Annotated in this window: 55 protein-coding genes and 2 tRNA genes (2 of these 57 running past the window's edge); 14 read left to right on the top strand and 43 right to left on the bottom strand. The window is 70.0% G+C overall.

Going from position 1 to position 57,141, the window contains the following annotated elements; genetic code table 11:
- Both KV100_RS14020 and KV100_RS14015 read right to left on the bottom strand, forming a co-directional pair.
- Positions 1-562 carry the beginning of a glutamate-1-semialdehyde 2,1-aminomutase gene (locus tag KV100_RS14020; protein ID WP_220343636.1) on the bottom strand. Its footprint begins 755 nt before the window's first position, so the window shows 562 of its 1,317 coding nt (coding positions 1-562); the start codon lies at positions 560-562; the stop codon falls past the left edge of the window.
- A gap of 22 nt (positions 563-584) precedes the next feature.
- The gene (locus KV100_RS14015) at positions 585-1,808 is read right to left on the bottom strand and encodes a class I SAM-dependent methyltransferase (RefSeq protein ID WP_220343635.1); all 1,224 of its coding nucleotides are present in this window, start codon (positions 1,806-1,808) and stop codon (positions 585-587) included.
- Positions 1,809-1,909: 101 nt separating this feature from the next.
- Between KV100_RS14015 and rfbC the strand changes: the two genes are divergently transcribed.
- The gene (gene rfbC / locus KV100_RS14010; protein WP_220343634.1) at positions 1,910-2,491 is read left to right on the top strand and encodes a dTDP-4-dehydrorhamnose 3,5-epimerase; all 582 of its coding nucleotides are present in this window, start codon (positions 1,910-1,912) and stop codon (positions 2,489-2,491) included.
- Complete coding sequence (locus KV100_RS14005; protein ID WP_220343633.1) at positions 2,488-3,135, top strand: PIG-L deacetylase family protein; 648 nt, start codon at positions 2,488-2,490, stop codon at positions 3,133-3,135. The genes rfbC and KV100_RS14005 overlap by 4 nt, the downstream gene beginning before the upstream one ends.
- 28 nt (positions 3,136-3,163) lie before the next feature.
- Here KV100_RS14005 and KV100_RS14000 read toward each other — a convergent pair whose 3' ends face one another.
- The 5 genes from KV100_RS14000 to KV100_RS13980 form a co-directional block, all read right to left on the bottom strand.
- Entirely contained in the window at positions 3,164-4,069 is a 906-nt protein-coding gene (locus KV100_RS14000) for a ScyD/ScyE family protein (RefSeq protein ID WP_220343632.1), read from the bottom strand.
- Positions 4,070-4,391: 322 nt separating this feature from the next.
- Positions 4,392-5,504: an LCP family protein gene (locus KV100_RS13995; RefSeq protein WP_220343631.1), complete on the bottom strand. Its 1,113-nt coding sequence runs from the start codon at positions 5,502-5,504 to the stop codon at positions 4,392-4,394.
- A gap of 43 nt (positions 5,505-5,547) precedes the next feature.
- Positions 5,548-6,300 carry a 3'(2'),5'-bisphosphate nucleotidase CysQ gene (locus tag KV100_RS13990; protein WP_220343630.1) on the bottom strand — a complete coding sequence of 251 codons (753 nt, stop codon included), beginning with the start codon at positions 6,298-6,300 and terminating at the stop codon, positions 5,548-5,550.
- 42 nt (positions 6,301-6,342) lie between these two features.
- Positions 6,343-7,632, bottom strand: a complete 1,290-nt coding sequence (locus KV100_RS13985) for an O-antigen ligase (RefSeq protein ID WP_220343629.1) — start codon at positions 7,630-7,632, stop codon at positions 6,343-6,345.
- Between the two features lie 2 nt (positions 7,633-7,634).
- Positions 7,635-9,251 (bottom strand): hypothetical protein, encoded by a 1,617-nt coding sequence (locus KV100_RS13980; RefSeq protein ID WP_220343628.1) that lies wholly within the window; start codon positions 9,249-9,251, stop codon positions 7,635-7,637.
- 119 nt (positions 9,252-9,370) lie between these two features.
- Between KV100_RS13980 and KV100_RS13975 the strand changes: the two genes are divergently transcribed.
- Entirely contained in the window at positions 9,371-10,204 is an 834-nt protein-coding gene (locus KV100_RS13975; RefSeq protein ID WP_220343627.1) for a WecB/TagA/CpsF family glycosyltransferase, read from the top strand.
- On the opposite strand, the gene KV100_RS13970 is transcribed toward KV100_RS13975, so the two are convergent.
- The gene (locus tag KV100_RS13970) at positions 10,126-10,752 is read right to left on the bottom strand and encodes a hypothetical protein (protein ID WP_220343626.1); all 627 of its coding nucleotides are present in this window, start codon (positions 10,750-10,752) and stop codon (positions 10,126-10,128) included. The two genes, KV100_RS13975 and KV100_RS13970, sit on opposite strands and share 79 nt — an antisense overlap.
- A 155-nt stretch (positions 10,753-10,907) precedes the next feature.
- Here KV100_RS13970 and KV100_RS13965 point away from each other — a divergent pair, with 155 nt between their 5' ends.
- Together KV100_RS13965 and KV100_RS13960 are read left to right on the top strand one after the other, a co-directional pair.
- The gene (locus KV100_RS13965) at positions 10,908-12,431 is read left to right on the top strand and encodes a flippase (RefSeq protein WP_220343625.1); all 1,524 of its coding nucleotides are present in this window, start codon (positions 10,908-10,910) and stop codon (positions 12,429-12,431) included.
- Entirely contained in the window at positions 12,428-13,339 is a 912-nt protein-coding gene (locus tag KV100_RS13960; RefSeq protein WP_220343624.1) for a glycosyltransferase, read from the top strand. Before KV100_RS13965 ends, KV100_RS13960 begins: the two co-directional genes overlap by 4 nt.
- Here the strand turns inward: KV100_RS13960 and KV100_RS20205 are convergent, their stop codons facing one another.
- From KV100_RS20205 to KV100_RS13935, 5 genes are all read right to left on the bottom strand, one after another.
- A complete protein-coding gene (locus KV100_RS20205) occupies positions 13,340-13,846 on the bottom strand; it encodes a serine O-acetyltransferase (protein ID WP_220343623.1) in 507 nt (168 codons plus the stop codon).
- Complete coding sequence (locus KV100_RS13950; RefSeq protein ID WP_220343622.1) at positions 13,843-14,277, bottom strand: adenylyltransferase/cytidyltransferase family protein; 435 nt, start codon at positions 14,275-14,277, stop codon at positions 13,843-13,845. Before KV100_RS13950 ends, KV100_RS20205 begins: the two co-directional genes overlap by 4 nt.
- Entirely contained in the window at positions 14,274-14,912 is a 639-nt protein-coding gene (locus tag KV100_RS13945; RefSeq protein WP_220343621.1) for a CDP-alcohol phosphatidyltransferase family protein, read from the bottom strand. The genes KV100_RS13950 and KV100_RS13945 overlap by 4 nt, the downstream gene beginning before the upstream one ends.
- A gap of 149 nt (positions 14,913-15,061) precedes the next feature.
- A complete protein-coding gene (locus tag KV100_RS13940; protein ID WP_220343620.1) occupies positions 15,062-18,436 on the bottom strand; it encodes a fibrinogen-like YCDxxxxGGGW domain-containing protein in 3,375 nt (1,124 codons plus the stop codon).
- 177 nt (positions 18,437-18,613) lie between these two features.
- Positions 18,614-19,555, bottom strand: a complete 942-nt coding sequence (locus tag KV100_RS13935; protein ID WP_308291442.1) for a glycosyltransferase — start codon at positions 19,553-19,555, stop codon at positions 18,614-18,616.
- Between the two features lie 417 nt (positions 19,556-19,972).
- Between KV100_RS13935 and KV100_RS13930 the strand changes: the two genes are divergently transcribed.
- Positions 19,973-21,034, top strand: a complete 1,062-nt coding sequence (locus tag KV100_RS13930; RefSeq protein WP_220343618.1) for a family 16 glycosylhydrolase — start codon at positions 19,973-19,975, stop codon at positions 21,032-21,034.
- Positions 21,035-21,059: 25 nt separating this feature from the next.
- Here the strand turns inward: KV100_RS13930 and KV100_RS13925 are convergent, their stop codons facing one another.
- From KV100_RS13925 to KV100_RS13895, 7 genes are all read right to left on the bottom strand, one after another.
- On the bottom strand, positions 21,060-22,376 hold the full coding sequence (locus KV100_RS13925; RefSeq protein WP_220343617.1) for a sugar transferase: 1,317 nt from the start codon (positions 22,374-22,376) through the stop codon (positions 21,060-21,062).
- A gap of 238 nt (positions 22,377-22,614) precedes the next feature.
- On the bottom strand, positions 22,615-23,199 hold the full coding sequence (pth, locus tag KV100_RS13920) for an aminoacyl-tRNA hydrolase (protein WP_220343616.1): 585 nt from the start codon (positions 23,197-23,199) through the stop codon (positions 22,615-22,617).
- A gap of 59 nt (positions 23,200-23,258) precedes the next feature.
- On the bottom strand, positions 23,259-23,921 hold the full coding sequence (locus KV100_RS13915; RefSeq protein ID WP_220343615.1) for a 50S ribosomal protein L25/general stress protein Ctc: 663 nt from the start codon (positions 23,919-23,921) through the stop codon (positions 23,259-23,261).
- Positions 23,922-24,129: 208 nt separating this feature from the next.
- On the bottom strand, positions 24,130-25,110 hold the full coding sequence (locus KV100_RS13910; RefSeq protein ID WP_220343614.1) for a ribose-phosphate diphosphokinase: 981 nt from the start codon (positions 25,108-25,110) through the stop codon (positions 24,130-24,132).
- Positions 25,107-26,570, bottom strand: a complete 1,464-nt coding sequence (gene glmU / locus KV100_RS13905) for a bifunctional UDP-N-acetylglucosamine diphosphorylase/glucosamine-1-phosphate N-acetyltransferase GlmU (RefSeq protein ID WP_220343613.1) — start codon at positions 26,568-26,570, stop codon at positions 25,107-25,109. The genes KV100_RS13910 and glmU overlap by 4 nt, the downstream gene beginning before the upstream one ends.
- Positions 26,571-26,605: 35 nt before the next feature.
- Positions 26,606-26,685: transfer RNA gene (locus KV100_RS13900), tRNA-Gln, on the bottom strand.
- 65 nt (positions 26,686-26,750) lie between these two features.
- Entirely contained in the window at positions 26,751-28,181 is a 1,431-nt protein-coding gene (locus KV100_RS13895; RefSeq protein WP_220343612.1) for an MFS transporter, read from the bottom strand.
- A 62-nt stretch (positions 28,182-28,243) separates the two neighbouring features.
- Between KV100_RS13895 and KV100_RS13890 the strand changes: the two genes are divergently transcribed.
- Positions 28,244-28,699, top strand: a complete 456-nt coding sequence (locus KV100_RS13890; RefSeq protein WP_220343611.1) for a helix-turn-helix domain-containing protein — start codon at positions 28,244-28,246, stop codon at positions 28,697-28,699.
- A gap of 67 nt (positions 28,700-28,766) precedes the next feature.
- Entirely contained in the window at positions 28,767-29,732 is a 966-nt protein-coding gene (locus KV100_RS13885; RefSeq protein ID WP_220343610.1) for an acyl-CoA desaturase, read from the top strand.
- Positions 29,733-29,769: 37 nt separating this feature from the next.
- Here KV100_RS13885 and KV100_RS13880 read toward each other — a convergent pair whose 3' ends face one another.
- Positions 29,770-29,994, bottom strand: coding sequence for a hypothetical protein (locus KV100_RS13880; protein ID WP_220343609.1), 225 nt, complete (start codon positions 29,992-29,994; stop codon positions 29,770-29,772).
- Positions 29,995-30,173: 179 nt separating this feature from the next.
- On the bottom strand, positions 30,174-31,040 hold the full coding sequence (locus tag KV100_RS13875; RefSeq protein ID WP_255559635.1) for a serine aminopeptidase domain-containing protein: 867 nt from the start codon (positions 31,038-31,040) through the stop codon (positions 30,174-30,176).
- A gap of 270 nt (positions 31,041-31,310) precedes the next feature.
- Here KV100_RS13875 and KV100_RS13870 point away from each other — a divergent pair, with 270 nt between their 5' ends.
- Positions 31,311-31,973 carry a TetR/AcrR family transcriptional regulator gene (locus KV100_RS13870; RefSeq protein ID WP_220343607.1) on the top strand — a complete coding sequence of 221 codons (663 nt, stop codon included), beginning with the start codon at positions 31,311-31,313 and terminating at the stop codon, positions 31,971-31,973.
- Here the strand turns inward: KV100_RS13870 and KV100_RS13865 are convergent.
- The 3 genes from KV100_RS13865 to KV100_RS13855 are packed head-to-tail and all read right to left on the bottom strand — an operon-like array spanning position 31,970 to position 33,489.
- Positions 31,970-32,737, bottom strand: a complete 768-nt coding sequence (locus tag KV100_RS13865) for a methyltransferase domain-containing protein (protein WP_220343606.1) — start codon at positions 32,735-32,737, stop codon at positions 31,970-31,972. The genes KV100_RS13870 and KV100_RS13865 overlap by 4 nt on opposite strands.
- Position 32,738: 1 nt before the next feature.
- On the bottom strand, positions 32,739-33,272 hold the full coding sequence (locus tag KV100_RS13860) for a Clp protease N-terminal domain-containing protein (RefSeq protein ID WP_220343605.1): 534 nt from the start codon (positions 33,270-33,272) through the stop codon (positions 32,739-32,741).
- 1 nt (position 33,273) lies between these two features.
- A complete protein-coding gene (locus tag KV100_RS13855; RefSeq protein ID WP_220343604.1) occupies positions 33,274-33,489 on the bottom strand; it encodes a helix-turn-helix domain-containing protein in 216 nt (71 codons plus the stop codon).
- A 119-nt stretch (positions 33,490-33,608) separates the two neighbouring features.
- Between KV100_RS13855 and KV100_RS13850 the strand changes: the two genes are divergently transcribed.
- Positions 33,609-34,103, top strand: coding sequence for a MarR family winged helix-turn-helix transcriptional regulator (locus KV100_RS13850; RefSeq protein WP_220343603.1), 495 nt, complete (start codon positions 33,609-33,611; stop codon positions 34,101-34,103).
- Positions 34,104-34,146: 43 nt separating this feature from the next.
- On the opposite strand, the gene KV100_RS13845 is transcribed toward KV100_RS13850, so the two are convergent.
- The 11 genes from KV100_RS13845 to rsmI all read right to left on the bottom strand — a co-directional run bounded on the left by KV100_RS13845 (position 34,147) and on the right by rsmI (position 48,302).
- Complete coding sequence (locus KV100_RS13845; protein WP_308291441.1) at positions 34,147-36,198, bottom strand: efflux RND transporter permease subunit; 2,052 nt, start codon at positions 36,196-36,198, stop codon at positions 34,147-34,149.
- Positions 36,199-36,287: 89 nt separating this feature from the next.
- Positions 36,288-38,051, bottom strand: coding sequence for an ABC-F family ATP-binding cassette domain-containing protein (locus tag KV100_RS13840; protein ID WP_220343602.1), 1,764 nt, complete (start codon positions 38,049-38,051; stop codon positions 36,288-36,290).
- An 81-nt stretch (positions 38,052-38,132) separates the two neighbouring features.
- The gene (locus KV100_RS13835; protein WP_220343601.1) at positions 38,133-39,050 is read right to left on the bottom strand and encodes a 4-(cytidine 5'-diphospho)-2-C-methyl-D-erythritol kinase; all 918 of its coding nucleotides are present in this window, start codon (positions 39,048-39,050) and stop codon (positions 38,133-38,135) included.
- A gap of 9 nt (positions 39,051-39,059) precedes the next feature.
- The gene (rsmA, locus tag KV100_RS13830; protein ID WP_255559636.1) at positions 39,060-39,974 is read right to left on the bottom strand and encodes a 16S rRNA (adenine(1518)-N(6)/adenine(1519)-N(6))-dimethyltransferase RsmA; all 915 of its coding nucleotides are present in this window, start codon (positions 39,972-39,974) and stop codon (positions 39,060-39,062) included.
- Positions 39,935-41,014, bottom strand: a complete 1,080-nt coding sequence (locus KV100_RS13825; RefSeq protein ID WP_220343600.1) for a resuscitation-promoting factor — start codon at positions 41,012-41,014, stop codon at positions 39,935-39,937. Before KV100_RS13825 ends, rsmA begins: the two co-directional genes overlap by 40 nt.
- Positions 41,015-41,176: 162 nt before the next feature.
- Positions 41,177-42,022, bottom strand: coding sequence for a TatD family hydrolase (locus KV100_RS13820; protein ID WP_301022157.1), 846 nt, complete (start codon positions 42,020-42,022; stop codon positions 41,177-41,179).
- Positions 42,019-43,857, bottom strand: a complete 1,839-nt coding sequence (gene metG / locus KV100_RS13815; protein ID WP_220343599.1) for a methionine--tRNA ligase — start codon at positions 43,855-43,857, stop codon at positions 42,019-42,021. The genes KV100_RS13820 and metG overlap by 4 nt, the downstream gene beginning before the upstream one ends.
- Positions 43,858-43,886: 29 nt before the next feature.
- Entirely contained in the window at positions 43,887-45,008 is a 1,122-nt protein-coding gene (locus tag KV100_RS13810; protein ID WP_220343598.1) for a hypothetical protein, read from the bottom strand.
- 2 nt (positions 45,009-45,010) lie between these two features.
- The gene (locus tag KV100_RS13805) at positions 45,011-46,180 is read right to left on the bottom strand and encodes a hypothetical protein (protein ID WP_220343597.1); all 1,170 of its coding nucleotides are present in this window, start codon (positions 46,178-46,180) and stop codon (positions 45,011-45,013) included.
- A 38-nt stretch (positions 46,181-46,218) separates the two neighbouring features.
- Positions 46,219-47,409: a hypothetical protein gene (locus KV100_RS13800; protein ID WP_220343596.1), complete on the bottom strand. Its 1,191-nt coding sequence runs from the start codon at positions 47,407-47,409 to the stop codon at positions 46,219-46,221.
- 65 nt (positions 47,410-47,474) lie between these two features.
- Positions 47,475-48,302 carry a 16S rRNA (cytidine(1402)-2'-O)-methyltransferase gene (gene rsmI, locus KV100_RS13795; protein ID WP_220343595.1) on the bottom strand — a complete coding sequence of 276 codons (828 nt, stop codon included), beginning with the start codon at positions 48,300-48,302 and terminating at the stop codon, positions 47,475-47,477.
- A 179-nt stretch (positions 48,303-48,481) separates the two neighbouring features.
- Between rsmI and KV100_RS13790 the strand changes: the two genes are divergently transcribed.
- Both KV100_RS13790 and KV100_RS13785 read left to right on the top strand, forming a co-directional pair.
- On the top strand, positions 48,482-49,522 hold the full coding sequence (locus KV100_RS13790; RefSeq protein ID WP_220343594.1) for a hypothetical protein: 1,041 nt from the start codon (positions 48,482-48,484) through the stop codon (positions 49,520-49,522).
- Positions 49,523-49,657: 135 nt separating this feature from the next.
- A complete protein-coding gene (locus KV100_RS13785) occupies positions 49,658-51,331 on the top strand; it encodes a dolichyl-phosphate-mannose--protein mannosyltransferase (RefSeq protein ID WP_220343593.1) in 1,674 nt (557 codons plus the stop codon).
- Positions 51,332-51,335: 4 nt separating this feature from the next.
- Here KV100_RS13785 and KV100_RS13780 read toward each other — a convergent pair whose 3' ends face one another.
- The 4 genes from KV100_RS13780 to KV100_RS13765 all read right to left on the bottom strand — a co-directional run bounded on the left by KV100_RS13780 (position 51,336) and on the right by KV100_RS13765 (position 54,500).
- The gene (locus tag KV100_RS13780) at positions 51,336-52,592 is read right to left on the bottom strand and encodes an RNA polymerase sigma factor (protein ID WP_220343592.1); all 1,257 of its coding nucleotides are present in this window, start codon (positions 52,590-52,592) and stop codon (positions 51,336-51,338) included.
- A complete protein-coding gene (locus tag KV100_RS13775) occupies positions 52,577-52,954 on the bottom strand; it encodes a YciI family protein (RefSeq protein ID WP_220343591.1) in 378 nt (125 codons plus the stop codon). Before KV100_RS13775 ends, KV100_RS13780 begins: the two co-directional genes overlap by 16 nt.
- Positions 52,955-53,041: 87 nt before the next feature.
- Positions 53,042-53,869 (bottom strand): aldo/keto reductase, encoded by an 828-nt coding sequence (locus KV100_RS13770; RefSeq protein ID WP_220343590.1) that lies wholly within the window; start codon positions 53,867-53,869, stop codon positions 53,042-53,044.
- A 46-nt stretch (positions 53,870-53,915) separates the two neighbouring features.
- On the bottom strand, positions 53,916-54,500 hold the full coding sequence (locus KV100_RS13765) for a TetR/AcrR family transcriptional regulator (RefSeq protein WP_220343589.1): 585 nt from the start codon (positions 54,498-54,500) through the stop codon (positions 53,916-53,918).
- Between the two features lie 75 nt (positions 54,501-54,575).
- On the opposite strand from KV100_RS13765, the gene KV100_RS13760 reads away from it, so the two are divergent.
- Complete coding sequence (locus tag KV100_RS13760; RefSeq protein WP_220343588.1) at positions 54,576-55,007, top strand: VOC family protein; 432 nt, start codon at positions 54,576-54,578, stop codon at positions 55,005-55,007.
- 40 nt (positions 55,008-55,047) lie between these two features.
- Here the strand turns inward: KV100_RS13760 and KV100_RS13755 are convergent, their stop codons facing one another.
- Positions 55,048-55,677: a TetR/AcrR family transcriptional regulator gene (locus KV100_RS13755; protein ID WP_220343587.1), complete on the bottom strand. Its 630-nt coding sequence runs from the start codon at positions 55,675-55,677 to the stop codon at positions 55,048-55,050.
- A gap of 92 nt (positions 55,678-55,769) precedes the next feature.
- Between KV100_RS13755 and KV100_RS13750 the strand changes: the two genes are divergently transcribed.
- A complete protein-coding gene (locus KV100_RS13750; protein ID WP_220343586.1) occupies positions 55,770-56,210 on the top strand; it encodes a DUF2867 domain-containing protein in 441 nt (146 codons plus the stop codon).
- 52 nt (positions 56,211-56,262) lie between these two features.
- Here the strand turns inward: KV100_RS13750 and KV100_RS13745 are convergent.
- Positions 56,263-56,338 (bottom strand) — tRNA-Ala (locus KV100_RS13745).
- Positions 56,339-56,399: 61 nt separating this feature from the next.
- On the bottom strand, positions 56,400-57,141 hold the 3' portion of the coding sequence (locus KV100_RS13740) for a hypothetical protein (protein WP_220343585.1). The gene runs 146 nt beyond the window's last position; the window shows 742 of its 888 coding nt (coding positions 147-888); its start codon lies off the right edge, out of view; it ends in the stop codon at positions 56,400-56,402.

The raw sequence follows: 57,141 nt of genomic DNA, 5'->3' as shown, positions 1-57,141 counted from the left end.
AGAGCGCGCGTGCGGCGTCGAGATCGCCGAACGGGAACCGTACGGTCAAGGACTGGACGGTCTTCGGGATCCCGGCGCCCAAGGGCGTCGCACCGATGAACCAGTCGTCACAGGAGAAGAAGGGGTGGTCGACGCAGATGGCAACCTCGTCGCGGCCGGTCACGGCCCGCGCCAGCTTGACGGCTGCCGTCGTGGCGTCCGAGCCGTTCTTGGCGAACTTCACCATGTCCACCGTCGGCACGGTGGACAGGAAGTCCTCGGCCGCGTCGAGCTCGTGCACGCTCGGGCGGGCGAAGTTCGACCCGTCCTCGAGGCACGCCCGGACGTCCGCGACGACCTCGGGGTGGGCGTGGCCCAGGGCGACGGACCGGAGGCCGGAGCCGTACTCGATGAACTCGCGCCCGTCGACGTCCCAGACGTGGGAGCCGCGACCGCGGGCGATGACGGGGGCGAGGTCGGCAGGATACTGGTCCGGGCCCTTCGCGTAGGTGTGCGCTCCGCCCGGAACGAGCGTCTGGAGACGCTCCGCAGCCGCACGGCTCGACGTGTGCGCCTTCGGCATCACACCCCCCAGGCCGCCGAGGTCACAGGATCTCGAGGTGAGGGAGCGCGACGACGAGCCGGCCTCCCCACTTCCGCACGTACGCGAGCTGCTCAGCGATCTCCGTCCGCAGGTTCCACGGCATGATGACGACGTAGTCCGGGCGCGCCTCTGCCAGCCGTTCGACGGGGTGGATGGGGATGTGGGTCCCGGGAAGGAACATCCCGTGCTTGTGAGGGCTCCGGTCGACGACGAACTCGATCAGGTCCTCACGGATGCCGCAGTGGTTGAGCAGCGTGTTGCCCTTGCCGGGCGCGCCGTAGCCCACGACCTGTCTGCCCGCTCGCTGCTGGTCGATCAGGAACTCCACGAAGTCGTTGCGCACGTCGGCCACCTGCGGGGCGAAACCGTCGTGGCCCTCGACGGTGTCGAGCCCGGCGGCTGCCTCGTCGGCCAGCACCCGGCGCACCGACGCCGACGGCTCCGACGCGTTCTCGCGCGGCGTCGACCACGTCCGCAGCGAGCCTCCGTGGGTGGTGAGCTCGTCGACGTCGACGACGCTGAGGCCGGCGGTCGCGAGCACGCGCTGCGTCGTGAGGAGCGAGAGGTAGGAGTAGTGCTCGTGGTAGATCGTGTCGTACTCGTTGCCCTCGATCAGCCGCAAGAGGTGCGGGATCTCGATGGTCACGTAGCCGTCGTCGGCGACGAGCTCCCGCAGGCCCTTGGCGAAGTCCACGATGTCGGGCACGTGGGCGAACACGTTGTTGGCCACGACCAGGTCCGCGCGTCCGTAGGTGGAGGCGACCTTGGCCCCGATCTCCTCACCGAGGAACATCACCTCGGTGGGGATCCCCTTCTCGTTGGCCACCGCCGCGATGTTGGCAGCCGGCTCGATCCCGAGGGCCTTGATCCCGCGTGCGACCACGTGCTGGAGCAGATAGCCGTCGTTGCTCGCGACCTCGACGACGAAGGACTCCGGACCGAGCACCAACTGCTCGACGGCGTTGTCGACGTGCCGCTTGGCGTGCGCCACCCAGGAGTCGGAGTAGGACGAGAAGTAGGCGTAGTCGCTGAAGATGTCTTCCGCGGCGATGTAGGCGGGCAGCTGCACGAGCAGGCACTCGGTGCACACGCGGACGTGCAGAGGGAAGAACGTCTCCCCCTGGTCGAGCTGCTCCGACGCCAGATAGCTCTCGCACGGCGGTGACATCCCGAGGTCGACGAAGGTGTGCGTGAGGGTCGCCCCGCACAGTCGGCAAGCAGCCATGCCATCCCCCTTCTGCGTTCTTCTCCGCCTGGCCCTTCGATCGTGGCATGCTCGCAGCGCACCCTGAGCCAAAATGTCGGAACTGACCAGAAGGAGCCGCGATGGACGTCCAGCCGACGTCGATTCCAGGCTTGATGCTCCTGACCCCCACGCCTCACCGCGACGCCCGCGGCTTCTTCAGCCGCACGTTCGACTCCGCAGGTGCGCGATCCGCCAAGATCGACCCCGCACAGTTCGTGCAGGACAGCGTGTCGCGATCGGCACGCGGGGTCGTCCGCGGGCTGCACGTCCGAGTGGGGCAAGGAGAGGCGAAGCTCGTGCGCTGCTCGTACGGCGAGATCTTCGACGTCGTCGTCGACCTCCGGCCCGACTCGCCTGCCTATCTGACGTGGCAGTCCTTCCGGCTCAGCGGAGACACACAGCGCTCGGTCTACATCCCTCCTGGTTGCGCCCACGGCTTCCAGGCGCTGTCCGATCCGGCGGACACGAGCTACCGGATCAGCCGGGAGCACGATCCGTCGGAGGACCTCACCATCGCCTACGACGACCCGACCCTCGCGATCCCGTGGCCGAGCGCCCCCGGCGCCATGTCCGACGCCGACCGCTCGGCGCCGCACTTGGCCGATCTCGCCACCGCGCTCGCGACGATCGAGACACGCGTCGCTGGCGGAGGACCGCGATGATCGGCCTGTCGCTGCCCGCGGGACCGCTCGAGGTCGTCTGCCTCGCTGCTCACCCCGACGACGTCGAGATCGGTGGTGGAGGGCTCCTCCTCAGCCTGGCCGCGCGCGGTCAGGTCACCGGCCACTGGTTGACCCTCACCGGCAGCCGTGAACGCACCGTCGAGGCCGAGCACGCCGCCGACGCCTTCCTTCCCGGGTCGTCGACCACCTTCCTCGGACTACCGGACGGGCGTCTGCCGCAGTACTGGGGTGAGGTGAAGGAGGCGCTGCACGCCTTCGGCGGGACGCGCACGCCCGACCTCGTCCTCGCCCCCCGTCCCGACGACGCACACCAGGACCACCGGCTCCTCGGCACGATGGCTCCCACCGTGTGGCGAGACGCGCTCGTGCTCCACTACGAGATCCCCAAGCGGGACGGCGATCTCGGTCGCCCCAACGTCTACGTGCCGGTGGCCGACGAGCTCGCACGGCGCAAGTGCGAGCTCCTTCAGGCGCACTACCCGTCGCAGCGGGAGCGCGACTGGTGGGACGACGAGTACTTCTTCGGGTTCCTGCGTATGCGGGGTGTGGAGGCTCGTACCAGGTACGCCGAGGCGTTCACCGTGGCGAAGGCGACCCTCGCGATCTCACCGACACACGGCTGAGCCTCGCGTCGGGCCGCCTTCGAGCCCGTCAGCGACGGTGCTTGTGGTGCTTGTGCCCGGACGGGTGATGGTGACCCAGCGTGTACCTCACGAGCGTCGACCTCGGTGCTGGAGGTCGGCCGGCGAAGAGATCCTCGAGCTCTGGGGCGGACGTCGCGTAGAGCGCCCCGCTCGCGTACTCGACCGACGTCGCCCAGGGCAGCGCTGCGAACCTCTTCGGGGTCCGGCTGCCCCGCTTGAGCACGGACACCTGGTTGCCGAAGATCTCCGACACGTAGATGTCGCCCTTCGGCGTCACCGCCAGGTTCGTCGCCCCGCCGAAGCCACCAGCGACCTTTACGGTCCGCCCCGTCCTCGGGTGAACCTTGTAGACGACACCGCGAGCGCCGAAGCTCGCGTCCTCGGGCCCGCCAGGCAGCAATGTGACGTACAGCCACCCGTCAGGTCCCCACTCGACGTCGGTCGGGACGGGGTCGAAGTAGTACGTCACCCCGATGGCGCAGGTCGGGATCCCGAACGCCCCCGCGAGGTCGGCGGTGATCTCCATCGGCTGCGCCGGCATGAGCGCGAGGGTGGTGATCCTCCCACGGGCGCTGATCCGCTGGATCGAGTTGGCGCCGGCGTCAGCGACGAAGGTGGTGCCGGACGGCCCGGGGAGCGTCGCGTACGGGTGGGGGTTCACGTCACCGGTGTACGTGGAAGGCGGCGGTCCCTCACCCGTCTCCGGGTCGGGTGCCGGCCACTGCGCCCGGCACGCGGCACTGATGCCACGGGCGCCGTAGACGACGCGACCGTCGGGGTTGTTCGCGAGCTCGTACGCCCCGGTGTCGGCGACGACCTTCACGGTGCCGCGCTTGTCCACCGACTTGATGCCGGTGAAGCCGCCGGGATCCTCCGGGTCCGCCCGAGCTGTAGAGCTCTGAGGGGGCGCCACGCTTCGGCACCTTCGTGAGGACCCCAGCGAAGTTCTGGGTGGCATAGACCGTGCCGTCGCGGGCGACCGCCGAGCTCAGGGCAGTGAGCAGGCCGTCCGCCACGGTGGTGGCGGCGGGTGGTCTCGGTGGTGCGTGTCCCCCGTGCGCCCCTGCGGGCGCGACGGTGAGACCGAGCGTCAGAGCCGTAGCGGCGCCGACGACGAGAACAGGGTGCTCGTCTCATGAGTTTCCCCCGTGTGCTGAGGGTCGCCCGAGATCGACCGGCGAACAACACGGTCAGGGTGCCACGGCGCCGCGGCGTCCCACCCCAGGTTGCACGACTCAGTCGACGCTGCGCGGGAGGGCCCCGCCGTTCGCCTCCACCCACTCGGTCGCCCGGTCCTCGGCGACGGCACCCCACAGCTCACGTCCCTTGTCGCGGTCGAGCCGCACCACGCTCTGCTTGCCCTTGCGACCTGTCCCCTTCACCGGGACGGTCGTGAACGTGACGTCGCCGGCCCGGAGGTTGCGCATCGACAGCACGAGACTGCGCATGTCACCGGTGCTCCACTCCGAGTCGACCGTCAGGTGCTTCGTGACCGTGCTCAGCACGCCGTACGCCTTCGTCGGGCTGCTCAGGGTGTCGCCCGACAGGGTCTGGCTCATGAGCGACCGGATCACGTTCTGCTGTCGCTTGATCCGGTCGAAGTCTCCACTGGGCAGTCCGTACCGCTGACGGACGTAGAGGAGTGCCTCCTCGCCATCCATCCGGCGCTCGCCGGCCTCCCACGTCTTGTCGCGCGCCGAGTCGTAGACGTCTTCCGGCACGGTGACGGTGACGCCGCCGAGCTCGTCGGTCAGCGCTCGGAACCCCTCCCAGTCGATGATCGCGATGTGGTCCATCCGCAGGTTGGTGAGCTGCTCGACGGTCTCCACCGCGAGCGACGGGCCGGCGAACGAGAACGCGGCATTGATCTTGTTGGCCCCGTGCCCGGGGATGGTGACCCAGGAGTCTCGCGGGATGGAGACGATCGAGGCGCCCTCGCGGTCACCGTCGATGTGGAGCACCATCAGCGAGTCGCTCCGCTGCTCGCCCGGGAGCCAGGTGGGCGCCGCGGCGTCGTCGCCGGTCGTCGGCTCGTCCGAGCGCCGGTCGGTGCCCAGGAGGAGGACGTTGACGCTGTCACCCTTGGCGGGCGGTCGGTTCTCCAGTCCCGTGAAGGCGTCGTCGACCCGGTCGACCTGCCCGACGAGTCTGTCCTGCAGATACCACGCGCCACCTGCGAGGGCGAGCGCCAGCACGAGCAGGCAGGCAACGAGACCGATCAGCACACGACGCAGCGTCCGGCGCCCGCCCGGCCGGGTCGTCGTCGACGGCTCCGCACCGGCGCGGTCGTCGGCGCGGGCGCCACCGTCGTCAGTAGTCGGCGTGGGCTCGTCAGGGCTCGTGGTCATCGCGGAAAGCCTACGTGCCGGGGCAGTCTCTGCGGCGGGAACCTCAGGAATCGTCACCGTGATCACGCACGAACGCTGCCACCTCGTCCGCGAACTCGGGCCGGCAGACCAGCAGGTCGGGCAACCACGGGCTGTCACGGTTGTACTCCAGAGCACTGCCGTCGGCGCGACTCGTGAAGAGGCCCGCTGCGCGCGCCACGACGACCGGCGCCGCCGAGTCCCACTCGTACTGACCGCCCGCGTGGACGTAGACGTCGGCGAGATCCCGGACCACCGACATGACCTTGACGCCCGCGGACCCCATGGGCACCAGCTGGGCACCGGTCTTCGCAGCCAGCGCGTCGACGAAGGCGGGCGGGCGGCTGCGGCTGACCGCGATGCGCATCGGGCCGTCGGTACGAGGCGGGACCGTCGCGGGACGAGCGGTGCTGAAGGTCTCGCCGAGTGCGGGCTGCGCCACCGCTCCCGCGACCAGGTCGCCGTCCTCCCACAGCGCGACGTGGACGGCCCAGTCGTCACGCGGCGGCTCGGAGAACTCTCGGGTGCCGTCGAGCGGGTCGATGATCCACACCCGGCGCGCCGACCGGCGAGCCGAGTCGTCGGCCGCCTCCTCGCTCAGCACGGCGTCCTCGGGGCGGTACTCGGCGAGGAGCCGCGCCAGCACGGCCTGGCTCGCCGCGTCACCGGCATCCTTGAGCGCCTTACCCTCCAGCCCGGCTCGGCGAACCTCCAAGAGCTCGGCGCCGGCCTGCTCGGCCAGCCAGATTGCGAGGTCGTGGTCGTTCGTCGACGTCATGTCGACATTGTGGCCGACGCGCGAAGCCCGTCCGCACGCGCGTCACCTCTGGGACCGCTGCTCGCGGCTGCGTGCGCTCGCGTCCTGGGCCTCTCCGAGCCCGATGGCTCCGGCGAGCATCACGATGACCAGTCCCGTCATCATGATCCCGTAGTAGAAGATCTCGACCATCGTCGTCAGGATCACCGTGTTGCACACCAGCGCCAGCGTCGTGGGGCCGCGGATCGTGCGGACGAACAGCAGCAGCAACCAGCCGACGAAGAGCGCGACCCCGACGAAGCCGTGCGAGAAGAGCACCATCCACAACTGGCCCTGCGTTCCCGCTGACGGCGCGCCCGCCGTGTACGAGGGTCGGGGAGCGCCGTACCCGAGCAGCGGCGACTGCAGGGTGCGCTGGAACGTCTCGGCATAGAGGGACGCACGGTCGTCTGTCGTGCTGCTGACCTCGAGCCGGTTCTCGAGTCGCTCCTCGACGGGGATCACCTGAAGCGCAGCGAGACCGACCACGCCGACGCCGGCGATCGCAAGGAGCGCCCGCCAGTCACCCCGCAGCATCACGCGGAAGGCGAAGTAGACGCCGGCGACACCCAGACCGACGAACATCCCTCGGTTCAGGCTGAGGAAGGCCGGCACCAACGAGACCGGCACAGCCAGCGCGGCGGGGACGAACCACCGACTGTGCTTCGCGTGCAACCGTGCGCAGTGGAGGAGGACGAACGGTGTGAGCAGGGAGTAGGCGTTGCCCCAGCCGTTCGTGTACAGGTAGGGCGCACTCGGCCGAGGGGCGATGACGTTGTGCGCATCGGGGTTCCACTGCGTGAAGCGCCGGACTGCCATCTCATGCACCAGCTCGTTGTTCAGGATCGGCCCCGGGAGCACCATCGCCAGCGGCGTACGCAGCTCGAAGGCTGGGAACAGGATGCCCAGATAGCCTCCGACGACGGTGATCAGCCAGAACCCGTAGAGCGTCGCGAGCACCTTGTCCGTCGGGAGTGCGCGACGTGCATTGAAGACGTAGACGAAGAGCACGGTGGCCGACAGGTAGAGCGCGTAGCGGTAGAAGAAGCCCACCGCCCGTCCAGGCGTGTCGATCTGGACGAACGAGCACAGCACCCAGACCAGGAACAGCATCCAGATGCCGAAGCCTCGGGGCACCCGGAGCGGCGTTCGACGCAGCAGCACGACCATGACCGCCGCAGCGAGCGGCCAGACCATGTCGCCGAGCCCGAGGACCCACCAGAGCGGGTATCCGAGCAGAACGAGGCTGATCGGCCAGGCCGGGAGCGAGTCACCACGCGTCGGCGTGGCAGCGCGCCGCGTGCTCGCGACCATCGTCAGCGAGACGACTCGGACGTCGTCGCCGCGTCCTGCCCCACCGGCTCACGATCGTCGCGGACCGCGGGGAGCTCTTGGGTCGAGGTGAGGGGCTGGTGATGCTCGTCGGCGTACGGCGCGCCTGGCGGCGTGTCGGAGGTGTCGAGCGATGCGCCACGGTCGACGTCTTCGGGGCGTGCAGAGCCGCGTCTCCGCTCACGCACGAGCAGAAGCCCGTCGATCACAGTCCCGTTCTCGCGAAGACGGTCCGCGACGGTGCGCAGCTCCGTCCGACGCGTCGTGCGCATCCGGGCCACGACGATCGCGCGGTCGGCATCGGTAGCCGCGGTGAGCTTGCTCGCGTCAGAGGCGTCGTGCGGGACGACGACGACGGTCGGGGCGTCGCACGGATCCTCGAGCAGCGCCAGGACCTTCCTCGTCATCACCGAGTCGGGCTCGCTGAGCAAGGTGGACCGGTCGAACATCGTGACGTGGGCGCGGCTGACCGGCGACGTCGACCACGCGCCGTCGTCGTGCTCCTCCAGGTCGAGCGACTCCGTGAGGCGAGCACGGTCCTCGTCACGGAGACCGACGAGCAGCACGCGTCCTGGCGACTCCGACGTCGACTCGGCGAGCACGAGCGCCGCTCTCGCTGCCACGATGTCGTCGGCGTCACCACCGCAGACGATCATCGCGACCGTCTCCGCCTGGACGCCCGTCGCCGTCTCGCCGTGCAACCGCAGCATGCGGACGGTGTCGATCCCGTCCTCACCGACGGTGGTGTCGGTGAGGACGTGGGCGCCGCTGCCGCCGAGGTCGGCGACGAACTGGGAGCGGCTCCGCAGCCTCCTCGAGAGGCGGTAGGCGCCGAACGCCGCCACCACGCCGACCAGAGCGCCGAAGAGGACCCCGCCTGCGACGACGACCCTCTTGCTCGGAGCGATCGACACCGGGTTGGATCCGGCGGGGTTAATGATCGATCCCCCCGACGTGTCGATCCCCGACAGGGCGGCCCGCTTGGTACGGAGCGCGTCGATCTCGAGCTCGATCACCTTGCGCTCACGCGCCAGGCCGGTGGTGTCCCCCGACTGCGCCCTGCGCGTGATCTGGCGGATCTCCGTGTCGAGGTCGGCGAGGGCCTGGGCGATGTTGTCGAGCACGGCAGCGCGGCGACCTGTCGCGGTCTCGCCGCGGTACTCGAGGTACTCGCGCGCGACCACGTCGGCGCGCTCGCGCGCGGCTCCCGCGCTCTGCGCGCTCGACGACACCCTGAGGATCGTGGCGTCGGCGAGAGGCTGGGCGGTGGTCGCCAGCTGGATCTCGCGCGCCGTCGTCCCGTCGTCCATGAGGCCTGCGGCGCGTTCGGCGACCACGTAGGACGTCGCGATCGAGGCTTCCGTGGCGCCGTCGAGCATGCCCGAGGCCGACCGTGACGAGGCGAACGGGTCCGTCGAGATCACGTTGACGTTTACCTCAGACGTCGCCGTGTACGTCGACGGCCGTAAGAAGAGGAACGCCAGCGACGCCAGACCGCCGAGGAGCGCTCCCAGCGCGACCCACACCACGGCGCCGCGCGCGACCGAGAGATAGTGCGTCAGATCGACGGTCCCCGCCGCCTGATCATCGACTCGACTCACGTTCGCACTCCCTGGGACCGCCGATCCGGCTGCACGGCGACCTGCCGTGCCTCTAGAGTGTGCCATGGGGTATTACCGCACCCCTACCGATGCCCCGATTCCTGCCCCCGGAGGGACCAATGCTCGGGATGCCCCCGCGCGCCTCCGTGTGCGGCGTCCCGGTCGACGCGGTGTCGACCGACGACGCGATCCGGACCATCGTGGCCTGGACCGACGGCGTGGACGCCCGCGTCGCCGTCGGCGTCAATGCCAACGTCGCCTACCTCGCCGGCCGCGACGACGCGTTCCGTGGCGACGTCTGGCGCGCAGACCTGGCCTACGCCGACGGCCAGTCCGTCGTGTGGGCCGGGCGGCTCCTCGGCGCCGCTCTCACCGAGCGCCTGGCGACGACCGACCTCATCCACCCCCTCGCGCAGGCCATGGTCGAGGGGAAGCGACAGCGCCTGTACCTCTACGGAGGAGCGCCGGGCGTCGCCGAGGCCGCCGCTGCCGAGCTGAGATATCGCTATCCCGGTCTGGAGACGTGCGTCACACACGGGTACGTCCACGACGACGAGGCGATCGTCCGCTCGATCAACGACTTCGCTCCTCACGTGCTGCTCGTGGGTCTCGGCGACCCGTTGCAGCAACGCTGGGTGCATGGGCACCGGGCCACCCTGTCGGTCGGCGCAATCCTCACGTGCGGTGGGCTCTTCGACTGGCTCAGCGGCAACAACCAGCGCGCGCCCCGCTGGATGATCGCCAGCGGCCTCGAGTGGCTCTGGCGGATCCGGCTCGAGCCGCGTCGTCTCGCCCGCCGCTACCTGGTCGGCAACACGTGGTTCCTCGCCAGACTGTCCGCCGACCTCGTCCGGGGCCCTCGCCGAGCGCCCGTTCAGCAGGACGCGTCGTCGGGGAAGCGGTGCGCGACCACGAGCCAGGGCGCTGACGTCCCCTCGCGTTCGAGCCGGTAGACGTTCAGCGCGCGGTCCGCGGACTTGCCGGCGAGCAGGTCGTTGCCGCCCTCGTCGAGCAGCTTCATGCGAGACGAGTCGACGCAGGCACGCACCATCACGACGGTGCCGTTCTTCCTGAGCCTGCCGACCGTGACGTCGACGAGCCGGGGGCGCCCTTTCTGGCGCCAGCCGTTGGCCTCGTACTCCTGGAGGGCGGCTCTCACCTCACCGAGGGCCGAGTCGCGAGCGATCGTCGCAAGCCGGTCCAAGGTGGAGTCGTCGACGCCTGTCGGGGCTGCCAGGACCCTCGCGGTCTCGTCGACCAGCTGCTCGACCCTGACATCGGGGTCGGCGTCGGCAGGCAGGGGCGCCGGAGACGGAGTCGCGCTGACGGCCGAACCGTCGGCTCCGGCGCCGCGGGCACGGTCGTCGGCCGATGGCGTACCAGCCCTGCGGGAGGATTCTGCTTCCGCGTCGTCCCCATCCGGTGCGAGCGCGAAGGCCAGCGCGAACGCGATCAGAACGGCCACTGCTGCGGTTGAGACAGCCCACACTCGTCGACTCACAGGCTTCCTCACCCAGAACTGGTCCATGGTCGCTACGGCAGCGAAGTGCGCCGTAACGTGCCGGACGATCATCCCACTTCGCTAGCATGCTGGAGGCAGGACCGGCCAAATCGGTCCCTTTCACCACCGAGCACTCGTCAGGAGAACACCGCGTCGTGACCAGACGTGTCGAGGACGCGGGTCGAGAAGGCTCGGTCCACCGGCTCGCCGGATCCGCGCTACTGAGCTTCGCCGGGTCGTCGTTCAGCGCACTCATGGGGTTCGTGCTCACCTTCGTCCTGGCACGCTCACTCGGTCCGAGCGGCGCGGGTGTCGTCATGCAGGTGATCGCGGTCTTCATGATCGCGGTCAGCATCGCCCGGCTCGGGATGGACAGCGCCGCGGTCTGGTACCTGCCTCGGCTGCTGTCGGGTCGTGAGAGCGAGATCCGCGGTGCCGTGCTGACGATCGTCGGGTGCAGCGTTCTCGCGGGTGTTGCGACGACCGCCCTCGCGATGGTGATCGTCCCCTACCTCACCGAGGACGAGGTGAGCGCAGTCTTCCGGCAGATCGCCTGGTTGCTGCCTGTCGCCGCCGCGTTCCTCGTCCTCCTCGCCTGCACCCGGGGCATGGGTGGGATCGGCGCGTACGTCGCGATCGGCGGGATCCTCGTCCCTGCGCTGAGGCCCCTGCTCATCCTCGCGGTCGTCGCCGCCGGGGGCGCGGTGTACGCCAGCGCCGTCGCGTGGGCTGCGCCGTTCGCGCTCGGCCTCGTCTGCGCGGTAGCCGTGGTCTGGGCCCAGGTGCGTCGCGCCGAACGCGCGGTGACCGATGGTGCTCCTGCTCGCCCCGCTCGCCCGGTGGCGCGCGAGATCCTGGGCTTCGCCCTCCCCCGGACCGTCGCCACCGGGCTGGAGCAGGCGATGGTCTGGGTCGATCTGCTCATCGTGGGAGCGATCGCCGGGTCGGCCGCGGCGGGCATCTACGGGTCGGCGTCGCGCTTCCTCGCGGCGGCCCTGCTCATCGACACCGCGATGCGAGTCGTCGTCTCCCCCGTCTTCAGCCGGCTCCTCTGGAACGGCGAGACGGCACGACTGCGCGAGCTCTTCACGAGGGTCACGACGTGGTTGGTGCTGCTCAGCACCCCGTTGAACATCTTCCTCGTCGCGTTCGCTCCTCTCGTGCTCAGCTGGCTCGGGCCGGGCTTCGAGGAGGGCAGCCTGGCGCTGCAGATCCTTGCTGCAGGCATGGTCGTGGTGCTCGGAGCCGGCAGCGTTCACTCACTCCTTCTGATGAGCGGACGCAGCGGCTGGGTCGCCCTCAACAAGGCGATCGCCCTGGCGATCAACGTGATCGGCAACCTCATCGCGGTTCCGCGCTGGGGCATCGAGGGCGCCGCGGTCGTATGGAGCATCAGCATGGCGGTCGACGCCGGGCTCGCCACCTACCAGGTCAAGCGCTTCGTCGGAGTCAGCCTCGACATCCGGTCGGTCTCGTACGCCTATCTCGTCTCGGTCGTCACCGTCGGCGTTCCCGTCACCGCCCTCGTCCTCGTGCTCGGCACCGGCGCGGCGTCCTTGGCGGCGTGCCTCGCGGTTGCTGTCCCGGTCTTTCTCGCGTGGTGCTACCTGGACCGGCGGCGCCTCGCCCTCACCGACGTCGGTGACGTCGGTCGTACCGAGGAGCACCTGGCCGGATGAGTCACGAGATCACCGTCATCATTCCCGCCCACAACGCAGCGGCGACCGTCGAGACCGCCATCAGGAGCACGCTCCGTGCCCTTCCGCCGTCTGCTGCGGTCCTGGTCCACGACGACGCGAGCACCGACGACACATGGGACCTGCTCAGCAGCGTCCGCGATCCGAGGCTCCACCTCTGGCGCAGCGGAGACCGACGGGGGGTGGCAGACGGGCTCAACCTCCTCCTCGAACGCGTGACCTCTCGGCTCGTCGCCCGGATGGACGCCGACGACGTGGTCTTGCCATGGCGGTTCCGCCGACAGCGTCAGGTGCTCGGCCAGGGTCACGACGTCGTCTTCTCCACCGTCGGTCGGTTCGGAGCCGGCGTGGCCTCGCTGCGGCTCAACCCCCCGGTCCGTCTCGGCCCCGAGGCGATGAACCTCAACCTGCTGGTCCAGAACCCTGTCGCGCACGCCACCTTCATCGGCCGGACCGCGCTGGTCCACGACCTCGGCGGGTATCGGAAGATGCCCTCGGAGGACTACGACCTGTGGCTGCGGATCGCTGCGGACGGGCACTCCCTCGTCCGCGACGCGGTCCCGACCCTGCTGTCGCGGGAGCACCCGCTCCAGGTGACCGCCGCTCGGTCCTGGGTCGCGCAGGCACGGCAGTCCGACGGCTTCCGCGACGCGTACCGCGCGCTGAGCCTGCGTGTCCTGGGTCTCGAGCCCGTGTGGTTCGACGGGCTCCGCGGCAGGGAGTCGCGTGCCGACCCGGCGGTCGACGCCGCGCTGATGCAGTTCGCCGACGCGGTCACGCTCGCCGCCCAGCATCTGTCGCGGCCGGAGCGGATCCTGCTCGACCGGCGCCTCCGCGGCCGGCTCACCGCGCTCGAGGAGCGCCGTCGAGCCTCGCAGGGCGGGGGTTGATCACGCCGGCGAGTCGGGGAGGCGCATGACCGCAGGGTTGCCGACGGCGGTCGCACCCGGCGGCACCGATCTCGTGACCACCGCACCGGCCCCGACCCGAGCCCCCGTCCCGACGGTCAGGTCACCGATCACGATCGCGCCGGCACCGAAGCGCACGTCGTCCTCGACGACCGGGCACGGAAGCCCGCCCCGCTTGTTGCCAAGGGTGACGTTCTGCCGCAGGACGACGTCGTCACCGAGGACCGTCCCGTCGTTGACGACGATCCCGACGCCGTGGAGGACACGCAAGCGGCGCCCGACGGTCGTCTTCCACGGGATCTCGATCCCGAGGACCCACTCGACGAGCAGGCGATAGACGATCCCGACAGGGACGGCCCACCAACGGACAGGCCGGTCCACCGGGGAACGGGCCGCGTGCGCGAGGCGGAAGGCGACGACCACCAGCTGCCCCTTGGGCTGTCCCTTGTTGGCGTCGAGATCCTCCCGGATGACGTCGAGAAGCCTCACGTCCGGCTGCCGATCGCAGCATCGAGATAGCTGCGCAGCAGGGTGCTCGAGGTTCGCTGGGTGTAGGGAAGATAGACCACGTCGACGCCGAGCTCACCCATGGTGCGCTCCAGCTCCTCCCCCTTCAGCGTGTCCCGCCAGTCGTCTCCCTTGAAGATCACGTCGAATGTGCGTGCGCGCCAGGCGACCGTCTTGTCGAGCGACACGTCCGGGACGACCTCGGCGACGCAGCGGAGCTCCGCAACGATCATCGCCCTCTCCTCGTAGGGAACGACGGGAGTCGCGCCCTTGAGGTCGAGGACGTAGTCGTCGGTCGCGACGCCGGCGACCAGGTAGTCGCACCTCTCGCTCGCGCGCTTCAGGACGTTGAGGTGGCCGATGTGGAACATGTCGAAGACGCCGCTGGCATAGCCGACACGAGGCTGGGTCATCGAGAGTCCTCTCTTCGAGGCAGCACTTGGTCGTTGAGAGCCCGGAACTTCCTCACGAGCGACGCACCCATGAGGAGCGTGTTGAGGCCGAACAGCAGGGTGTACACCGCGAGGAACAACCGCGGCCACGGGAGAAGCACGAAGACCAGGTTGAGCACACCGGTGTCGGACGGGAGCTGGATCAGCGACCCCAGCAGCCCACCACTCGACCCGCTCGCCGTGCCCGCCGGCACAGGGGTGACCTGCTCGGCCAGGATGAGCGCGAAGAACCGCACGCCCGTCACCAACGAGAAGAGCAGCGGCACGAGCAACCAGCGGGCGTCCACGTCACCGAAACGGAACAGCGACACGGCGATCGCGAGATGCATGCCCGGGTTGCGAGCCGCGTCCACCACGTGGTCCAACCACTCGCCGGCCGGTGACCCTCCTCCGGTCAGACGCGCGAGCTGCCCGTCTGCTGAGTCGAAGGCGTAGCCGACGACGAGGAGCAGCGTGATGCTCAGTGCTGCCGGGACGGTCGGTGCGAGAACGCCGGCCAGGACGAGCCCGACAAGGGTGATCACGGCACTGATCGCGGTGACCTGGTGAGGGGTGAGCCTCACCTGCGCCGCAGCAGCAGCGATCACACGACCCATCGGCCGATTGACGTAACGGGTGTAGAGCGGGACTCCGGCGCCAGGCTTCTGCGCGCTACGCAAGGCTCGCAGCGAACCGGCGAACGAACGGCCTCCCGTGCCGACGTCTGCGGGTCGACGGCTGGCCACGTCGTCGGTGTGCGGGTTGGTCATTGCGACGGATCCGAAGTCGCCTGCAGGTCGAAGCTGAGATCGCGCGTCGCGCGGTAGTTCACGTGAATCTCGGCGGCCAGCGTGTTCTTACCGTCGACGAGCACCGACTTCGGCACCTCGATGATCAACGGGTCGGCCTTGGCCGCCGCGGTCCGAACCCCTGCATCGGCATAACGCCCGTGACCGATCGAGCCCTCACCGAGGTTGGCCCGGCCCACCTCGACACCGTTGACGTACACCGCGACGCCGTCGTCGGCCCAGGTCCGCAGCGTCAGGCCGTCGATCGCTGAGCGGTCCACCGTGAAGGTCCGTCTGACGTAGCTCGTCACGGTGCGGCCCGACGCCGCTCCCTCGACATCGAGGCTCGTCGCGATGTCGTCGGAGCCGAATCCGAGCGGGGCCGAGCCGCGGGACCAGGACGTGTCGTCGTAGGCCGGCTCCTTCCACGCCGGGGCCGGCGCCGTGACGTCGTTGCGCCACGTCCAGTCGGACCCGAACGCCACGACGGGCTCGGGCTCGGCGTCGGGTTCGGGCTCGGCCGCCTCCTCCGGCTCGGTGCCGTCCGCCCACGTCGCGGTGGCGAGAAGGTCGAAGCTGAGATCGGGGGTGGAGCGGTAGTTGACGTGGACCTCGGCAGCGAGCGTGTTGACTCCGTCCCGCAGGGCCGAGCGCGGGACCTCGACCGTCACCGGCGTCACCTTCGCCGCAGCATGCTTCGGTGCGGAGTCGGCGAACCGCCCGTAGTCGACGGCCGCGGTCCCCACGTTCGACCGGGCGATCTCCTTGCCGTTGAGGTGCAGCACGATCCCGTCGTTCGCCCAGGTGGTGAAGCTGATCGACCGGACGTCGGACGGGTCGACCTCGAACGTGCGGCGGAAGTAGTTCGTGATCGCGCGGCCCGAGGACGCTCCCGCGATGTCGATGTTCGTCCCCACGTCGGGGAAGCCCCATCCGAACGGGGCGGGACCCGCGCTCCACGCGCTGTCGTCGAAGTCCGGAGACTTCCACGCGGCGTCCGGCGCGCTCGCCTGGTTGCGCCAGGACCATCCCGAGCCGTACGGCACGAGCACCGGGTCGGGGGCATGGGGGTCAGGAAGGACCACCCGAGAGGAGCTCACCGATCGGTTCCCGCTGTCGTCGGCCGCCCGGACGAAGAACCGGTTGTCTCCGCCGAGAGGCACCACCACGGTGGTCTGCGTCGAGGTGGTGATCACGCGGTCGTCGCGGATCACGTCGTACGAGGAGGCGCCGGCCGACGCGTTCCACGAGAGCCGGACCGTGTCGTCGGTCGGCGTGCTGGCCGTGACCCCCGTCGGCGTCACCGGTGCGGTGGAGTCGACCGGATCGAACCGGACGAAACCACCGGCCCACGAGCTGCTCGACGCCCCGGTCTGGACCCTCGTGAAGTCACCGCCGACCCACAGCATGTCCTGAGAGTCCACGAAGGACGCCCATGCTCCGGCGCCCGCCGACGAGGTGATGTTGGGAGAGAAGTCGGGGATCGTCTTCCCGGACTGGGAATCCCAGGCACCGATCCATCCAATCTTGTCCGCCTGCGTGAACGACGTCCCGGTGCTCGGCCAGAGGTAGGCGTCCTGATAGTTCCAGTTGTTGCAGTGACAGCCGCCGTAGACCGCACCGCCACCGGTCGCGATCGTCTGGATGTCACCGCCGGCGTTCATGATGCTGCCGTTCGTGCGATCGAAGGTGCTGGTGGAGAACCTGAACATCGAGTGCTCCGAGCCCCCGACCCACACGCCCGATCCCACCTGCTTGATGGCCTGCTGATAGTTCGACCGCGTCGACGCGCTCCAGGTCGGCGTCCACGTCGGCGTAGCCAGGGGTGCGCCCGGCTCGCGCAGGACGGCTGCTGCCTTCAACGCCGGAGTCCCCTGTGACGCCTCGAAGTAGCCTGCGGCGTAGAGCCGCGCACCGTCGGCCGACGCGTCCACGGAGACGACGGTGCCGTTGAACTCTGGGTTCCACGTGGTGACCGGTGTCCCGTTGGCCGTCGACAGCTGGACGGCTCCGCGCGCGTAGCTGGCGGAGCCTCCTGAGGCCGGTGACGCGTGGGTCAGCGCACCGCCGACGAACACCGACGTGCCCTGCACGCTGAGCGAGCGTACGACGAGCGGTGCACCCGAGACACGGTTCTCGAGCCTGACGCCCCAGGTTGTCGAGGTCACCCCGGTCTGCGGGTCGAGTGCGACGACCGCCGTCGCGTCCTGTCCGTTGGCCCGAGTGAACTGACCTCCGGCGACGATCTCGCCGCTGGGGAGGGTGGCGAGGGTCTTCACCTGGCCGTTGAGCCCCGGCGTGAAGGTCCGCACCGGTTCACCGGTGGCGCGGTCGAAGGCGGCGAGGTAGGGCTGCTCGATCTTGTCGCCGCCGGACGCCGATGCCCCTCGCTGGACGTAACGGAAGTTGCCCCCGACGTAGACCACGCCGTCGGACTCGGTGAAGGCCTGGACCTCCACGTTTCCTTCGCCGCCGTAGTTCGTCGCCAGTCCGGTGACACCCCAGCTGTTGGCCTTGGCGTAGGAACGGGCGACGCGTCGGTTGGTGACCGCGTCCGAGCCGCTGTCGGGAACTGCGGCGTAGGTCGTGTTCTGCTCGGTCAGGCGCGGACGCAGCCACACCTCGGTGTACGGCCGGGCGTAGCCGGCGGTCGAGGAGCTCGACCAGAGGAAGCTGGAGTCAGACGTCGTCCCTCGGACGTTGCTGCCGTACGCGAAGCCCGACGTCCACGCCTGAGCGCTGGTGAACTCGGTGTTCACTCGCTCGTAGGAGTTGTCGGAACCGAAGTTCGTCGTTGTCCCACCGGATCGGGTCGTCCCACCGTCGAAGCGGTAGCTCTTGACCAGGTGACCGGCGCCGAAGGACCACACCCAACGGTCACGGTTGGTCAGCGTGACCCGACCTTCTTGCCATGCGCTCCCGCTCGTGTCGCGCGCACGCCGGAGCCGGATGCCGTCGGTCAGGTCCTTGACCGGCGACCCGTTCAGCAGAGCGTCGATCGTCCGCGACGCAAGCTGCGTCGTGGCGAAGGTGGTGCGCTCGCCCAGGAGCGACGCGGCAGCGCCCTGGCCCTCGTACTGCGCCTGCCACCCCTCCCGACCGCGCCCGACGAGCACCCAACCGCCGCCGTCGGTCGTCATGTCGCAGCGGAAGCGCGCCGGGGCGTTCATCTGCGGCGTCAACAGCCAGTAGGCGCCGTCCGACGCGGACGGCGTCGCCTGCTTGATCGCCCAGCACGACGGGGCCGCGAGCTCCTGGCTCGAACCGTCGCGGCCCGGCGCCTGTGCCGCGGCCGGCTGGGGAGCCACGAGGCTCGCGCCGAGCAGGCCGCCGATGAGGGCGAGACTCGCCACCACGGCGGAGACGACTACACGTCCGCGCGACCACACAGGCCGTGCACAACCAGCTGAATTCACGTCGATGCTCCCACACACAGTCGCCGACCCGATGTCGGCCTAGCCACGCTATGGGATGCGGAGTTCCCGCATCCTAGACAATTCACAATCCCGTTCGATCCCGTTCGATCCCGGTCAGACGCCTCTGCCGAGTGCCTGCGCCGACCGTTGGATCCACTGCGCGGGCACCCCTGCCATGACCACGAGCGAGGCCAGCGCCTGCTTCTGGGAGGGCTTGTGCCGCAGGACGCTCCGCGCGAGCCGCCAGGCTTGGCCGCGCTGACCGCTGGCCGCCATCGCGAAGGCAGTCTTGCCATCCAACCATGCCGAGTCGGCTGACTCTCCGGCGAACTCGGGGTGCTTCGCACGCAGGTAGGAGTGGGCCGCGGCGATGGTGCGCCAACGGTCGGCGAAGAAGGAACCCGAGTGCCAATAGACCGTCGCCAACGGGCCGGCGAGCGCCAGCACAGGCGACTCCCGGGCGACCCTCAGGAGGAGGTCGTAGTCCTCGCCGTACGACCCGGGGAGTGCCTCGTCCAGCCCTCCGATCTCGACGACGCGCTCGCGCTCGAAGACGAAGGTCGACGGGTGCAGGGCGGTGACCCGGTCGCTCACCAGCTCCCGCAGCGTCACGAGGCGGGCATCGGCGAGCCGACGGTGGCGCCTGCCGCGGACGTCGATCTCGACTCCACCTGCGCAGAACCACGCGTCGGGGGCGACCAGCAGAGCGTCCATCTGCGTCTGCAGCTTGCCCGGCAGCCAGACGTCGTCGTCGTCGCAGAAGGCCGCATAGTCTCCGGTCGCCGCGGCAAGACCGGTGTTGCGTGCGCCGGCCAGCCCTGAAGCACGGCTGTTGGCGATCACGACGACGCGGCGGCGCTCACCGGTCAACGACTCGAGACGGGCGACGAGAGCGCCGTCGGGCCGGCTCTGGTCGAAGACCACCACCGCCTCGATCGCGCCGTCGTAGTCCTGCGTCAGCACCGCTTCGACCGCGCGGACCAGCAGCTGCGGCCGGTCACGTGTCGCGATCACCGCCGAGACGGAGGGACCTGGACGGGGCGGGGGAACGGGCACAGCGATCCTTGGCGGGCGTAGCAGCGGCCGCCCCTCTCAAGAAGCGACCATGAACATCTGATCGTAGCCTCGACAGAGGACGGAGGGTGTCGTTTGAGGACTCTTGCAACGATCGTCACACTGCTCGCGCTCTCGGGGTGCGCCGTGGGGAGCGCCGAGTCGGCGCCGAGGAGCAGGAGCGAGAGTACGAGCACCGGCGCCCCGGCCGGCGCCGCGACGCAGGAGCGCACCGTCTGGCGCGACCCCTTGAGCTCGACGACGAGGTGGACGGCGCTCCACCCGCGCCGGACCCGGCTGACGGTCGTGCGGTCACGCGCGACCGGCAACCGGTCTGCGAGATTGCGATCGACCGTCACACGGCGCGCGGTGGTCCGGACACGGTCGCGGCGGATCCGTCTGCCGGCAGGAACGTCGGTCGTGAGGGCCGGCATCGATCTCCGCTCTCGGCGCAGGGCGACGAAGGTCACCGTCGAGCTGGTGGAGCTGCGCCGCAACCGTGTCGTGGGTCGGGGCAGACGCGTCGCCCGGCTTCCCGGCTCGCAGTGGCGCCGGGTCAGGGCCGCACGCGCGGTGAAGCGCGGCGACCACGTGCGGGTCCGCCTGTCGGCACTCGTCGGCGGCAGGCACCGTGCCGTCCGGTTCGACGACGTCCGTCTGGTCGCCGTGGTGAAGGCCACACGTCGAACGACGGTCGGGCCGAGCGCCCCCGGATGGTGCAAGGTCGCCGACTACCGCGATCCTCGCTACGGAAGGCTCGACTGGGCCGACGAGTTCAGCGGCACCACCATCGACACCAGCAGGTGGCGGGTGCGCGACAACCTCTCGCTCAGCTACGACGTCGCCCGCGTCCTGGCGAGGAACGCGAAGGTCGAGAGCGGCCATCTCCGGCTGCGCGCGGACCGCGAGACGGTGGCCGGGAGGCCCTTCACCTCCGCCTACGTCGACACCATCGGGAAGTACTCCCGCCGCTACGGGACCTGGATCATGCGCGCGCGGGTGCCGACCCCGCCGGGGATCTCGCGTGGGGTCTGGCCCGCATTCTGGCTCCGCAGCGACACCTCCCTCGGCGAGATCGACGTCATGGAGGCCAGCGGCGAGCCGACGATCCGGGACGACTACCGAGCCGGGTCGTACTACTGGACGCTCCACGCCGACACGACGAAGCAGCAGCATCCGGGCAAGACCGGCGGATGGGGGACCTCCGTCGGCGATCCACCGATCGCTGACGACTGGCACACCTACGGCGTCACGTGGGACGCCGGATGCGTCACGTGGCTCTTCGACGGCAAGGTTGTCGGCCGTGTCCGCCGTGCAGATGTCGCGTGGTTCGAACGCGCGATCGCGGGGCGGTTCAACATCCGGCTGAACATCCAGGTCGGACAGGCCTGGAACGGCTTCCCCGACCCGGCACGTCCGGAACTGACGGTCATGCCGGCGGACTACCTCGTCGACTACGTCCGCGTCTACGCGCCACGGTAACGAGGCGGCAGCCGGCCGATGACGCTCAGTGCGCCCCGTCGCCCTTGATCACGGCCCGAGCCGTGCGAGCCGCGATGGCCAGGTCGCTGCGCAAGGTCCAGTTGTCGACGTAGTCGATGTCGAGGCGCACCGAGTCCTGCCAACTCAGGTTGGAGCGGCCGGAGACCTGCCAGGCGCCCGTCATCCCGGGTCTGACCTGCAACCGGTGACGGATCCAGTCGTCGTACGCATCGACCTCGTGCGGCAGCCCCGGCCGTGGCCCGATCAACGACATCTCCCCACGGATCACGTTGAAGAGCTGGGGCAGCTCGTCGAGCGAGGTCTTGCGGAGGACCCGGCCGACCCGCGTCACCCGCGGGTCGTCGCGCAACTTGAACAGCGGTCCTGCGCCCTCGTTGAGCTCCGTCAGCGCGGCGAGCTGGTCCTCGGCGTCCACCACCATGGTGCGGAACTTGATCATCTCGAAGGGCGCGCCGCGTAGACCGGTCCTCGTCTGACGGAAGAACACCGGTCCTGGCGAGGTGAGCTTGATCGCCACGGCCGCCACGAGGAACACCGGCGACAGGACGAGGATCAGCACGACGGCGCCGATCCAGTCGATGACGCCCTTGAGCCACAGCGCCAGAGCAGGCCGTCGGGGCGGGCGCACCGACAGCATCAGACGCCGCCCCAGCATGCGGGGCTGCACCCGGCGGGGCATCGCGCCGTGGATCTCGGTGGCGACGGTGAGCTCGACCAGGGAGTGGTCGAGCGCCCAGTTGAGCCGACGGACGTCGTAGGCGCTCAGGTTGGGGCCTGGCGCGACGACGACCTCGTCGACAGCAAGATCGGCCGCGGCGGCCGTCACGTCGCCGAGCCGGCCGACGACGGCCACCCCACCGAGCTCGGACGGGAGCGTGTCTCCCTCGTCACCGACCAGACAGATGCCCTCCATCACGATGTCGGGGCGCTCGCTCCACTGGGCGATGAAGTGACCGACGCCGGTCCGGTCGCCCACCAGCAACGTCGACCGTGGGGCGGCCACGAGATATCGCACCACCACCGCGCACGCGCACAGTCCCGCGGAGGTGACGATCAGGATCATCGTGTGCCGCGCGGTGACGGGCTGGATGATCTCCGCGACGGTGAGCGTGAGGACGCCGATGGACCCGGCGACCACGAGGTGCTTCGCAGGCCGCAAAGACCTGGTGCGCTCATAGGCTGGAAGGGTGAAGAACTCCACGGTCAGCGTGAGCGCGATCGCCGCGACGACCAGCCAGACATGTCCTCCGACGCTCGCCGCCATGACGGCAGCCACGAGAGCGGCCCCCAGCGTGGACAGCAGGAACGCGATCGCTGCCATGCGCGACCGGTTGTGCATCCTCGTGGCGAGCCTCGACGACGCGCGCGTCTGTCGACCGGCCAGCGAACCTCCCACCGGTGAATCGCGCCCGACCTGCATGTCCGTCAAGGCTGTCCTCCAGCGTGGTCTGATCCCCGACGCAACGAGTGAATCAGAGGAAGGGCGCACGTCGTGGACGATTTCCCCAAAGGACGACAGTGAGCCAGCGCACGGCCCCGCATGTCGGTGCCCATGACGATCAGCTGTTGAACTCGCGCTGTGCGACCTCGAGGCCTGAGGTGAGCAGTGTCTCGACGGCGTCCGCCGCGGTCTCGACGACCAGCGGCAGCTCCTTGCGCTCCGTGCTCGAGAACGGCTTGAGCACGTAGTCGGCAGGGCTCTGGCGACCGGGCGGACGACCGATGCCCACCCGCACCTTGTAGTAGTCGCCGGTGCCCAGCGACGCGCGGATGGACTTCAGCCCGTTGTGGCCGTTGTCCCCGCCGCCCAGCTTGACGCGCATGGTCTCGTACGGGAGGTCGAGCTCGTCGTAGACCACGACGAGCTGCTCGGGCGGCACCTTGTAGAACGTCGCCAACGCCTTGACGGCACCGCCGCTCTCGTTCATGTAGCCGCGTGAGCGGCCGAGCACGACGCGGACGCCGGAAGGGCCGCCGAGGCGACCCTCCACGACGTCCGCGCGCGTGGGCTTGTGCGACTTCCAGCGGCCACCCGCTCTCTCAGCGAGGGCGTCGGCGACCATGTAGCCGATGTTGTGACGCGTCTGGGCGTACCCGGGTCCGGGGTTGCCCAGGCCGACGACGAGCCATGGCGATTCCGTCATGGCGTCGTCGTTCTCCTGCTCGCGTCGGTGAGCCGGGGCTCGGAAGATCCGTCCCAGGATCACTCGGCGGGTGCGGCCTCGGTCTGCTCGGCCTCGGCGGCCTCGGCGGCCTCGGCCTGCGACTCGTCACGCTCGATGCCGGCCTCGGCCTCGGCCTCCTCCAGCTCGGCCTCGACCTGCGCCGCGGTGGGCTCGGCCACGATGTTGACGATCAGCAGATCGCCGTCGACGGCCAGCGACGAGCCCTTGGCCAGATCCAGGTCGGACGCGTGGATCTGAGCACCGGCGTCGAGGCCCTCGACCGAGACCTCGATCTGCTCGGGCAGGTGCGTCGCCTCGGCCTCGATGGGGACCGAGGAGTTCTCGGTGACGACCATCGAACCGCTCACCGACTCGCCGGTGACGACGATCGGGATGTCGACGGTGACCTTCTCGCCCTTGCGGACGACCAGGAGGTCGGCGTGCTCGATGAAGCCCTTGATCGGGTCGCGCTGGACCTGCTTGGGGAGGACCAGCTGGGCGTCCCCGTCGACGTCGACCGACAGCAGCGCGTTGGGCTGCTTGAGCGCCAGCATGAGGTCGTGGCCTGGCAGCATCACGTGGATCGGATCGATGCCGTGGCCGTAGAGGACGGCAGGAACCTTGTTGTCGCGACGGATACGGCGAGCGGCGCCCTTGCCGAACTCGGTACGCGTCTCAGCCTTGATCTTGATCTCGGACACGGCGGAACTGCTCCTTAAAAGCGGGGTCTTCGTGCGGGTCGCGCCTCGGCGACGGTGGTCTTTCGGACGGCCGCATCGCGCACTGAGTCCAAGACACCAAGTCGATCACGGCTGACGGAAAGCCAACCCTCGCCGAGGCAACTTCCCCATCATACAAGGGCGGAGGCAAGGCTGTCGAAGCGGGCTTCGAGACGGGTACGGCGGAGGCTCAGGCCTTGCCGTCGAACAGGCTCGTGACGGACCCGTCCTCGAAGACCTCACGGATGGCCTTCCCGAGCAGCGGCGCGATGGAGAGCTCGGTCAGCTTGTCGAACCGCTTGTCCTCGGACAGCGGCAGCGTGTCGGTGATGATCACCTCGGCTGCCGAACAGCTTGCGAGTCGCTCGACCGCCGGCCCCGAGAATACGGCGTGGGTCGCCGCGATGACGACGTCGGCGGCTCCGGCGTTCATCAGCGCCTCGCACGCCTGGACGATGGTGCCGCCGGTGTCGATGAGGTCGTCGACCAGGACGCAGGTGCGACCCTCGACCTCACCGACGACGCGGTTGGCGATCGACGCGTTCGGACGGTCGATGTCGCGCGTCTTGTGGATGAACGCCAGCGGCACGCCGCCGAGCTTCTCGGCCCAGTTCTCGGCCACCTTGATGCGGCCCGCATCCGGCGACACGACGGCGAGCCGCTTGTCGCCGTAGCGCTCGAGGACGTACTCGGTGAGGATCGGCATCGCCATCAGGTGGTCGACCGGGCCGTCGAAGAAGCCCTGGATCTGAGCGGTGTGGAGGTCGACGACCATCAGACGGTCGGCGCCGGCGGTGAGGAACAGGTCGGCCATGAGGCGCGCGGAGATGGGCTCGCGACCGCGGTGCTTCTTGTCCTGTCGGGCGTATCCGTAGAACGGCTGGATGACCGTGATCCGCTTGGCCGAGGCCCGCTTGAGGGCGTCGACCATGATGAGCTGCTCCATGATCGCCTCGTTGATCGGCGCGGAGTGGCTCTGGATCACGAACGCGTCCGAGCCGCGTACGGATTCCTGGTATCGCACGTAGATCTCGCCGTTGGCGAAGTCGTACACCGACGTCGGGACGAGCGAGGTGCCGACCTCCTTGGCGACCTCCTCGGCGAGAGCGGGGTGGGCTCGACCCGAGAAGAGCATGAGGTTCTTCTCGGTGGTGCGCTTGATGCCGGTCACGTGGGACTCTCCTGGGCGTCGTCGCTCTGATCGCCGGCGGCCGCACGGGCGGCCGCCTCGGCGGCTGGGGTCCCGGGGCGTTTCCTCGCGACCCACCCTTCTATCGTCCTCTGTGATCCAGCCGACACCGCAAGTGCCCCTGGCGGAACGTCCTCGCGGATCGTCGCTCCCGCACCGGTGAAGGCGCCCTCACCGACGCTCACCGGGGCGACGAACGTGTTGTTGCACGAGATGCGGGCGTGAGCGCCGATGGTCGTGCGGTTCTTCTTGACGCCGTCGTAGTTGGCAAAGATCGAGCCCGCGCCGATGTTGGCGCCCTCTCCGATGTCGCCGTCACCGACGTACGAGAGGTGAGGGACCTTCGCGCCGGGAGCCAGTCGGGTGTTCTTGGCCTCGACGAACGCACCGAGCTTGCCGCCGGCGCCCACCGTCGTGCCCGGGCGGAGGTAGCTGAACGGACCCACGGTCGCCTCCGCCTCGATCACCGACAGCGAGGCGTGGGTGCGGACCACGCTGGCGCCGTCACCGATCTCCATGTCCTGAAGCGTGCAGTCGGGGCCGATCAGGGCGTCTTCGCCGATGCTCGTCGCGCCGAGGATCTGGGTGCCGGGCAGGATCGTGGTGTCGGGCCCGATCGAGACATCGACGTCGATCCAGGTCGTCGCCGGGTCGACCACGCTCACCCCGGCGAGCATGTGGCGCTCGACGATGCGGCGGTTGGCCTCGGCGGCGAGACGGGCGAGCTGGACGCGGGTGTTGACACCCTCGGTCTGCACGGCGTCGGCGATCTCGTACGCGCCGACCTCGCGGCCTTCGGCGACGGCGAGACCGATGAGGTCGGTGAGGTAGTACTCGCCCTGGGCGTTGTCGTTGCCGAGCGTCCGCAGCGCCTCGCGCGCCCATGCGAGATCGAAGGCGAGGATGCCGGAGTTGATCTCGTCGATCCTGCGGTGCTCGTCGGTGGCGTCGCGCTCCTCGACGATCTCGACGACGCCGCCGTCGGCGCCGCGGACGACGCGACCGTAGCCGTGGGGGTTCGCGACCTTCGCCGTGAGGACGCTGAGGGTACGGCCGTGCTGCCGGTGGTCCTCCACGAAGCGCTCGAGCGTCTCGGGCTCCAGCAACGGCACGTCGCCGTACAGCACGACCACGCTGCCGACCGCCTCGTCGCCGAGGGAGGCCAGCCCGACCGCGACGGCGTGGCCCGTGCCGAGCTGCTCCTCCTGCACGGCCTGGATCACGTCGGGATCGACCTGGGCGAGGTGCTCCGCGACCTGTTCACGCTGGTTGCCGATCACCGCGACCACATGCTCCGGGGAGATCCCTCGGGCGGCGTGGAGCGCATGACCGAGCAACGTTCGCCCGGCGAGGGGGTGGAGGACCTTCATGGTCTTGGACCGCATCCGGGTGCCGCCACCGGCGGCCAGCACCATCACGATGGTCGGAGCCTGCTCGCTCACGGGTTCCTCTCGTACCGACGACTCGGGCGGATGAGCTCCCCGGGTAGGAGTCGAACCTACGTCGCTTGATCCGCATTCAAAGTGCGGCGGGCCCTGCCGACAGACCAACCGGGGATCATCCGCCCCCAGCGTACGGAACCAACGGGCCCCTGCACACACCGAGCCGGACGCCGGACCTCCTCAGTCCCGTCGCAGGGCCGACTCCCGACGCAGGGTCACCGCGCTCACCGCGACCCCGAGGAGCGCGGTCACCACCGGGACGAGCAGCGCGGCCCGGAAGCCGTCGAGCCCGATCGTCACCGCGGGACCGGACACGGCAGCCAGGACCACCGCGACCGCGGCGAGCCCCAACGCCGACCCGAACTGGAAGGACGTCGACAGCAACCCGCCGGCAAGGCCCTGCTCGTGCGCAGCGACCCCGTTCGTCGCCTCGATCGTGAGCGGCCCGTACGCCAGCGCGAACGCGATGCTCACCAGGACGAAGGAGGGCAGCAGTGCCGCGTATGACCAGTCCGCCCCGAGCCGGAGCAGCGACGCGTAGGCGACGGCGGCGACCACGAACCCGCTGAGGAAGACCACCGTGTTGCCCCAACGCGCCACGAGCAGCGGCGTGACGGTCGGGGCCAGCACGGCGTCGAGGCCGAGCACCGCCATCGCCATCCCGGTCTCGACCTCCGACCATCCCCGCAGCTCCTGCAGGTACAGCACCATCACGAACTGGAACCCGACGAACGCGCCGACGAGCAGCAGCGCCGCGAGGTTGGCGCGGACCAGGCGCCCGGACCGGAGGATGCCGAGCCGTACGACCGGCGCCGGCGCCCGCCGTTCGAGGGCGACGAAGAGACCGAGCAGCGCGAGGCCCAGCACGCCGACCGCCACCGTCCTGAGCGCAGGCGCCTGCGGCGACTGCACCAGCGCCAGCACGACGAGCAGCATCGCCGAGGTCAGGGTGAGAGTCCCCCTCACGTCGAACCGCTCCCGCGCAGACCCGTCGCCGCGCTCGTCGCGTGGGACGAGCGCGACGGCACCGGCGAGCAGCACGGCCGACATGATGACCGGCGCGAAGAAGACCCACCGCCAGTCGATCGCCGTGAGCAGGCCACCCACCATCATCCCGAGGGAGAAGCCGCCGGCGGCGGCCCCGGAGTAGATCAAGAGGGCGCGGTCACGACGCGGCCCCTCAGCGAAGGTCGTGGTCACGAGCGCCAGACCGGCCGGGGTGAGGAAGCCGGCCGCGACTCCGGTCACGAAGCGGGAGACCACAAGCATCCACCCGTCGACCGCCACACCTCCCAATCCGGAGAAGAGGAGGAAGACGACCAACCAGGTGAGGAAGGTCCGCCGGCGCCCGAGGACGTCGCTCGCGCGCCCCCCGAGCAGGACGAAACCGCCGTAGCCGAGGGCGTACGCGCTGACGACCCACTGCAGCCCGGTGGTCGACATGTCGAGGTCTGCCCGGATGGACGGCAGGGCGACAGCCGTCATCGACAGGTCGATCCCCTCGAGGAAGATGGCGCCGCACAGGACGGCCAGCATCGCCGCGTCGCGGGCGCGCGCCCGCGATCGAGAGGGTTGCGCGGCGGTGTGCTCGGTGGGGACGCGTTCGTGCATGACGTGCTCCTCGTGTGGTTACTTCTTGTCACTGAGCCCATCGTGAGGAACCATGAGGACTTATGGAAGAAGGCACTTCAGAAGAACCGACGCACTGCGACGACACCGTCCCGTACGACGCCTTCCAGTGGGACTCGCGCGAGGACTGCGAGGTCCGCCAGATCCTGGACCGGGTGGCCGACAAGTGGTCTCTTCTCGTGATCTCCCTGGTCGGCAACCGAACCATGCGGTTCACCGAGCTCCGGCGGGCCATCGACGGCATCAGCCAGCGGATGCTCACGGTGACGCTCCGGCACCTCGAGCGCGACGGGCTGGTCGAGCGGACGGTCCACCCGGTGGTGCCACCGCGAGTGGACTACACGCTGACGCCGCTGGGGTGCACCCTGCTCGAGACGATCCAGTCGCTGGTCCGGTGGACCGAGGAGCACCAGAGCGAGGTGGCGAGGGCTCGAATGTCGTACGACCGCGCCCGAGCGGGCGTAAAAGTTGCTCAGGCGGGTACCGCCAGCAAGACTTAACCTACGCGCGCGTAGGTTAAAACGCCCGCGCTCGCGCGAGACTGCCGTCGAACACGAGGACCTCCACATGTCAGTACGCACCGAGACCCCCCCGCTACACAACGAGGCCGGCTTCGGCGCCGAGGGCGCACCCCCCGGCAAGCCTGAGCAGATCATGCTCGGGATCTTCGTCGTGCTCCCGATCCTCGCCATCCTGGCCGCGGTGCCTGTCGCCTGGGGCGGCTGGCTCGGACCGCTCGACCTCGTCCTGCTGGCGGTCTTCTACGTGATCTCCACCCTCGGCGTCACCGTCGGCATGCACCGCCTCTTCACCCACAAGGCGTTCAAGCCCAATCGCGGGGTCAAGATCGCGCTGGGCGTGGCCGCCAGCCTGGCGATCCAGGGACCGATCACGCGCTGGGTCGCCGACCACCGCAAGCACCACAAGTTCTCCGACCGTGAGGGCGACCCGCACTCCCCGTGGCGCTACGGCGAGACGGTGCCCGCGCTCACCAAGGGCTTGGCCTACGCGCACCTGGGATGGATGTTCAACGCCGAGCAGACTCCTCAGCGCCAGTACGCGCCCGACCTCCTGAAGGACCGCGACATCGTCCGGCTGTCGAAGCTCTTTCCGATGTGGGTGCTGATCTCCCTCGCCCTGCCGCCCGTGATCGGTGGCCTGGCGACATGGTCCTGGCAGGGCGCGGCGACCGCGTTCTTCTGGGGCTCCCTCGTCCGGCTCTTCCTCGTCCACCACGTGACGTGGTCCATCAACTCCATCTGCCACACGGTCGGCGAGTCGCCGTTCAAGTCACGCGACCACTCCGGCAACGTGTGGTGGCTGGCGATCCCGTCGATGGGCGAGAGCTGGCACAACCTGCACCACGCCGACCCGACCTGCGCGCGCCACGGCGTGCTGCCCGGTCAGATCGACATCTCGGCCCGCGTCATCTGGCTCCTCGAGAAGGCGGGCTGGGTGCGCGACGTGCGGTGGCCCGTCCCGTCCCGGATCGAGGCCAAGCGCGTCGAGGCCACCGCGAGAGCCGCGGCCTGACCTCTCGAGCGCCGCGGACGCGTCGCCGCGTCCGCGGTTAGCTGTCCCGCTTGGTCTGGTGGGTGCCGATGTCGGCCTCGGCGATCCCGATCACGAGTGCCGAGATGGCGCCGAAGATGGCGAGAGCCGTCCCGATCGGCTCCCACGGGTTGCTGTTGAGGGTGCCGCCCCGGACGAGCAGCAGGATGGTGGCCCCGGTGATCACGAACGCCGCCACCACGGCGACCACGAGACTCCACTTGGCCAGGGTGCTGAGATGCATGCGACGCGACCTCCTCAGAGGATTGGATGTCTCCTCCAGAGTCGACCTGCCGCGGCGATGCCGCAAGCAGAGCCCGCGCGGCCGAGGTCGTGACGCCGACCCGGGCATGATGTGAGGCGGCCGGGCACGGTGCTTCGTCCACCATGCCCGGCCGCCTCCTCCTGCGATCCGCCGTGAGGTCAGTCGGGGCAGGAGTTCCGGTAGTCCGACAGCGCCGTCGAGGTAGGCGCGGGGCACAGGAACTGCGAGTACCGCGTGTCGGAGTCGACGTAGCGCTTGAGCCAGGTCACCATCAGGCGGCCCTGCCAGTCGGGGTTGGTGTTGGCGGCGAGGTGGCTCTCCCCGCGCAGCTCGCCGTACGCCCGCTCAGGTGCCCCGGTCAGGCTGTTGTAGAACGGGATCGAGTGGGAGCTGTTGGCGGCGATCGAGTCGTTCTGGGCACCGATGATCATCGTCGGGACCCGGATCCCCTGCCAGGTCTTGTCGGTGTTCCACGGCTGGAGCGCGACGGCCGCCTTGAGGGTGGGCCGCGAGTTCGCTGCCTCCAACGTGCCGCCGCCGCCCATGGAGTGGCCGGAGGCCGCGAGCCGGGTGGCGTCGACGCGCGACCTCACCGAGCTGCGCTCGGTGAGGTAGTCGAGTGCCGTGAGGATCTGGCGCCCCCGGCTGGCGGGCTGGTCGAGCGTCGAGCTCGTGTCGATCGCGAACACGACGAAGCCGTGCGACGCGACCCTGCGCGCGAGCCCGGCGTACGACCCGGACGTCGCCGTGAAGCCCGGAGCGAGAACCACTCCGCCGAACGTCCCGGCGCTGGTGGACGTGGGGTAGTAGATCGTGCCGCCCCCGAAACCGGAGGCACTCAGCCGCGACACCGAGGTGGTGCTGACCGCGAACGACCCGTTGCCGAGCACGCTCGAAGCCGTCGGGGCAGGGCCCCGCTCGTACGGGTTGTCGGCGGCGGTCGCGGTCGGAGCCGTCGCGCCCACCAAGGGCAGGGCCACGGCCGCGAACAAGGTCACGAGCCGGAGCACAAGTGGTCTGAACATCATCGGTCTCCCATCGGTTCCGCGGCCCAGGGATGCCCCGGAACGACCGGGGAGACCGCGAGGTGAACGGGACGTTAACGCCCGATCACAACCTGGACAAGAGCACTAGAAGAAGTTCTGTGACGTGCTACGTCGGTGGTGACTAAGCGCTTGCTTAGGCCCTGGATAGTGGAGAATCTCGCGCCATTCGGGAGATGCACCGGACGTTGAGATTCCGGGCATCGCCCTCGAGGAGCGCGCCGAGGTTGCGCTGACGTCACGTAGGGCACAATGCCGAGAGTGGCCAAGAACCCCGCCCCGGACGCCAAGCGCAAGGGCAGCAGACGGATGACGGCTGCCGAGCGGCGCGAGCAGCTGATCGCGATCGCTCGGACGCTCTTCGCCGACCGTGGGGTCGACGGGACGACGGTCGAGGAGATCGCCTCACGGGCGTCGGTGTCCAAGCCGGTCGTGTACGAGCACTTCGGCGGCAAGGAAGGGCTGTACGCGGTGGTCGTCGACCGCGAGGTCCGCACGCTCCTCGACATGATGCGCGCCGCTCTCACCACAGGCGGGCCCCGCGAGCTCCTCCAGGCGGCGGCGGTCGCCCTGCTCACCTACATCGAGACCAGCTCGGACGGGTTCCGGATCCTGGTGCGAGACGCGCCGGTCGGCTCGCCGACCGGGTCCTACGTGAGCATCATCGGTGACGTCGCCAGCCGCGTCGAGGACATCCTCGTCGGAGAGTTCAAACGACGCGGGTACGAGGCCAGGCTGGCGCCGATGTACGCCCAGATGCTCGTCGGCATGGTCTCCACGACAGGCCAGTGGTGGCTCCATGCGCGCCGGCCGACGAAGGACATCGTCGCCGCCCACGTCGTCAACCTCGCCTGGAACGGGCTCTCCAACCTCGAGGCCGAGCCGACCCTCTTCCGCGACGCACCGAAGCCCTAGCGCCGCTTCGCGACGACGAAGGTCCTCGGGAACGGAAGCACCGTCCCGTACCCCTCCCTCGGGTACGCCGAGCGCAACGCCGCCTTGTAGTCCTCCGCGAAGCGACCGCGCAGGCCCTCCGGGAGCGCCTCGAGCACCGGACGCGCGCCGGTCCCGGAGATCCACCGGAACACCGGGTCCTCCCCCGGGAGCAGGTGGAGGTAGGTGGTGCCCCAGACGTCGAGCTCCCAGGCGTCGTCGACGAGCAGCTCGAGGTAGGTGGGGGGTGAGACACCGCGCGCCTCCGCCAGCCCAGCGGCATGCTCCGCGTAGGGGTCCTGCGAGGCGAGCTCTCGAAGCAGGACGTGGCTCGGCTCCTGGTGGTTGTCGGGGACCTGGAAGGCCAGCACCCCACCGGGGGCGACGTGCTCACGCAGTCGTGGCACGACCTCGAGCTGGTCAGGCACCCACTGAAACGCGGCGTTGGAGACGACCAGGTCGACGGGGTCCGCGGGAGACCACGCCGCGATGTCGCCCAGCTCGTAGCCCACTGCGGGATCGACGTTCTCACGCCGCGCCTGTTCGACCATCTCGGGAGAGGAGTCGACCCCCAGGATGGTCGCCGCCGGCCACCGGCCCCTCAGCACGGCGGTCAGGTGGCCTGGTCCGCACCCGAGGTCGACGATCGCGCGGGGCTCGGTCGGGATCCGGGAGACCAGGTCGACGAACGGCCGCGCGCGCTCGGACTCGTACGCGAGGTACAGCGCGGGGTCCCACTGCGCCACGTCAGGCCGCCCAGCCCGCCACGGCGCGGTCGACGTCGGCCCGGAGGGCGTCAGGATCGTCGCACACCGCCGAGACCACCGCCGCGAGCCGCGCGTCGTCGACCGAGAGGACACCCGCCAGCAGCTGCACGGTCCCGATCTCACGTCCGGGGCCCGCGACCGTCGCTCTCAGCGCACGCTCGAGCACCTTCTTGCCGGCACGGGTGAACCGGAGATGTCCTCGGCTCCGCCCTCCGGCACGCTCGAGCGCACCCTCACCGAACGTCGTGTCGGCCTGGGCGCGGACGGCGTCGAGATCGACACCCACGGCCGCCAGCGCCTCCGCGTCGAGCGCACCGCCACCCCCTCGCACGATCTCTCGGCGCACTGCCTCGTGGGTCACCCCGTGGCGTGCCAGCAGCCCGTCGTCCGCACCCCGCCTCACCAGCGCCCCGAGGATGTGGACCGGCTCGATGCGGCGGTCCCCTGCCTCGCGTGCCTCCTCCTGCGCATCGACCACCGCCGAGCGCGCCTCTGCCGCGAATCTTTCGAACATGTCAGCCCTTCCCCTCTCGGTCCTCGCCGCCGTGCTTCTTGTGCGCCGCCTGCCTCGAGACACCCAGGGCGTCGGCGATCTGCTGCCACGACCACCCGAGGGCTCGCGCGCGCTCCACCTGGAGGCGCTCGAGACGGTCGGCGAGCTCGCGGAGCGCACGGACCGCACGGAGGCCCACGGCGGGATCAGAGTCGGTCAGCGGGTCGGCGTCGAACATGCTGTCAACCGTAATTGACGCAGTTGGCAGGCGTCAACCCTTATTGACATGTGGGTCACCCCGGCGCGTCGGCGTGCGCGAACTCTCGATGTCGAGAATCTCGACGGTACGCTGGAGAGGTGGACGATGAGGTGGATCGGCTGGTCGCTGCGTGGCGACGCGAGCGCCCCGACCTCGACGTCGACCCCATGGAGGTGCTGAGCCGGGTGTCCCGGCTCTCCCGGCACCTCGATCTCGCCCGGCGTGAGGCCTTCGCGGACCACGACCTCGAGACGTGGGAGTTCGACGTGCTGTCTGCACTGCGACGCTCCGGCGAGCCGTACCAGCTGTCTCCTGGTCAGCTCCTGCGCGAGACCCTCGTGACCAGCGGCACCATGACCAACCGTATCGACCGGCTGGCGGCTCGTGGCTTCGTCGAGCGCCTCCCCGACCCCGTCGACCGTCGCGGGGTGCAGGTCAGGTTGACCAGCACGGGCAGAGCCGCCGTCGACGCGGCGCTGGAGGCACTGCTGGAGCGCGAGCGTCAACTGCTCGCGTCTCTCGGAGGCGATGACACGGGACACCTGGTGGCCCTGCTGAGGGGACTGCTGCTTCCCTTCGACGTCAGCAAGTGAGCCCGTCGGCCGGGGCGCTGCCCGCGCACCCCGCCCGACGGCGTCACCGGCGGCGCTGCAGCGCGCTCGGCCACCAGATCCGCGAGCCGATGTCGTACGACAGCGCCGGAACGAGCAGCGAACGCACGACGAGCGCATCGAGCAGGACCCCGAAGGCGACCAGGAACGCCAGCTGCGCGAGGAACAGGATCGGGATCACCGCCAGTGCGGAGAACGTCGCGGCGAGCACGATCCCGGCCGACGTGATCACGCCACCGGTGACCACCAACCCATGGAGGATCCCCTGGCGCGTGCCCCGTCGGGCAGACTCCTCCCGCACTCGTGTCATGAGGAAGATGTTGTAGTCGATCCCGAGCGCGACGAGGAACACGAACGCGTAGAGAGGGACGGACGGGTCGGCGCCCTCCCACCCGAACACGTGGGTGAACACGAGGCCGGCCACCCCCAGCGTCGAGAAGAAGCTGAGAACCGTCGTCGCGACCAGCAGCACGGGGGCGAGCACCGACCGCAGCAGCAGGATCAGGACCAGCAGGATGACCGCGAGGACGACCGGGATGATGACCGTCCGGTCGCGCTCCGCGACGTCGTTGCCGTCGACCTGCTGTGCCGTGGAGCCGCCGACCAGGACGTCGTCGCCCAGCTCGTGAAGCTCGTCGCGCAAGGTCCGGACCGTCTCCTCGGCGGCGTGGCTGTCCGCCGCGTCCTCGAGCGTGACCTCGACGACGACACGCCCGTCGACCACCATGGGAGGCGGGGCGTCGCCCGTCGGCGGTCCGCTCGTACGCTCGGCCATCGGCATGGCGGAAGCCACGCCGTCGGTGCCCTCGACGACCTTGACGACCTCCTCGAGGTCGTCCTCCGGAGCCACCACGACAGCCGGCGAACCCGAACCGCCCGGGAAGTGACGCGCCAGCGCCTCCTGGCCCTGCACCGCCTCGACCTCACCGAGGAACAGGTCGCTCTGCGAGACGCCCGACGCGTTGAAGGTCGGGACGAACGCCGCCGCGGCCACGAGTGCGAGGGTCGCACCGACCCAGAGGCGGCGCGGCCGTCGCTCGACCTGGCCCGCGACCTTGCCCCAGACGCCTGACTCCTCCGGCTTGGCCGTGCCCACGTGCGGCTTGAACGGCCAGAACGCGACCCTGCCCAGAAGGACGAGGGCGGCAGGCAGGAAGGTGAGCGCCGACAGCATCGCAGCGGCGATGCCGAGGGCAGCCACCGGCCCCAGGCTCCGGTTGGAGGTGAGGTCGGACAGCAGGAGGCAGAGCAGGCCCAGGATGACCGTGCTCCCGGAGGCGATGATCGGACGCAGCGCACGGCGCCACGCGACGAGCATCGCGGAGAACCGGTCGTCGTGGACGCGCAGCTCCTCTCGATATCGCGCGACGAGCAGCAGGGCGTAGTCGGTCGCCGCACCCACTACCAGGATCGACATGATCCCCTGGCTCTGGCCGTTGAGGTCGAGCACGCCGCCGTCGGCGAGCTGGTAGACCACGAAGGCGGCGAGACCGAGCCCCAGGACGGACGTGAGGAGCACGGCGAAGGGCAGCAGCGGACTTCGGTAGACGATCAGCAGGATGACGAGGACGACGGCGAGCGCGACTCCGAGCAGGATCCCGTCGATGCCGCCGAACGCCGCTCCGAGATCGGCGGCGAACCCGCCGGGCCCGGTCACGTACGGCGTGGCTCCCTCCACCTCTTCGACAACGCCGCGGATGTCGTCGACGACGGTCTCGATGTCACCCTCGTACGACGCACCCACCTGCACGAACGCCGACAGGGCATCACCGTCCTCCGAGGGAACCGGTGGACTGATCTGCCCCTCGATGCCCTCGACCTTCGACACGGCGTCGAGCTGCTGCGCGGCGGCCGCTCGACCCTCGGCGGAGATCGGGCCGTCCGACTCCCAGATGATGACGATCGGCACGGACTCGGGAGCGAACTTCTCCTCGATCGCCGCGACCTCGGTCGACTCCGCACTCTCGGGCAGGAAGGCGGCGTTGTCGTTCTCCGAGACCTCCGACAGCTTTCCGGCGAAGGGCCCGGCGAGCCCTCCGAGAACCAGCCACAGGAGCACGAGCGCGATCGGCAGCACCCACCGGATCCGAGAATGCGACCGTTCGCCGGATTCGCGCTGAGACACTGTCACTCCATTAGGTAGATAATCTATCTTTCAAGGAGTCCTCAATCTAACATCTCCGCGAGCTGAAGCCAGATCGACTCCAGCTCCTCGCGCTCGCCAGCGATCTCCGACAGCCGCTTCTGGAGCTCGGTCAGCCTTCCGACATCCGTCGCGTTCGCCGCCATCTCGTTCTCAACCGCTGACGCCTGCTCGCTCAGCCGGGCCAACCGGCGGTCGATGCGTGCCATCTCCTTGTGCGCCGCGCGCTCCTCGGCTCCCGACATGCCCGCCTGTGGGGAGGTCGACGGTGCGCCCGCGGAGACCGACGCCGCAGCGTCGGCGCCCGACGTACGCCGAGCCCCCGGCGCTCCCGGGTGGTACTCCTCCACTCCTCCCACCAGCATGCGGATCGATCCGTCACCCGGCAGCTCGAACACCGTGTCGGTGACGCGCTCGAGGAAGTAGCGGTCGTGCGAGACGGCCACCAGCGTGCCCGGCCACCGGTCGAGGTAGTCCTCGATCACGGTCAAGGTGTCGATGTCCAGGTCGTTGGTCGGCTCGTCGAGAAGCAGGACGTTGGGCTCAGCCTGGAGGATCCGCATCACCTGGAGCCGCCGTCGCTCGCCACCCGACAGGTCGCCGATGCGCGCCGTGAGGAGGTCCCCGGTGAACCCGAACCCCTCGAGGAGGGTGCTGGACTGGAGCTCCGGTCCCTTCACCGCGTCGAGCACGCGCTGAGTGGGGTCCATCTCGTCGAGAGCCTGCGAGAGATAGGCCACGGTGACGGTCTTGCCGCGCTTCACGCGGCCGGAGTCAGGCGCGACCTCGCCGGTGAGGAGCCGCATGATCGAGGTCTTGCCGGTGCCGTTCGGCCCGACCAGCCCCACCCGGTCACCGGGACCGAGCCGCCAGGTCGCACGGTCGAGGATCAGCGCGTCTCCGCGCACCAGCGAGACGTCCTCGAGATCAAACACGTCCTTGCCGAGACGCTGGGTCGCGAACCGCTCGAGCTCGAGGCGGTCACGTGGCGGCGGCTCGTCCGCGATCAGGGTGTTGGCGGCCTCGATGCGGAACTTCGGCTTCGACGTGCGGGCTGGCGGACCTCGCCGGAGCCACGCGAGCTCCTTGCGGACGAGGTTGCGCCGGCGGGACTCGGTCGCCGCCGCCTGGCGGTCGCGCTCGGCCCGCGCGAGGACGTACGCCGCGTAGCCGCCGTCGTACTGGTCGACGACGCCGTCGTGCACCTCCCACGTGCGGGTGGCGACCTCGTCGAGGAACCAGCGGTCGTGGGTGACGACCACGAGGGCGCACTCGCGCCGGCGCACGTGACGGGCCAGCCAGGCGATGGCGTCGATGTCCAGGTGGTTGGTGGGCTCGTCGAGGACGAGGAGATCGTGCTGACCGAGCAGGAGCCGGGCCAGGGAGGCGCGGCGTCGCTCGCCGCCGGACATGCCCTCGACGATGCGGTCCAGCGGGATCCCGGCCAGCAGCACCGTCACGATCTCTCGCGTCGTCGCGTCGGCGGCCCACTCGTGGTCGGCCTTGCCCCCGAGCACGGCCTCCCGGAGCGTGTGCGCCTCGTGGAGGTCGTCACGCTGGTTGAGGAAGCCGACCTCGAGCCCGCGCGTATGGGTGACCCGGCCCGCATCGGGCGGCTCGATCCGAGAGAGGACACGGAGCAGGGTCGTCTTGCCGCCACCGTTGCGGCCGACCACACCGATCCGGTCGGTGGCGGCGATCCCGAGGCTGACCGAGTCCAGCAGGGTGCGGGTGCCGTGGGACTTGTCGACCCCGTCGAGATTCACGAGATTTGGCGGCGGCGTCACTCGAGCAAGACTACGGGGCGGCTCTCGGGCCCCGAGAACCGCGCGGAGTCTTCGGGCACGGCGGTCGCCCTCGTCGCGCGGTCAGATCAGGTGGGCGCCCGGCTCGGGGCCGCTCGCCTGGACCGCGTCGGCGCAGGCACCGCTGCGGAGCAGCAGGCCCGCGAGCTCCTCCGAGTGGGAGGGGTCCTCGGCCAGGACCATCACGGTCGGGCCCGACCCCGACACCAGCGCGCCGAGAGCGTCGGCCTCCCCGGCGACCTCGAGCACACGCGACAGCTCAGGTCGCAGGTCGAGGGAGGCCTTCTGGAGATCGTTCGAGAGAGCGTTGCCGAGCGCGGCCGCATCACCGGCTGCCAGCGCGGTGAGCAGGGCCTGCGGCACGTGAGGCGCCGGCGGCGGGGACTCGGCGTGCATCTCGTCGTACCGGGCATAGACCTCGGCCGTGGAGAGGCCCCGGTCGGCGATCGCGAAGACCCAGTGGAAGCGGCCGCGCGCGAGGACTGGGCTGACCTCCTCGCCGCGCCCTGCGCCGAGCGCGGTCCCACCGTGAAGCAGGAAGGGGACGTCCGAGCCGAGCGTCGCCGCGATCTCCTCGAGCTCGCCACGGGTCGCCTTCGTACCCCACAACGCGTCACACGCGACCAGGGCGGCCGCCGCGTCCGCAGACCCGCCTGCCATTCCTCCCATGACCGGGATGGCCTTGCGGATGGCGAGACCGGCCCCGGCCTCGATGCCGAAGGCGTCACGCAGGGCGCAGGCGGCCTTCACCGCGAGGTTGTCGGGTCCCGTCGGCACGGGGGCCTGCTCGCGACGCTCGTCGCCGGCGAACTGCACGCTCACGGTCACCGCGCCGTCCTTGACCTCCGTGGCCCGCACCTCGTCGCACAGGTCCACGGCCTGGTAGACCGTCGCGAGCGGGTGGTAGCCGTCATCACGCCGCGGTCCCACGCCGAGGCACAGGTTGATCTTCGCCGGAACCCGGACGGTCGTCGTTCGCACCGGATCAACCTACCGTCCGGCTGCCGGGGCCTCGGGAGCTGCTTCCAGGGCGGCCGCGATGCGGACGAACGCCGCGAGGTCGAGCTGCTCTCCCCGCTCCTGCGGCGGCACTCCGGCGGCCAGCAGCGCAGCCTCGGCGCGGTCGGCACCGCCGGCGATCCCCGCGAGCGCGGCCCGCAACGTCTTGCGGCGCTGGGCGAAGGCGGCGTCGACCACGGCAAACACCTGCCGTCGGTCGGCGTCTCGGGGCGGCTCGCGGCGGGTCCACGCGACGAGACCCGAGTCGACGTTGGGCGCCGGCCAGAACACCGTGCGACCGACCCGACCCGCAGGGCGGACGTCGGCGTACCACGACGCCTTGAGGCTCGGCACGCCGTACGTCTTGGAGCCGGGGCCGGCGGTCAGCCGGTCGGCCACCTCGGCCTGGACCATCACCAGCCCGCGCTCGATCGACGGCACGTGCTCGAAGAAGTGCAGCAGCACCGGGACGGAGACGTTGTAGGGCAGGTTCGCGACCAGCGCCGTCGGCGCGGGACCGGGGAGCTCGTGCACCCGAAGGGCGTCGGCGTGCACCACGTCGACGTCGGCCGAGCGGCTCGGCGCGTAGGTGGCGATCGTCGACGGCAACGCCTCAGCCAGGCGCTCGTCGATCTCGACCGCGACGACGCGCCGCGCCGCCTCGAGGAGGGCCAGCGTCAGCGATCCCAGACCAGGCCCCACCTCGAGCACCACGTCGTCGGGCCCCACGCCCGCGACCCGCACGATCCGGCGGACCGTGTTGGCGTCGATGACGAAGTTCTGGCCTCGACGCTTCGTCGGCACGACGTCGAGCTCCTCGGCGAGGGCGCGGACGTCACCCTGGCCGAGGAGGCGTACGTCGCCGCTCAGGTCGGGAGCCCGAGCTGCGCCGCGCAGTGCGGCCAGCTGCCGTAGCTGCCGCCGTTGGCGTCGCGCAGCTTGGTAGCGACGGCGATCTGCTGCTCGCGCGAGTTCTCGTGCGGGTAGCCCTGGCCGCCGTACGCACGCCAGGTGCCGAGGTTGAACTGGAGGCCGCCGTAGTAGCCGTTGCCGGTGTTGATGCTCCAGTTGCCGCCCGACTCGCACTTGGCCAGACGGTCCCAGACCGAGCCGCTGCCGGGGTCGATGGACGGCGTCGACGGCTTGGTGCCGTGGCGCTCGACCTGTGCACGGGCCGCAGTCACGACGACCCGCTTGACCTCCTTGCGACTGCGGACCTTGCCGTCGGCGCGGACGATCTCGTACGTCACCTTGGCGGTGCCGGGCTTGCCCTCGCGGACGACCTTGGTCTTGCCGGCGGCCATCGAGTCGTCCTCGCGGACCTTGGTGGTGAACGCGACCTTCTCGGTCTTGGTGCGGACGACCTTCGCGACACGCACGACACGCACCCGCATGCCGTCGGTGACCTTCGCCGCGAGACGCGGGGTCACCTCGTCGAGCTCGCCGAGCGTGATGCCGAGTCCGGCGAGGGCGTCCTTGACGGTCGCGCCGCTCGTGAAGGCCGCGCGGCGGGTGCCGTCGGCGACGAGCCGGATCTTGGTGGGGCTGGTGATCGTCAGCGCGAGACCGTCGCGGGGCACCACGGCCGAGCGGCTGGTCGACAGCTCCGCGGCCGCGTGCGGCCGGATGCCGAGCTGGTCGAGCGCCTCGTCGACGCGGAGAGCGGTCGTCCAGTAGGTCTTGGCCGCTCCGTCGACGGTGAGCACGAGCTTGCGCGCGTAGCGGACGGCGACCTTGGTGCCGTCCTCGATGTCGGCGTCGGCCGCGGGGAGGACCACGTCACGCTCTCCGAGGTCGATGCCCTCGGCGTCCAGGACGTCGGCGACGGTGCCACCGAAGGTGCGGACCGTGGTCTCCTTGCCGTCCACGCTGAGCGTGACGGTCTTGTTGAGCACGGTGAAGGCGAGAACGCCGGCCACGATAGCGGCGACGACGACAGCGCTCACGGTGGTGAGTGCAAGGCGGGTACGCACGAAGCTCCCTCGGGGGTCGGGACACAAACTCTCGGCAGAGTAACCAGATCGTGACGTGAAACCCAACCCCCCGTGGCCTGAGTCACAGTCCACCAGGGAACTTACCTTGTTGTGGTTTCGTCTCGCGAGAGCGCCTCAGCCCCAGCTGCCGCCGAACGCAGCATCGGTGTTGGTGTCGATCGCCTCACACAGCTCCTCGAGCTCGGCTCCGAGGACGGCGGCCATCGCGCGCACCGTCGTCGGCACCAGGTAGGAGGCGTTCGGACGGCCCCGGTAGGGCGTCGGAGTGAGGAACGGAGCGTCGGTCTCGACCAGGACGCGGTCCATCGGGGTGACGGCGAGCGCGTCGCGGACCGGCTGCGCGTTCTTGAACGTGAGCGTCCCGGAGTACGACAGCCAGTAGCCCCGCTCGACGCACGCCCGAGCGAAGTCGGCGTGCCCCGAGAAGCAGTGCATGACGGTCCGCTCGGGAGCCCCCACCTCGTCGAGCACCGCGAGCACGTCGGCATGGGCGTCGCGGTCGTGGATGACGAGGGTTCTGTCGTGCTCCTTGGCCATCGCGATGTGAGCCCGGAACGACGCGTGCTGCGCCGTACGGCCGTCCTCACCGGTCCGGTAGTAGTCCAGCCCGGTCTCCCCCACGGCGCGCACCCGCGGACTCGAGACGACCAGCGACTCGATCTCGGCGAGGGCGTCGTCGAGCCGCCCCTCGGCCGCCAGCCGAGGCGCTTCGTTGGGGTGGAGCGCGACACCCGCAACGACGGAGTCGTGGGACTCGGCTGCCTTCACCGCCCACCGAGCACCGGGCAGGTCGCACCCGATCTGAACGATCCGTGTCACATTCACCTGGCGGGCACGGTCGACCGCGTCGACGACCGCGAGCTGCTCGGCGGAGTCGTCCATGTCGAGGTGGCAGTGGCTGTCGGCCACCGGGCGCGGGAGCGGCTCCGGCAGCGGCGGCCGCTCTCCGTCACGGCTCACGCGGGTGCTTCCTCTCGGACGATGGGCGCCCACTCCGGGCCCGTCTCCGCCAGCGAGGGGTCGAGCTTGGCGAACAGCGGCGTCGGCTTGACCAAGGGCGTCCCCGCGACGATCTCGGTCCGGCGCCACACCGCCTGCTCGGCGGTGTAGTCACCGGTGATGACGGGATAGCTGACGCCCATCTCGGGCACGCCCACCCCGATCGGGTCGGCAGGCAGGTCGTCTCGCACCTCGCGGACCTCGGGCTGTGCCGCCCACACTCCGGTGCCGCCCAGCGTCTCGAACACCCGCTGCGCCGCGTGCGGGAGGAACGGGGTCAGCAGCGTGTTGGCGTCGGCCACGATCTGGAGGGCGGTGTGCAGCACGGTCGCCTGACGCTCACGGTCCTGCTTGAGCTTCCACGGCTCCATGTCCGAGAGATAGCGGTTGGCGAGGGTCACCACGCGCATCGCCTCGGCGACGGCCTGCTTGAAGCGGCTCCGCGCCAGGTGGTCACCGACGGTGTCGAAGGCGGCCGCGGCCGCGTCGAGGAGAGCCTGGTCGACGTCGGTCAGTGCGCCTGGCGTCGGGATCTCTCCGAAGTTCTTGTGGGCCATCGAGACCGAGCGGTTGACGAGGTTGCCCCACTCGTTGGCGAGCTCGAAGTTGGTCCGTCGGACGAACTCCTCCCACGTGAAGTCGGCGTCCTGGTTCTCCGGCCCGGCGACGGCGATGAAGTAGCGCAGCGCGTCGGGGCCGAAGTCGCGAAGGAAGTCGCGGACATAGATGACCGTGCCGCGGCTCGTCGAGAACTTGGAGCCGCTCATCGTCAGGTACTCCGAGGAGACGACCTCGCTCGGCAGCTGGAGCTCGCCGAGCGGACCCGCCTCCCCACCCTTGTCGCCGAGACCGCGGTAGCCCAGCAGCAGCGCCGGCCAGATCTGGGCGTGGAACGTGATGTTGTCCTTGCCCATGAAGTACGCCGACTCGGCGTCTGGGTTCGTCCACCACTCGCGCCACGCCTCCGGGTCACCGGAGCGCACCGCCCACTCGACCGAGGCCGACAGGTAGCCGATGACCGCGTCGAACCAGACGTACAGCTTCTTGTCGTTGCGGTCCGACCAGCCTTCCAGCGGGACAGGCACGCCCCAGTCGATGTCTCGCGTGACGGCCCGCGGACGCAGGTCGTCGACGAGGTTCAGGCTGAACCGCAGGACGTTGGGGCGCCAGTCGGAGCGCGACTTCAACCAGTCGGCGAGCGCGGAGGCGAGCGCGGGCAGGTCCAGGAAGAAGTGCTCGGTCTCGACGAACTCCGGCGTCTCGCCGTTGACACGGCTGCGCGGGTCGATGAGGTCGGCGGCATCGAGCTGGTTGCCGCAGTTGTCGCACTGGTCGCCGCGCGCACTGTCGTACCCGCAGATCGGGCACGTGCCCTCGATGTAGCGGTCGGGGAGCGTCCGGCCGGTCGACGGGGAGATCGCCCCGGTCGTCAGCCGGGGAACGACGTAGCCGTTGCGGTAGAGGCCGGCGAAGACCTCCTGCGCGATCGCGTAGTGGTTGCGGGTCGTCGTGCGGGTGAACAGGTCGTACGAGACCCCCAGCCCGACGAGGTCGTCGACGATCACGCGGTTGTAGCGGTCGGCCAGCTCGCGTGCGGTGACACCCTCGGCGTCGGCCTGGACGAGGATCGGGGTCCCGTGCTCGTCGGTGCCCGAGACCATCAAGACCCGGTCACCCATCATCCGGTGGTAGCGCGAGAAGATGTCGGAAGGAACTCCGAACCCCGACACGTGACCGATGTGGCGCGGACCGTTGGCGTAGGGCCAGGCGACCGCGGTGAGGACCGTCTTCGACATGCCCTCATCCTACGGAGCCCGGCTCGGGCTCAGCGGCGGAGCCCGCGGGGCAGGACGCGGTCGACGACCTCGGCGGGCGACGGCACCCCTGCGCGCCGCAGGAGTCCGACCCCGGAGCGCTCCTGCATCGCGGCCTCGACGGCACCGGCGACCGCCCGAGCGGCCACGTCGCTCGGGACCGGGACGGTCTTGGGGATCCGGTCGGGACTGTCCCGGCCGGGGCGCGGCACGCGCAGGGCGTCGAGGTCGCCGACGACCTCGACGCCGCTCGCCCGGATGTTGGCGACGACGTCGGTGCTGATCGCTCGCAGCCGCTCGACCGCCCACCGCGGCAGGACGAGACCGGGCGCGCCTGGATCGGGGGGCTGAGCCTTGAGCGCACGTGCGACACCGACACGGACGAAGTGCCGGTAGTCGCGAGGGCTCCAGCTCCTCGAGCGGAACTCCCGGTTGAGGGAGCGCACGAGCTCCACCTCCGGCAGGGTCAACGAGCGGTTGAGCCGGTCGGGCTCGGGCTCGAGGACACCCTCGGGGAGCCCGACCATGGCCTCGAACGTCCGGAGCAGTGTCGAGCGGCGGTCGTCGTCGACGACGACCACCCGCACGCGGTCCGGGCCGACGACGTCGACCCAGCGCTGGACCAGGACGTCGTGCCGGTGCCGTCGCCAGAAGCCCGACCCGTTCGGGTCGTCCTCGCGCAGCGTCTTCTTCAGCCACCGGCGCAACGACGACACCGAACCGTTCTGGACGTACTGCTGCCACTGCGACGGCGCGATCTTGTCGAGTGGTCGCAGCGTCACCACCACGTGGACGCGATCTCGACCCAGGTCGGTCACGACGCGGTCGACGGCGTCACCCACGGCGTCGGCGAAGAACTCGCTCGAGACCACCACGCGGCCCCGCCCCGGGATCGACGCGACGAAGCGCTCCCAGTCGCTGATGTCGAGCGGCGGCTCCCCGAGCATCGGCCCGTGACCGGTGACGGCGACGACCGCCTGGATCGGCGTACGACTGCGGCCGGGGTAGCGGACGCCGTGCTCACGAAGGGTGGAGGATGCCGCGAAGAATGCGCTCTGCACCGCAGTGGTGCCCGTCTTGTGCGGCCCCACGTGAAGCAGAAGGGCATCCTCGGGCAGCAGCAGAGAGCTCAACGTCAGCGCCTCCGCGACACCCAGTCCGGCAGGAGCCGACGTCGCGCGGCGCCGATCAACTCGCGAGAGGACCTCGGCCGGACCCCACGTGCGGCGGTTCGTCGGGCGGCTCGGACCTCGATATCCTGCACCTCCTGACCCGCGAGCACGAGACCCACCGCGAGGCGGGCGCTGAGCTCGGGGTCGAGCTGGACAGGCCCCAGGTCCTCAGCGCGGGGCCGTGCCCCGAGGGCCAGCGTGGCCGGGTCACCGATCACGCGGGCACCGGAGGCGACGATGGCGTCGGCCATCTCGGCCCCGACCCGCTGTGCAGCCTCGACGCCCCAGGCGGGGGTCTCGATCTTGCGCTCGTCGCGCTCGGGCCGTCGGTGCTTGAGGTAGTGGCCGGCGCGCGTGTTGACGAGGCGGTCGTACAGCGGCATCGCCAGCTTCTCCGACTTGTACTGCACGTTGAAGGCGCGCAACATCTCTGCCTCGTGGAAGGTCAGCGAGCGGTTCTGGAGGTCGTCGAGGAGCTCGAGGGTGTCGGGCCGTAGTCCGAGGAGCTGCTCGAAGGTGCGCGGCAGGAAGCCGTAGTCGGACCCGTCGAGCATGATCACGACCACGTTGTCGTAGCCGACCACGTCACCCCAGCGGCGTACCAGCGCGTCGTGACGGTGGCGCTGCCAGAACGACGGGGTCGGCGACGTCCCGTTGAAGGTCTTGTCGAGCCACTCGTCGTAGGACTGGGTCAGACCGCGCTGGAGATACTGCTGCCACTGCGACGGGAGGATCTTGGCCAGCGGACGCAGCGTGATCGCCACGGTGAGCTTGTCGCGGCCCAGGTCACGGGCGATGGCCTCGACGTGCTGCTCCTTGGCGTCGGAGAAGAACTCGCTCGAGACGACGAGGCGAGGCTCAGACGACGTGGTCATCTCCTCGACCAGCGCTCGCCAACGCTTCTCCGCGGCTACGGAGTCCTGCTGAGGCAGGACCCGCTCGGTCACCCAGCGCACCGCCACGGACTCGTGCCGGGTGCGGCCGGCGTAGCGGACGCCCTGCGCGAGAACGGCCTCGCGCGCGTTGTCGAACGCTCCCTGCAAGGCGGTGCTGCCCGTCTTGTGCGGCCCGATATGCACCAGCCGCGTGCCCTCGGGAAGGAGCAGGTCGGTCATCACGCGCCTTTCAGTCATCGGTGAGCGAAAGCCTACACGCGCAGTGACGCCGTCAGTCATCGCCCGAAGACGGCCGCCGCACGCCTGCGAGCGCGTCGCGCAAGCTCACGGACGAGGACGCCGCTGGTGGTCGCGGTCAGGCTCGCGGTCGTCGCCGGAGCGCCGCGCAGGAGCTTGATCTCGGCCGAGCTGCGTCGGTTCGCGGACTGGAGGAGGTTGTGCGACGCCGCGGCGAGCGCGGCAGCGAGTTGAGCGCCCGCCTCGGGGCTGAGCCGTACCTCCGGTGGCGGAGACGCCGTGCGGCGCTCTCCCAGGATGCCGAGGTCACCCACCACCCGTACGCCGGAGCCGGCGATGGAACGGGCCATCTCGGTCCCGACGGTGGCTGCGGCGTCGAGCGCCCACTGCGGGGTGTAGGGCTTCGGCTCGTCCGGTGCCGGCCGGCGTTGCTTGAGATAGACGTCGGCGCCGGCGTTCAGCAGCCGGTAGTGGACGCGAGGCTCGATCCCCATCTGCGCGAGTGCCCGGTGGTAGGCCTGCATGAGGTCGGCCTCGGCGGCGGTGAGCGAGCGGTTCTCCTGGTCCTCCTCCGGGACGAGCGAGCCGTCGGGGAGACCGAGCATCTGCTCGAAGGACCGCGGCAGCAGCCTCCGGTCGGAGGAGTCGAGGACCACGACGGTCACCCGCTCCGGCCCGACGGCGGCAGCCCACCGCGCGACCAGGTGGTCATGGCGGTGCGGCACCCAGAACGAACCGCGGGGATAGTGACCGCGAGCGTCGGCGTCGAACATGGCGCGCAGCCACTCCTCGTACGGCAGACGCGCCGTCCGCAGGACGTACTGCTGCCACTGGGACGGGAGGATCGACACGAGCGGGCGCAACGTCACGGCGACGTGGACACCGGAGCCGAGGGCGTCGACCACCCGGTCGATGTGGGTCGGCAGCGCGTGCGAGAACACCTCGCTGCTGACCACCACCCGCGCCTCGTCCGCGGTCCGGATCTCGTCGGCGAGCCGCTCCCAGCGACGTCGAGCACGCTCAGCGTCGTGGTACGGACGGATGCGGTCGACCGCGTGCAGCACCGCCAGCGTCTCCTGCCGCAGGTCGCCCGCGCGCCGCACACCGTGGTCGGCGAGCACCGGACGGGCCTGGTGGAGAGCCGACTGAAGGGCCGTGCTGCCCGTCTTGTAGGGGCCGATATGGACCAGTCGTGCGCCTTCGGGGACCAGCAGGTCACTCGCGGACATGGTGTTGCGCTCCTTGTGGCACCTCGGCGGGCGCACCGCCCCGTGGCACGCAGAACCGCCGTCTGCTAGCGGTGGACGAGATCAAACACTACACGCCGACGCACGCCGGTCCGGCGGGCGACATCGGCGATGGCGTCCTTGCGCGACATGCCCACACGCTCGCCGGCCGCGACCATCTCGAGCAAGGTGGCCTCGTCGTACTCACGCGCCGGCGCACCGTCGACCACGATCGTGATCTCGCCACGGACCCGGGCATCGTCCCCGTCCGGGCGCGCCCAGGACGCCAGCTCCTCGAGGGTGCCCCGCCGGACCTCCTCATAGGTCTTGGTCAGCTCGCGGCACACCGCGCCACGCCTCTGCCCACCGAACGCCGCCACCATCGCGTCGAGCGTGTCGGCCGTACGGTGCGGCGACTCGAAGAAGACCATCGTGCGCGGCTCGTCGGCGAGGGCCGCGAGCCCGCGGTCACGCTCACCGGTCTTGCGCGGCAGGAATCCCTCGAAGGTGAAGCGGTCCACCGGCAGCCCGGACACGGCGAGCGCGGCGAGCGCCGCCGAGGGGCCCGGGGCGACCGTCACCTCGAGCCCGCCCTCGACCGCGGCGGCGACGAGGCGGTAGCCGGGATCCGACACGCTCGGCATCCCGGCGTCGGTGACGAGCAGGACCGTACGGCCGGCCTCGAGGTCGGCAACCAGCTCCGGTGTGCGCCGGGACTCGTTGCCCTCGAAGTACGACACGATGCGCCCGCCGATGCGTACGTCAAGGTCTGAGGCGAGTCGGTGCAGCCGACGGGTGTCCTCGGCCGCCACGACATCGGCACTCCCCAGCAGATCGCGCAGCCGCTGCGACGCGTCGGCGGGGTTCCCGATGGGTGTCGCGGCGAGGACCAGCACGGGCCAAGCCTACGGGCGGGGAGATAGTGCCTGCCTGACCCCGCCGAACCTTGCCGATGCCCCCCCGCGCCGCTAGCCTCTCGCCAGCGTCGATTGTCGGCGCCTGGCGAGAGGAGAATGTTTTGAGGATCTCAGCGGCATCGGGTGGGGGGTGTCGGGCACTTGCCGCAGGCGCAGCGATGGTGGTTGCGGCGGCATTGTTCTCCCCGTCCACGGCCGAGGCGGCGCCTCCCGTCAACAACAGTCCAGATTTCCTCGTGACGTATACGGCGAACGTGGAGAACCTTGTCGGAAGCGGCGCAAATCCGGCGGTATGCGAGCGGGCATACAGCTCGCTCGTTAGGTATATGGCCACCCGCGCCTATGCGCCGGACATCTTCCTGGTTCAGCAAGTCCGCAATACGACCAACCTCGAAAAGCTCGTGACGACGATGGAGAACCATCTTGGAGTCGACTACACAGGAGTAATCGCCAAGCCGGACCCCCGACCTAATGGGGGCGGCGGCTGTTCCTCCAACCTCGCGGGGACGGCTTCGGTCGAGATGATCAACGATCTGAAGGCTAATCAGACGAACGCCATCATCTATCGAACTGCACGATTCACCATGAACGGCTCGAAGACCACGTGGCAGTCGGGCGCCCGGGTCAACGGTGGCACGTCGTGCGTAAACGCCGCGACCTACGATCCCAGCCAGGACCGGACGATCAACGTCGCCGTACGCCTCAAGGACAGCAAGCGAACGAACGCGAACGTCACCGCCGCGTCCTTCCACTGGCCCGGCAGCCGGGACGCCATCAACTATCAGACCAACCCTGCCGGTGTCAGCGATCGTCTCGCGTGTGCGACCCAGAACATCAACGAGCTGGCAGCCGAGACGGACGATGCCGGTATTGGCCCGTCGTCACTTCAGGTTGCTGGGGGGGATGCCAATGTGCCTGACTCTTCCGGCGGAGCGATGGCAACGTGGTACTCGAGAGGAGCCGATCTCGGCTTCCGGGACGCAGTCGCTGAGGCGAACGGAGGCTGGTCGAACAGGACGGGACTCGCGACGAACTGGACCAATCCGAGCAAGTCTGGCCGTATCGACTACCTCTTTGCCAGAAGCTCACCGAGGACGTCGGGAGGCACGACGGTCCCCTATGAATGGAACGGGCCGCTGACGACGGTTCAGCAGCAGTATTCGGATCACCGCGCGGTGTGGGGATATCTCTACTACTGACCCATGATGCCCTCGGGCCCGGGTGTCGTCGACATCGCGGGCCCGGGGGTATCGTTCACGACCGCCAGCGGTCCGGACGGCAGTCAGAGTCCGCGACCGGCTTCGCCACCACGTGGCGGCCGCTAGGGTTGCCGCGTGTCCGTGACCGTCGACGAGCGCAACGGGAGCAGCGAGAGGTTCGCGCCGCTGGGCCGCACGCCCGAGGGTGCGCCGCTCCCGCCGCTGCGCGACCGGTTCCGCTCGCGGATCGCCGACTCCCCCCGGCTGCTCGGCTGGCTGGGTCCGATCGCCGTCACGCTGCTGGCGTTCGCCGCGCGTGTCTGGCGCCTGGAGTATCCACCGCGCCTCCTCTTCGACGAGACCTACTACGCCAAGGACGCCTGGTCGCTGCTGCGGTTCGGCTACGCGCAGGACTGGGTCGAGGACGCCAACGCGAAGGTCGAGGCCGGGCAGACGACCGGTCTGTGGACCGGAGAGCCGACACAGGTCGTCCACCCCGAGGTCGGCAAGTGGATGATCGCGATCGGCGAGCAGCTGTTCGGGATGAACGCGTTCGGCTGGCGCATCTCGGCGGCCGTCGTCGGTGCGTTGACCGTGCTGGTCCTCGCCCGGATGGTCCGCCGCCTCAGCGGCTCCACGGTGCTCGGCTGCCTCGCGGGCCTGCTCCTCGCCGTCGACGGCGTGCACCTGGTGATGTCCCGGCTCGCGCTCCTCGACGTGTTCCTCGCGTTCTGGCTGGTGTGCGCGGTCGCGTGCGTCGTCGCCGACCGAGAGTGGGGTCGCACCCGGATCGCCCGGCGCTACGCCACCACCGAGACCGTTTCGGGCTTCGGTCCGGTCCGGATGCTCCTGCTGCGCCCGTGGCGCCTCGCCGCCGGGGTGTGCTTCGGGCTGGCCGTCGGCACCAAGTGGAGCGCCCTGTACGTCCTCGCCGCCGTCGGCGTCTTCGTCTGGGTGCTCGACGTGATCGACCGTCGGGCGATCGGCGTACGCGGTGCGTGGTGGCGCTCGATGATCGTCGACGGACTTCCCGCGTTCGTGTCGCTGGTGATCGTGGCCCTCGTCGTGTACGTCGTGACCTGGACGGGGTTCCTGGTGAACCACGAGGTCTTCGAGGGCCGGTTCGGGCTCGGCTACGGGGACGCGCAACCGTGGGGGTCAGCCATCGACAAGACCGACAGAGGGCTGATCGGAGAGCTGCTGCGACCGCTGGAGTCGCTGTGGCACTACCACCAGATGGTCTACTCGTTCCACACCGGCGACTACCTCGCCGGCAAGTCTCACCCGTACCAGTCGGACCCGTGGGGGTGGCTGGTCCTCAACCGCCCGGTCGGCGTCGACGCCCAGACCGACCTCGCCGCCTCGACGCCGGGATGTGCGGCGAGCGGGACCGAGACGTGCATCCGTCAGGTGCTCATCCTCGGCAACCCCGCCGTCTGGTGGGGCGGGCTGGCGGCACTCGTCGCGTCCGTCTGGTTCTGGCTGCGCGACCGCGACTGGCGGTTCGGTCTCGTCGTGCTCGTGGTCGTGTCGTCCTGGTTGCCGTGGTTCGCCTACGACGACCGGCCGATCTTCCTCTTCTACGCGACCGCCTTCGTCCCGTTCACGTGCGCCGCGATCGCGCTCGTCGCCGGTCGGCTGCTCCGAGGGTCCCGCGGAAGCCGTCTGCGGTGGTGGGCGCCCGCGGCCCTCGGCACCTACGTGGCCGTGGCCCTGGCACTCGCCGCGTTCTTCTTCCCGATCTGGACCGACATCCTGATCACCCACGAGGAGTGGCTCCAGCGGATGTGGTTCTCCCGCTGGGTCTGATCCCCTAGCGCCGACCGAGTCGGTCGTGGCTCTCCTGCAGGAACGCGCGACTCCTGGGATCGGTGGTCAGCGAGATCGCCTTGGCGTACGCCGCCCTCGCCTCGTCCTCGCACTGCTCCCCCAGCTCGGCGAGCAGGTGGGCGCGCAGCGCCCACGCCGGCTGGAACCGGCGTGCGGCGTCGGAGTCTCCCTCCGCCGTGACACCGTCGAGGACGGCGAGCCCGGCTCGTGCCCCCTCCACACGCGCTGTGGCCGCGGCGAGTGCGACCTGCGCTCCCAGGGTCGGCGCGGTCGCGACGAGGGCCCGGTGCAGCCGCAACAGGGCGGCGTGGTCCGTACGGCCGGTGCGAGCGCGGTCGCAGTGCGCCGACTGGATCGCTGCCTCGAGCTGGAACCGCCCAGGTCTGCCACGGTGGGCTGCCGCGTGCAAGAGGCGCTCTCCGTGCGCGATGAGCTCGTCGTCCCATCGAGCCGGGTCCTGGACGTCGAGCGGCACGTACGCGCCGACCTCGTCCGTGCGTGCTCCTGCGCGTGCCAGCGAGAGGGAGACCAGCGCCGCGAGGCCGAGCGCCTCGGGCTCGTCAGGCAGGAGGGCGGCGAGGAGCACCGCGAGGTAGTGGGCCTCCCCGGCTGTCGAGGTCCTAAGGGCGGTGCTCGGAACCGCGGACCAGTCGATCGCGTACGCGCCGTAGACCGCCTCGAGCACGGCAGGAAGCCGCTGCGGCATGACGTCACGGTCGGGGACGACGAAGGGGATCCGGGCTTCACGGATCCGGCGCTTCGCACGCACGAGCCGCTGCGCCATCGCGGTGGTCGGCACGACGTAGGCCTCCGCGATCCGCTGGGCGTCCAGCCCGAGGACGGTCTGGAGCATCAACGGCGTGCGGACCGACGCATCGATCGCCGGGTGGGCGCACACGAAGAGGAGCGCGAGCCGCTCGTCGGGGATGCGGCCGGCGGCCGACTGGTCTGCGTCCACGACCGCGATCTCCTCGTCAGGCATCGGCGAGGACGTCCGATGTGCCGCCGAGCGATAGAGATCGCGGAGCCGGTTGCGCCCTGCGGTGAGCAGCCATGCGTCCGGGTTGTCCGGCACGCCACGTTCGGGCCAGGTCACGAGCGCCCTCTCGAACGCGTCGGCCAGAGCGTCCTCCGCGGTGGCGATGTCACCGTTAGCGGCCGCGAGGAGCGCGAGCAGGCGGCCGTACGAGGCACGGGCCGCCCGCTCCGCCTCCCCGTACGCCCTCAGGGCTGGTGCCACTGCCGCTCACGGCTCCATGTGAGCGCCGTCGGCCGGACCTCGACGGTCCCGTAGGTCGCCCCGGGGCACTTCTGCGCCCAGGCGAGCGCAGCGTCGAGGTCGGGCACGTCGATGACGACGATCCCGCCGACGTACTCCTTCGTGTCGGCGAACGGCCCGTCCTGGATCTTCGGCTCACCATCGACCGCGGTCACGGTCGTCGCCACCTCCGGCATGCCGAGGATCTGGGTCGTGACGAAGGCGCCCGCCTCGTCGAGGTCCTTCACGTACGTCTCGAACGCGGCCTTGACAGGCGCCATGTCGTCCTCGCTGATGCCCGCGTCACGCGGGTCGGCGTTGTGGATGAAGAGCGTGTACAACATCGGAGGTCCTTCCGTCGGTGTCGATCCTGACACCGTGATGACGGACGAGCCACCGGTCGATCGACACCTGGTGCAGGTTGCCGGAGCTCAGAGCTCCTCGTGCGTGTCCGGATCCCCGCCGCTGCGCGTCTGCGGACGGTCGCCGATCGCCACCATCTCCTCCTCGCTCAGTGAGAACCCGAAGACGTCGAGGTTGTCCCGCTGCCGTCGCGGGTCGCTCGACTTCGGGATCGGCACCACGCCACGCTGGACGTGCCACCGCAGCGTGACCTGGGCCGGGGTGACCCCGTGCCGCTCCGCGATCTCGACGATCGTCGCCTCGGTGAGAAGGTCGGTCTTGCGGGCGAGCGGCTGCCACGCCTCGGTGACGATCCCGTGGTCGGCGTCGTACGCCCGCAGCTCGTCCTGCACGAAGTAGGGGTGGAGCTCGATCTGGTTCACGACGGGAGCGACGCCGGTCTCGGCGACGAGGCGGTCGATCTGGTCGGGCGTGAAGTTGGAGACGCCGAGGCTGTTGACGAGCCCGTCGTCGCGCAGCCGGATCATCGCCCGCCACGAGTCGACGTACCGGTCGAGCCGCGGGAGAGGCCAGTGGATGAGATAGAGATCGACGTAGTCGAGCCCGAGCCGTTCGCGCGACTCACCGAAAGCGCGCAGCGTCGGCTCGTAGCCCTGATCCTCTCCACGCAGCTTGGTGGTGACGACCACCTCGTCACGAGGCACCTCGCTCATCGCGACGCCCTGCCCCACTCCCGCCTCGTTGCCGTACGAGGCGGCGGTGTCGACCAGGCGGTAGCCGATGTCGAGGGCGCTGCGGACGGCGTCGGCGGCTTCGGCGTCGTCCATCGGATAGGTTCCGAGGCCGATCGTCGGCAGCTCGAGCCCGTCGGCCATGGTCGTCGTGGGTGCCTTCATGACCCGAGCCTGGCACTGCCCCGGCACGGACGCAGAGCGGAAGCGGCTACCGCCGACGAAGACCGGTCAACACCCGGTCGAGCCCGGCGTGGGCCGCGTCGCGGACGGGCTCGCCCTCCTGAGCGAGCCACAGCGCGGTCTCGTTCATCGCCCCCGACAGCAAGGTCGCGAGTGCGGCGACCTCGTCGGGCGCGACGTCACCGCGCGTCCCGAGCTGGTGCAGCCCTTCCTCGAGGAGGCGGCGCGAGCTGGCCGCGTCCCCGTCACGCCACTCCTGCCATCCGAGGACGGCGGGACCGTCGACCAGCATCACACGGCGCGCACCGTCGGAGGCAGCAGCGTCGAGGAAGGCATGGCAGCCCGCGACCAGGCCTTCCCACGGATCGGACTCCGCGAGGGCCGCCGCCTGGACGGCGTCGCCGACCGACGCCTGCACCTTCGCCAGCGCCGCGGAGAACAGCCCACGCTTGCTCCCGAAGTGGTGGTAGACGGCACCGCGCGTCTGGCCAGCCGCGACAGCGACCTCTTCCAGCCCGACCGCGTCGTACCCGTGCTCGGCGAACAGTGCGCAGGCGAGATGCACGAGGTGGGCGCGGTTCACCTCGCTCTGCGCCTTCGACGAGCGACCCATCGGGAACCCTTTCCACAGATACATGCGCAGTGTATGTTACCTGATACCTACACTTCGCACGTATTTGGAGGAGCCATGACTCTCACGAGCTTCTACCCCGTGCTCGGGACGCACGACGTCGCCGAGGCGGCGACGTACTACGAGCAGTGGTTCGGCTTCCGCCGCACCTTCACGTCCGACTGGTACGTCAGCCTCGAACGCGACGGGTACGAGCTTGCGCTGCTCGATCCCGACCACCCCACAGTCCCGGGCGGGTACGGGGTCCCGGCACGCGGCACGATCCTGAACGTGGAGGTCGACGACGTCGACACCGAGTACGCACGACTGGTCACCGACGGAGGACTCACCCCCGTGCTGGAGCTCCGGTCGGAACCGTTCGGGCAGCGCCACTTCATCCTGGACGCACCCGGCGGCATCCTCGTCGACGTCATCACGCCGATCCCACCGAGCTCCGCGTACGCCGAGGCGTTCGACTCCGAGCAGCGCGCTGACCTCACGTCGAGTTGAGCGTCGAGGGTCGGGTCATGACGATCACCACGCTTCGACCTCACGGATGGCGTCGAGGTCGTCGTGGCGGGTGGCGTCTGCCGTCGGGGCTGCTCCTCGTCGGACGTGACGCCATCGCCGCCGGTCGCAGGACGAGGGCCGCGGCGAGGTCGACGGCCTCGTCCTTGGTGTACGCGCCGTGGTCGGCCGCCATGAAGTACTGCCCGATGGCCGTGGCGAACGCCAGGGTGCTGCGGGCCTCGATCTCGGACTCGTCGGTGATGTAGGTCCTGAACATCGCCCGCAGGAACTCGATGCGAATGTTGTCGACCCGGCGCAGACGCTCGGCCACGCCGTGGTCGTGCCGCGCCCAGGACCGGACGGCGAGGTCGATCGGCAGCAGGGCGTCGGAGAAGGTCAGCGCACCGGCGAGCTGCATCGTCTCGCGCGCACTCCGTCCCTCCTCCTCGGCGATGGCGATCGCCTCGTCGGTGCTGCGGCGCTCCCACTCGGCGAGCATCTGCTCCAGGAGCGCGTCGCGATTGGCGAAGTATCCGTAGAAGCCGCCCTTGGTCACTCCCAGCCTGGCAGCGAGGGTCTCGACACGGACAGCACCGGGCCCACCGTCGACGAGCGCCTCAAGTCCAGCGGTGATCCACCGCTCACGGGTGACGCGAGGGGAAGCGGGCATGTGACGACTCCTGGATCGAGGACCATTCCGCCGGACGGCGATATACGGTACCGTACATTATTCGGTGCCGTATACACGATGCAGGAGGCATCATGCAGCTACCCACCACCAGCTGGAGCGCGCTGGACGCACCCGACTACGCCGACGTCTTCTCGCACAGGTCCGACGTCGACACGACCGCCGAGCACTGGGCCCGAGTCATGTTCGGGAACACCCCGGGCCTGCTCGGGACGCTGCTCTTCCGTGGGCTACTGGGCCTCCGGATCACCCACCGCCGCTCGCGCGACACCATCGGAGGCTGGCGCGTCGCGGCGCGCACCGACGAGGCAGTCCGCCTGGAGGCCCGCTCATGGTTCCTCACCGGCGAGCTGGTCGTGCTGGCCGCTGCGGGCTCCGTCACGCTCGTGACCTCCATGCGCTACGACCGGCGCCTCGCGGCGATCGTCTGGCCGGCGATCGCCGTCGTCCACCGCCGCGTGGCGCCGGGGCTGCTGCGCGACGCCGCGACCGCCATCGCGCAGAAGAACCGGTGACCGCGGCAGAACGACGAAGGCCGGGTCCGCGACTGCGAACCCGGCCTTCGGCTGGTGGAGCTACGGGGATTCGAACCCCGGACCTTCTCATTGCGAACGAGACGCGCTACCAACTGCGCCATAGCCCCAAAGCGAGATCGAGATTACCACGCGATCAGATGGGTCCCGAACCCGGGGCGCGACGGCCCGTCAGTCACCGACGGCGCGACGGCCGACGTCGGAGTCGCTCTCGGCGACGCCCGTCCCGGCCGCACCGGCGGCAGGGCCGTCACCGAAGTCGATCGTCCGGACCGTCCGCGCGACGGCAGGCTTGGTGACGTAGGTCGGAAGGGTGACCGGCACCGGGTCCCAGAGCGTCGTGCCCGAGGTGGTGGCCGACGCGATCGCGTCGTGCACCTGCTGGTCGAGCGCACCCTCGGGCAGCGGACCGCGGACCATCACGTTGCGTCGAGCCGGCTCGTGGTCCTCGATCTGGCCGGAGAGGATCACGGTCATCTCGGTGTCGGGATCGACCTGGAGCTCGACGTCGCCCTCCGCCTCACGCGCAGCGCGTCGCTCGTCACGACGGGCCTCGCGACGGCGGGCACGGGCGGCGCGGGCCTCCGGGTCACTCACCCTTGGCAGCCGCACCGGTCGGCCGATCTCTCGGCGCACCATGACACGGCACAGCACCAGCCACGCGACGACCAGACCACCGGGGATCGCGGCGGCCCACGGCAGCAGGATGCCGGCCACGGACAGGCCGCCGACGACGGCGCACGCCGTGAGGAGGGTCAGCAGCACCCGACGACGACGGCGGGCCGCGAGACGAGCGGCCCGACGGTTGTGACGGCGCGGTGCGGGACGAGACTCGGACGCCTCGGCGGGCACGGCCTCGCTCTCGTCGGCCGGGGCGGGCGAGGCATCCGGAGTCACCTGGTCGGTGTCGTCC

Origin of the sequence: Mumia sp. zg.B21, assembly GCF_019550855.1 — a bacterium.
Classification (GTDB): domain Bacteria; phylum Actinomycetota; class Actinomycetes; order Propionibacteriales; family Nocardioidaceae; genus Mumia.
Note: the sequence above shows the minus strand (reverse complement) of the source record. Positions and strands in the feature narration are given on the sequence as shown.

Bases quoted from the DNA above. Each gene is read 5' to 3' on its own strand.
- KV100_RS14015 (WP_220343635.1), bottom strand. From the start codon at position 1,808: ATGGCTGCTTGCCGACTGTGCGGGGCGACCCTCACGCACACCTTCGTC.
- rfbC (WP_220343634.1), top strand. From the start codon at position 1,910: ATGGACGTCCAGCCGACGTCGATTCCAGGCTTGATGCTCCTGACCCCC.
- KV100_RS14005 (WP_220343633.1), top strand. From the start codon at position 2,488: ATGATCGGCCTGTCGCTGCCCGCGGGACCGCTCGAGGTCGTCTGCCTC.
- KV100_RS13995 (WP_220343631.1), bottom strand. From the start codon at position 5,504: ATGACCACGAGCCCTGACGAGCCCACGCCGACTACTGACGACGGTGGC.
- KV100_RS13990 (WP_220343630.1), bottom strand. From the start codon at position 6,300: ATGACGTCGACGAACGACCACGACCTCGCAATCTGGCTGGCCGAGCAG.
- KV100_RS13985 (WP_220343629.1), bottom strand. From the start codon at position 7,632: ATGGTCGCGAGCACGCGGCGCGCTGCCACGCCGACGCGTGGTGACTCG.
- KV100_RS13975 (WP_220343627.1), top strand. From the start codon at position 9,371: ATGCTCGGGATGCCCCCGCGCGCCTCCGTGTGCGGCGTCCCGGTCGAC.
- KV100_RS13960 (WP_220343624.1), top strand. From the start codon at position 12,428: ATGAGTCACGAGATCACCGTCATCATTCCCGCCCACAACGCAGCGGCG.
- KV100_RS13950 (WP_220343622.1), bottom strand. From the start codon at position 14,277: ATGACCCAGCCTCGTGTCGGCTATGCCAGCGGCGTCTTCGACATGTTC.
- KV100_RS13945 (WP_220343621.1), bottom strand. From the start codon at position 14,912: ATGGGTCGTGTGATCGCTGCTGCTGCGGCGCAGGTGAGGCTCACCCCT.
- KV100_RS13925 (WP_220343617.1), bottom strand. From the start codon at position 22,376: ATGGCAGCGATCGCGTTCCTGCTGTCCACGCTGGGGGCCGCTCTCGTG.
- pth (WP_220343616.1), bottom strand. From the start codon at position 23,199: ATGACGGAATCGCCATGGCTCGTCGTCGGCCTGGGCAACCCCGGACCC.
- KV100_RS13895 (WP_220343612.1), bottom strand. From the start codon at position 28,181: ATGCACGAACGCGTCCCCACCGAGCACACCGCCGCGCAACCCTCTCGA.
- KV100_RS13890 (WP_220343611.1), top strand. From the start codon at position 28,244: ATGGAAGAAGGCACTTCAGAAGAACCGACGCACTGCGACGACACCGTC.
- KV100_RS13885 (WP_220343610.1), top strand. From the start codon at position 28,767: ATGTCAGTACGCACCGAGACCCCCCCGCTACACAACGAGGCCGGCTTC.
- KV100_RS13880 (WP_220343609.1), bottom strand. From the start codon at position 29,994: ATGCATCTCAGCACCCTGGCCAAGTGGAGTCTCGTGGTCGCCGTGGTG.
- KV100_RS13875 (WP_255559635.1), bottom strand. From the start codon at position 31,040: ATGTTCAGACCACTTGTGCTCCGGCTCGTGACCTTGTTCGCGGCCGTG.
- KV100_RS13870 (WP_220343607.1), top strand. From the start codon at position 31,311: ATGCCGAGAGTGGCCAAGAACCCCGCCCCGGACGCCAAGCGCAAGGGC.
- KV100_RS13860 (WP_220343605.1), bottom strand. From the start codon at position 33,272: ATGTTCGAAAGATTCGCGGCAGAGGCGCGCTCGGCGGTGGTCGATGCG.
- KV100_RS13855 (WP_220343604.1), bottom strand. From the start codon at position 33,489: ATGTTCGACGCCGACCCGCTGACCGACTCTGATCCCGCCGTGGGCCTC.
- metG (WP_220343599.1), bottom strand. From the start codon at position 43,857: ATGTCGAAGACGGTCCTCACCGCGGTCGCCTGGCCCTACGCCAACGGT.
- KV100_RS13805 (WP_220343597.1), bottom strand. From the start codon at position 46,180: ATGACTGAAAGGCGCGTGATGACCGACCTGCTCCTTCCCGAGGGCACG.
- KV100_RS13800 (WP_220343596.1), bottom strand. From the start codon at position 47,409: ATGTCCGCGAGTGACCTGCTGGTCCCCGAAGGCGCACGACTGGTCCAT.
- KV100_RS13790 (WP_220343594.1), top strand. From the start codon at position 48,482: ATGGTGGTTGCGGCGGCATTGTTCTCCCCGTCCACGGCCGAGGCGGCG.
- KV100_RS13775 (WP_220343591.1), bottom strand. From the start codon at position 52,954: ATGTTGTACACGCTCTTCATCCACAACGCCGACCCGCGTGACGCGGGC.
- KV100_RS13770 (WP_220343590.1), bottom strand. From the start codon at position 53,869: ATGAAGGCACCCACGACGACCATGGCCGACGGGCTCGAGCTGCCGACG.
- KV100_RS13765 (WP_220343589.1), bottom strand. From the start codon at position 54,500: ATGGGTCGCTCGTCGAAGGCGCAGAGCGAGGTGAACCGCGCCCACCTC.
- KV100_RS13760 (WP_220343588.1), top strand. From the start codon at position 54,576: ATGACTCTCACGAGCTTCTACCCCGTGCTCGGGACGCACGACGTCGCC.
- KV100_RS13755 (WP_220343587.1), bottom strand. From the start codon at position 55,677: ATGCCCGCTTCCCCTCGCGTCACCCGTGAGCGGTGGATCACCGCTGGA.
- KV100_RS13750 (WP_220343586.1), top strand. From the start codon at position 55,770: ATGCAGCTACCCACCACCAGCTGGAGCGCGCTGGACGCACCCGACTAC.